Below are 57,671 nucleotides of genomic sequence, written 5' to 3' on the forward strand. Positions count from 1 at the left end.
TTTCAGATTTCAGATTTCAGATTTCAGATTTCAGATTTCAGATTTCAGATTTCAGATTTCAGATTTCAGATTTCAGAGTCAAAACGGTTCTTTAAGCTTGTCAACATAGCAGCTAACTCTTTTGACTCTGCAATCCAGCTTAAAGCAACTTCACGCCCTATATAGCCAACCTCTAAACCAATGTAAATTTGAGTTCTAGCTTCAGCTAAAGAGGCTCTAGCAATATCAATAAAGCGACTCTTTTCTTTAAAGCTATCTCTACAGACTCCCTCTGTAATATTGCTTGGCACTGAAAGTGCCTGAACGAGTTAGTTGACTCCTGAAAGCATAATCATTTAATTGAGAAGTGGTTTTATAAATTTCTGCACTTAATTTAACGGCTCTTTTCCAAACATCTAGCTTTTCAAAATTCATCACAGCTCCTTCTGTCTTCTTTTCTCTGATATCTTACCTCTTTAATGCTCGTTTTTAAAACGGAAAAAACACGGGTATCAAGACCAATACGACCACGCTATAAGTGATAGAAATCGGCAAGCCAAACTTTATGAAATCGCTTAACTTGTAGTTGCCGGCATTATAAACCATTAGGTTAGTTTGGTAGCCATAAGGGCTAATAAAGCTACCACTAGCAGCAAATGTAACCGCGAGTATAAATGGTAAATAACTAACACCTAGACCTTGAGCTATGGTAAATGCAATTGGAAAGGTCAGCGCTGCTGCAGCGTTATTGGTTATTAGCTCAGTAAATAATAGAGTAAGTAAAAATACACCGACAAAGGCGATATAAACACTTTGTCCAGCAAGCAAGTCTTTGATTTGCTCGGCTATTAACCTTGAGACCCCAGAGTTATCTAGGGCTGTAGCTAGAGTTAAAGCACTCATTACAATGAGCCAAAGCTCGAGCGGAAAACGCCGCTTAATCTCGTTTAGCGATAAACAACGACAACCCACCAGTACTGCAAGGTAAAATATAAAGCTTTTTAATAGGCTAATATCAAAAATTAGAGAGCTTGCAATGGTTGCAACAAAGCCCCAAATAACAATACGCTCTTTTAGCCCTTTAAGCATGTTATCGGCTTTAACGCCGCTAAGTATGAAAAAGTTTTTAGTTAAGTTAGTACGTTTGGCAAAATCGGGACCGACAGCAAGAATCAAAAAGTCACCACTTTGAATAGTAATATCACCCAGCTTACCGGAAAGCTTTTCGCCTTCACGGCGCACAGCAACAACGGCTGCATCAAAACGAGCACGAAAACCAGCTGTTTTTAATGTTTTGCCAACTACCGCAGCGCCAGGCTTAATAACTACTTCGGTTAAGTTATCACGCAACAAGCCATCTTGTTCAGCAAATAAGCTCAAACCTTCAAATTGTTGCAACACCAATACCTTAGTTACATCGCCAGAAAAAATTAGCTTATCACCTTCTAGGATAATTTGTGTGGGTGCTATTGGCGAAATTAAACGCTTTTCACGTACTATCTCAACTAAAAACAGAGCTTCTAAACTTCGTAGCCCATTCTGCTCTACTGTTTTACCTATTAAAGGTGAACCTGTATTCACTTTAGCCTCAACAAAGTAATCGCTAAAACTCTCAACTTTACTTACTTTACCTTTTAGGCGGTTAATAGTTAGCGCCATTACCATTACACAAGCTCCAACTGCCGCTAATCCAATTGGTAAAAAGTCAAAAAACTCAAAACCTACAACGCCTCGCTCAATAAGCATAGAGTTTACTATTAAGTTTGTTGAAGTACCGATAAGGGTAAGAGTACCGCCTAATATAGCGGCATAAGAAAGAGGTAATAAAAGTTTCGTCGGAGCAATCAGTTTATTGTTTTTTACTGGGCTAATTAAAGTAGCGACTACCGCAGTATTATTCAAAAAGCCTGACGCTATAATTGTTGCCAACAAGGTTCTAATGTAAGACTTAGCTACTGAGCCATTAAATAAAACATTAGCAAGTTTTCGCAAAAAACTGGTACGTTCAAAGGAAAATGCGCATACAACTAAAAGCAATAGTGTTACTAGGCCTGGGTTAACAGCATTTGTAAGTAATTGCTCAGTTGAGACTAAGTTAGCCGCAAAGCACGCCAAACATGATACGGCAAAAACACGCTCAGGAAACTTTTGAAACTTAACTAAAAAAATAATAGTTGCTATGAAAATAGCAACTATTAAGTACTGCTCAATATTCATAAGTTCCCTTTACTTATTTTTACTAGCTAATTTCTTTTGCATCCCACTCAGGATAATGCGTTCGAACATATTTATTTAATTGGATTTCTGCTTCTGTATATTGCTTTTTCACAAGGTGTTTTGTATTCAAACTATTTGTTGCATTTACAATCATGCCAGCACCAACAGTTCCGTTAGTTAAACGGTCAATAATAATAAATGAACCTGTTTGACGATTTAAGCTATATGGGTCTAGAGTAACTTGGTTATTTAATTTTAGTTCACACAGTGCTATTTCATTAAGCTCTAAAGATTCCGCACTTTCCTTCTCAAGAGTATTAACATCAATTTTATTGCTGATAGATGAAACGAACCCCGTTACCTCTTTTGTTGCAAACTTCATTAAGTATTCTTTGTTAGGCGCTAATACTTTTTCGTCCATCCATACAATATGTGCAGATACTTGGTCAGCAAGTGTAGCAGAGCTTTTTAAGTGAACGAGCATATCACCACGACTGATGTCTATTTCATCTTCTGTCGTAATTGTTACCGCAAATGGAGCGCAAGCTTCTGGAATTGAACCTTCAAATGTATCAATACTTTTTACTTTACTTTGCTTGCCCGATGGTAAAACTTTAATTTCATCACCCACAGAAACACTACCCGAAGCAATTGTTCCAGCAAAACCACGATAATTAAGATTTGGACGATTCACATACTGCACAGGAAAACGAAATTCATCTAAAGTTTCAGCTGATTCAATAGAAATACCTTCTAATAAAGACATCAATGTTCCACCTTGATACCAAGGTGTATTTGAGCTTTGATTAACGACGTTGTCACCATTAAGAGCAGAAATTGGTGCAAAATGGATATCTGGGATATTTAACGATTCAGCTAATTTTTTATAATCTTCACAAATAGCGTTGTATGTTTGTTCAGAGAAATCAACAAGGTCCATTTTATTGATTGCTACAATAACGTGCTTTATCCCTAACAGCGATACAATAAAACTATGTCGCTTAGTCTGTGTTTGAACACCATATCGAGCATCAATTAAAATAATTGCTAAATCAGCGGTCGAAGCGCCTGTAGCCATATTTCTTGTATATTGCTCATGCCCAGGAGTATCCGCAATTATAAATTTACGTTTATCTGTCGAAAAATAACGATAGGCAACATCAATAGTAATGCCTTGCTCGCGTTCAGATTGTAATCCATCAACCAGTAATGCCAGATCTACTTTCTCACCTGTAGTACCACTTTTTTTACTGTCTTTCTCTATAGCTGCAAGCTGATCCTCAAAAATCATTTTTGAATCATGTAACAAACGACCAATTAGTGTACTTTTACCATCATCAACCGAACCACAAGTAATAAAACGTAACAACTCTTTATTTTCGTGTTGATCAAGATAATCTAAAATATTCGATTCAATTAGCGTTGATGCGTGACTCATTAAAAATATCCTTCCATTTTTTTCTTTTCCATGCTGCCTGACGAGTCATGGTCTATTAAGCGCCCTTGCCTTTCTGATGTTTTAGTTAAGAGCATCTCTTGTATTATTTCAGGGAGCGTTGTTGCTTCAGACTCCACAGCGCCTGTAAGCGGGTAACAACCTAGTGTTCTAAAGCGAACCATTTTATGTTGTATTTCGCTTTTATCTTTAATTGGCATGCGTTCATCATCAACCATAATTAGCATACCATCACGCTCAACTACAGGACGCTCTTTAGCTAAGTAAAGAGGTACAATTTCAATATTTTCTAAGTAGATATATTGCCAAATATCAAGCTCAGTCCAATTACTCAAAGGAAAAACACGTATACTCTCGCCTTGCTCAACTTTTGAGTTATAAATATTCCATAACTCTGGTCGTTGATTTTTTGGATCCCAGCGGTGATTTTTATCACGGAATGAATACACTCGCTCTTTAGCCCGTGATTTTTCTTCATCACGGCGCGCTCCACCAAAGGCTGCATCATATTTACCTTTGTTTAGAGCTTGTTTTAAGCTTTGAGTTTTCATTATATCTGTATGCTTCGAGCTGCCATGTGTGAACGGGCCTACCCCAGCTTCTACACCTTCCATATTTTTGTGAACCATGAGATCAAAACCATACTCTTTGGCGAGGCGATCTCTAAACTCAATCATCTCTTTAAATTTCCAATGAGAATCTACATGAAGTAAAGGAAATGGTATTTTTCCTGGAGCAAATGCTTTACGAGCTAAATGCAATAGAACAGATGAATCTTTACCTATTGAGTAAAGCATAACTGGGTTGTCGAACTCAGCAGCCACTTCCCTGATAATATGTATAGCCTCAGCTTCTAAAGCTTTAAGGTGAGTAAATTTTGATGTCATACTTCCTCAATTAAAATAGTGTTTAAAATAAAGTAATGCCCAGGAATATTGAAAATATAAAGGTATAAATATATTTAAAGTGTAACTCTACCTAACATACTTATATAACCCTTTTTTTAAAAATGAAGGAGATAAGGCAAGTAATGCTCTAAAAAAAACAAGAAAAATCAACTTGAAAGAAAAACGATTACTTTTAATCATAAATCTATACCTAAGAGAAAACTCATCTAAAGCTTTTTTCATACCTGTTCTTCGTTCCAACGTCGACTCATTTAGCCTGTATCTCAGAAGGCTATCAGGTAAGTTAGCGAATTTAAAACCACTTAAAATCAACTCATACCATAATGCCAAATCTTCAGTGTAAGATGTGTTCACAGGATATCTGATACCACTTTCAAAAACAGATGCCCTAAACATAACTGTTGGATGTATAAATGGACATCTATATACACTAAACCGAACTAAATCGTCATGACTTAGCGGCAGCTTTTTTATAGACAAACAGAAACTTGCTCCAAATTCATGACAAGCACTACCTAGCACATCAATTGCTTTATTTATTTCTAAAAAATCAAGTTGTAATTTAATTCTATTCAAACTGGATATATCATCACTATCCATTCTAGCAATATAGCTATAATTAGAAGCAGAAACCATATCTATTAACTTATTTAAAGAGTGAGCTAAACCCATATTTATAGGGTTACGAACTATTCTGACGGAGTTGTAAGATTCAAACACCTCAACGGCAGAGTCAAGCTCGAAGGGGATTGGACCATCACAACATATATATATATCAACAGGTTCACTTTGATTAAGAATACTATAAACAGACTCTTTGAAAAAGCTTACATTATCGAGCTTGTAAACACTCATAATTACTGCGACTTTATTCATAGCGCCTTCCCTTGTTAACAAATAAATATAAAAAAATAAGTGCTAAATGTGGACCAGGGATAAAAAACTCTGCCTTGATATTCATTATAAAAAACGAAATTATAACGAGGACACTTATTATAGATTTATCATAGAAAACTGCCAGCAATTTATACATAAGGTATAAATAAAAAAACTGAAAAAGAATACCACCATATAATAACGGCCTCATAATACCAGAATCAGTGCCGCCCCAAAACTTTCCATTTGAGTCAAAATATCGTCCATCTCCAAAAATAAGCTGCATTTCATTTGGAAAGTACAGGTGCTTCTGTTGTAACTTATCACTAGATTTAGAGGAAAGTTCACCTGACTCAAGAAAATTAACGATCGGCTCTAGGGCATACTTAGCACTATTAGAAGAGGAAATGATATCATCAAAAAAGTAGAAAAATAAAAGCAGAGAAACCACAAAAATAACTAAAAGATTTTTATCTCTACTAACCCCATAAAGCATTAACAGCATACCTCCGATCAATAACGTTGTTCTTGAAGATATTGACGCGCATAAAAGAGTTAATACCATCCAAATCGGCTTTTCTTTATTTAACATTTGTATCACAAGCGCAGTAAAGAAAAATAACCCTAAATGAAATGTATGTGCTGAGGAAGGAAACCAGAGCCTATATACTTCGAGTTTCTCTTCTAAACCATAGGTTTCACCTTTAACTGCGTAAGCAACCCCCCTTACCGGTTCAAATAAAACTGCTAAAAAATAAAAAACCAACGAAAAAACCACAATAAAATTAATGATTTTTAGTAAAAAGGAACGTTCAATAGAAAATGCTCTAACAATTAATGAAGCTCCCAAAAAAACAATCAATATTTTTAAAGCAACATTAAAAAAAGAAATATCAAAAGTAAAATGAAAAAATGGGATACTAAGCACAAAGGCCAATAATAAAAAAGTTAAAACAACCTCATTAAAGTTGAAAGTTAACTTACTTTTAGAAAAGAGAATAAAAATTGAAATTAAAATACCAAGCAACTCAAGCCGTAAAAGTCCTCCAAAAAGCCATGGCTGAATAATAAAAACAAATAAAACAAAGAATTTTAACATAATTAAAATCTAGTCCTGATAGACTGTAAAAGCTTATAAAAGACACGAAACCGGAAAAAGTTAAAAATCTTCAATTTATTACTCACCACTTTCTCATCAAAATGTAAATTCTGATTATAAAATTTATTATGTAAAAACACTCTCTCATTATAAGCTTGATAGATAGACTTATATAAAATTTCAAAGCTTTCAAATTCATTTAACATTAAATGGTATGCTGAATTTCTAATAGGGTGAAATTTTCCATCATAGTTATATATAGCAATTGAACTATCAAAAAACCTAACTTCTTTATTTAAGATAGCTTTAAAAATAAAAAACAAATCTTCTCCATAAGCAACCCCTTCTTCAAAATAAACACCTTCCAGGTCAGAACGATGAAAAACCACATTACTCAAATGAATAGTTCTTTGCTTAAATAAATTTACGAGAACATATTCATCAACTTTTTGAACATCCAATAAATGATGTTTAAAAAGCTTCTTATTTATTTTTAAATTAAAAAAACACGTAAATTTTGAAATTAATATATCATTAAGCAACTTTTTGGAATCACATTGAAAGAAGTCATCTGCATCAAGAAAATATATATAATCTCCTAATGCAGCTTCAATCCCGGTATTTCTCGCTATCGATACGCCGCGATTTTCATCAAGTTCAATTAATTTAATAGAATTATCATCAATAGAAGCGATTAAATTTCTTAAGTAAGAGCTTTCACTATTCTCAGAACCATCATTTACAACTATTATTTCACTTTTAAGTTCATCACCAGCAAAGTTATTAATGATTGATTTTAATGTTTTCTCAATAAAAAGGGATTTATTATAATAAGGAACAACAATCGAGATCATACCCCTCTCTCCGCTTCAATTGAACTACCACTTAAATCAACCGGGTGGGTTACAACATCGCAAAAAATAAAGTCTCTTACACTAGATTTTTTCACGATATATCTCCAGTTATCTGCTGGAATATTATTTTTCTTAAAAATTGATAACATTTCTAATGCAATTTCCTTAGAAACAATATATCCGCAAGTACGATATAACCAACGTAATGTAATTGGTAGAACTTTATAGTAATTCAATTTATCAAAGCTCCCTTTAAACGATTTAACAACCCTATTTTTAGAGTTCAATCCCTCTTGACCACCAAGGTGTATAATACTTTTACTAAAAATTTCACTAAGGTTATTGAAAACAATATTTAAATCGCATTTTAGAGAAATATCGTCTTCTAGAACACATAACCAGTTATAGTCACTTTGGTTGTTAACGAAGTCTTCGAGAATTTTCAAATGAGATAATTTGCAACCAACTTCACCAGGAGTGAGTATGGATTTTCGGTTAAAAAAATAATCATTATTATTACAATGATAGAAATATTCTATTGCAGATAACTCCTTTCCATTTACAGCGTCATAAAAAGAGTAATTTAAATTATAACTATCAAGAACAGCTGAGACGGAATCCCTCTTCTTACAATCGGAAGATAAAGAAATTACTTGTATTGATACGTCACTTCTCATAGCCGAAGACCTCATAATCTTTATAATAAAAATTTTTCAGGATTGAAACAGAGTCACTATTTAAATCTTTAGAGGTATACCCCTTACCTTTTGTAGCATTAGCTCTTTTAGAAAAATCCAGCTCATTTATCATTGGAAAAACATCACTTATATTATTATCTTGAATTAAGTTTTCCAGCTTAAAAACAAAGTCAACCAAAAGCGTTGAGTTATAATACAAATACTCAAACTGAGGTTCAAAATGAGGCACATCAATTAATCGGAAAGATGATTTATTTACTTCATTTTTTATAAAATCATTTATATCATTATATTTAGAAAGAACTTCTTCATTAAATATACTATCAATTTTACTCATACCACCATTTTTTAAAAAATTATATGCCGAAATAAACCTGTCAATCGGATTACGCACTATAGAAAATGTAGGGATAGATTTAAAATTAGAATAATCATTGAGATAGTAACTTACAGCCTTATGATGACCTATTTGTGCACCGTATAAATCAAAAGACACTTTACTTCCAGCTGCTTTTGGAATATGTATAAACAATGCACCTTGATATAATGCACATTTAGGAACTTTATTTAAAAAAAAGATTTGAGACTTCACTCGCTTCAGTATAATTTTGATCACTATTTCGTACCTATAAACTTAAATGTTTTTATTTTATAGTATTTATAAATAAATATTGAGGAAAGAAGCCCACTCGCCAAAAATGAAAATACTACACTCACAGCAGCACCTACCAAGCCAAAATTAGGTATTAAAGTTACATTCAATAAGACACAAATAGCGAAAGAAATGAAGCTAATATTTCTAGCGACTAGATCCTTATCAATCATTTGGAGTAAAACAGTCGAAGGGCCGAAAAACACTTTCGTAAGTTGGGCAATAATTAAAATAACCATGATATATCCATAACCAGAAAAACCCTCACCTAAAAAATCAATGATATATGGATAAACGAAGTAAAATCCTACACACTTTAAAAAAGTTATTACATATATTATAGAGTTAGAATTATCTAGCATTTTCTGAACCATAGCTTTGTCTTTGAAAATATTAAACTTTGCAATTTTTGGGTAGACTAACCTATTCAAAGTTACATATGCATGTGAAAAAAGTAACGAAAATTTATATAACATCGCAAAAACAGCCACCTCTTTAAAGGCAAGATAAAAACCTACAAACAAAACTCCTGACTGCACAATGAATTGATTTAAAGATTGTGTAATAAATATAGGGAATGCTTCCTTATATACTTCAATAATCTTAGGCTTTCTCCTATCGTTTAAGTTATAACCTCTTATTAAAAAAAATAGTACCCCCATACCAATGATAGAAAAAATGAGCATTATAGCTATCTGAGTTACAGCAACTTCAGTTACGTTCCCAATGCCAATAATAAAGATATAAATAAGTAGTAAAAGTTGAACCCCACCATCGAATATAAAAAAAGATAATAGAGGCCTTTCCGCCCCTTGAAGAGCGGAAGAAACTAATGATACAAGTGAAAAACAAACGACCATTATCAGTAAATATTTTTCATAAAAATCATTATCGACTTTCAGAGCAATAAAAACCACCGACAAAATAGAAACATTAACAGTGATAATAATTAGAGATATAAGTATGTACTTATTAAAATTATCCCCTTTTCTTGAGAATCGTTTTAAAAACAATGTATTCATTCCAAATACACAAACGACACCTAAAACATTTACTAAGGAGATAAAATGAAAAAACAACCCTGAACTTTCTTCACCTAAAAGCTTTACTAATTGTATATTCAAAATAAAGCTTGAGATAACAAATAAAAACTTAAAAAATAGTAACCAAAATTTATCACTCCTCATATGCAGAATTAACCATCCTATTAATTAGGGCTGCATCATCATAAGTTACTAAACTACCAAAATAGTTGTAAAAGTTACTTATTCGAAATGATTCTATTTCCTTTATAGAAAAATCGAATGCTTCTTCAATATTCTTAAAAGAATACTCTTTATCTTGAAATTCATTTTTTGCGAGAAAAACAGTCTTAACATTTGAAGTAACTGCAAGAATTCCAAAGCCAGAATTATGAGTAATAACTATTGAACCTGATTTTTCCAAATTTTTTAATGAACTGAAATCTGTTGGTAAGGTAGTATTCCTACTTTTATCCAAAGGATGTGGTCTAAAGACAAGTTTCGCTTTGTATTTTTCAGCAAGTAACCTGCCTACCTCATACATTTCATGATCATCAATACTTCGTAGTTTGCTAACATTATCATTAGACAATTGGCCCACAATAACTATTTTCTTTTCTACACTACTATCGTCATTTTCTGGCGTAAAATACTTTGGTTTAATGGACTTAAGTTTATTAATAAAGTTTGCTGCTCGATATTCAACCTCAGGTTTAGTTAACCCAAGTAGTCGAATACGTTCCTCAGTAGAGTCACCAAACCCAGCATAACCTTTTTTATCAAATGTGAAATAATCACTAAACGGTGATATTTTCCAGTTCACTCTATTATCTTCTGGAGCTGAGATAGTATGATATGTAAATGCTAATCTTCCCTTTGGCACACCAACATTCAATGAATTTTGATAAATAGGAATTATTATTTTCTTACTTTTTAATACTGAGAGTGATATTAAAAAACTCATTTTAATAATACTATTTCTTACTTTTCCACCCCACCTTAATGGGAACGATACACAAACCTTTTCAAAATTCATAAATAAAACCTGTCTAACTAAATGCATAAAAGTGCTAAAGCGACATTAACTTCACATAAGTGATTACCTAGCAGCATATAGTGGTTTGAAATACTAAATTTATAGACTAATAAACAAACTCACAAAGAATAAACATAATTTATTAAAACAACTAAATTTTTTATAATTTCTCTGAGCTGTATTCATAATTGTAATAGCCGTAGTACCCATAAGAATTACTTGCCTTACGCATTATGCCGTTAAACACTACTCCTTTTACATCAGTGCCGTTTTGTTCGAAACGATTGCGCGTTATTTCCAGTTCTTTAGCATGGTTCTGGCCAAATCGAGTAACCAGTAGTGTTGTACCTGCATGTGCACTCACAATGGCAGGGTCTGTAACCGCTAAAATTGGTGGAGTATCGATAATCACCAAGTCGTATATTTTACTAACCTCATCAACTAACTTGCTAAAGTTTTCATGCATTAACAACTCCGAAGGGTTTGGAGGTATTTGGCCACGAGTCATGACATCTAACCCTTCGACTTGAGTATGCTTTATTGTTTGATTTAAAACTAAGCGACCAGATAAGTAGTCACTTAGTCCATTATCCCAATTCATACCGAACTGCGTTTGTAAATAACCTTTACGCATATCCCCATCAACTACTAGCACCTTTTTACCGCTTTGTGCAAGGACTGTTGCTAAGTTGACTGTGATAAATGACTTACCTACACCAGGGCTCGGCCCAGAAATTGCGATGACATTGTTCTTTGCTTCGAGCATAGCGAAATGTAGGCTTGTGCGTAGGCTTCTTAGCGCCTCTACCGATAGGTCTGCAGGGTTATCAATAGCCAATATTGATTTTGCTTTTGCGGTTTTACCTTTCCGCGCTCTAGCAAAGCCAGTAAGCTTCACTTGATATTCAGAGAATGGAACGCTTGCATAAACAGGTAGACCTAACGCTTCAATTTCACCAGGATCTTCTATGCCTTTATGTAGTGCTTTTTGAATCATTACAATCGCAATGGCTAACATACCACCTAACATGGTGGCCATCACAACGATTAGTGCTTTTTTTGGCTTCACCGGCTCTGTTGTATTTACCTCTGCATAGTCAACAATACGGACATTGCCAACGGTACCTGCGCGCACAATGTCTAGCTCCTGGGTTTTGCCTAGTAGCAGAGTGTAGATTTCATTATTTACTTCAACATCACGCTTTAAGCGTAGCAGCTCACGCTGGGTTTCTGGCAAGCCTTGAACTTCACCTGTCAACTCGTTACGTTGGCGTTTTACGGTATCAATTTGCTCCACCACACCACGGTAAGAGGGATGTTCACGTTTAAATTTACGACCAAGCTCTAAGCGTTTTAATTCTAATTCTTGCAGTTTAGTTTCTAATGCAACAATTTGTTCTAAAACGCCCTGTGTTTCTAAACTAATATCAATGGATTCTTGACGGATTTGATAATCGTTAAAAGCCTTCTCAGCACGCTCTAAGTTACGCTTAACTTCTGGAAGCTGCACCTCTAAAAACTCAAGAGACTGCTGCGCCTCAGCGCTGTTACGTTCAACGTTACGACGAACATAAATACTGGCAACTTTATCGAGTACTTTTTCTGCATAAGCAGGGCTTTTATCTTCCAATGCAAGGTTGATAATGCCTGAATCTTTGCCTTTTTCAGATGCAGATATAGTGCCTTGTAAGTCTAATATAGTTTGTAATCTGTTACGTTTTACAATTGAGAATTCAGTACTAGGTCGTGCAATAAGTGTTTTGATAGTTAATTCAAACTGGCCTGATTTAACTTCCTGCCCTACTTTACCCGAAAGCACTTCTTCATCATCTGCATTTAGTAGAACAAAACTATCATCCGTTTGTGCTAATAACGTGAACTCTGCTCCCTCAACGCTTTTCGGCACTCTAAAACGGTGTATCTCTACCTTTTCACCGCCCCATGCATAAGAATTTGCACCAAAGCTTGGCTCTGCAACTTCACCGTCAATTTGTGGTACAAACTTACGAAAGCTTCGCCCCCCAAATAGAGGGAAGAGCTTTGGTTCAACAACTGTATCTAGGTTAAGCGTATCTACTGCCTCACCTATAATACTTCTTGATTTGAGTAACTCGATTTCGGTTACCGCAGCGGAAGTACTTTCAAACATGCCAGACATGTCGTCAAAGCCAGGCACTGAACCACCTTTTTCTTCTACCTGTACCATTGCGGTTGCTTGGTAGATTGGCGTGCTAAATATGGCGTAAGCTACACCTAGCAGCATAAATAAAGATGTAATACCTGCAATAAACCATTTAGCGTCTAATAAGGCACCAAATAGTGCCATTAAGTCGATCTCTTGCGTATCTTCTTGTTTAGATTTTTGCGGAGAAATTAGATTTGGCTGAGCATTCATATACTCGCAATTCCTTATAAATACTGTTGCCAAGCGCCGCAGGCGCTATCGATAAGCTCATACACGTGTTCAAACGCTTCTTTAGACTGGCGGTATGGATCCGGGATTTCTTTATCGCCAATCCATTTACCAAGTAAAAAGGTTTTACCGCGAGCTTGGGGGTAACGGCTGCATAAGTCGTCAAGGTGCCTATGCTCCATTACTAAAATGAGACTGTTTTGCGAAACAAGCGTACCACTGAGCTGACGCCCTTGATGCTCACTCATGTCGATACCTTGGGCCTTAGTAAGTTCTTGAGCCATTGAATCAGCAGATTTACCTTCTAACGCGGTTAAGCCCGCCGACGACACTTGAATATTCTTACCCGCCAATTTGCTTTTTAATACATATTCTGCGGTTGGACTACGGCAAATATTGCCAGCGCAAACCATTAATACACTATCAAACATGAGCAATCACACTATTGATTTTCAATATCTTGAATTGCATCCACAGTTGATAGTGAAGGCAATAGTAAGCTGATAACTTTGTTCCAGCGAGCAAGTGGTGCGCTGGTAACGTACACAATATCTTGAGGCTGCAGTTCAAATTGCTCTGCAAGAACCAATGAGGCAACATTTTTTGCGTGCAGTTGATATACATCTGCAAGCACGCCGTCTTTTTGTAGGTCGCGTTTACGCAGTACAAAAACACCATTAGCATCAGCGGTGCGCTCATTAAAGCCACCTACTTCCGTAAGTGCTTCGGCTAAACTCAAGCCATAACGATTTACGTCTACTTTGCCCGCTTTAATTACGTCGCCTAGAACATAAACATTACGCTTGTCATTACGGCTGATATGAATGATATCACCATGCTGCAACAAACGGTTCTGTGAAATATCACCCTCAGCATAGAAGTCATCGAGTTGAATAACCTCTGTTTTCTCTCCGCGAGTAAATGTTACGGTTTCCCAATCAGCACTTTCAGTCAGGCCGCCAGCTTGGTTTATCGCATCTATTAGCGTGACTGGCGTTTCTGTGATTGGGTATACACCCGGCTTGGTTACTTCACCGGTTACGTATGTTTTTTGGCTTCTAAAGCCAACCACTTTGACATCGATTTGGGGCTCTTCGATAACACGACTTAAGCGTTTAGTAAGATCTTCACGTAACTCATTTACTGTTCTACCTGCTGCCGGAACTTTCGGCGCATAAGCGAAGTTAACAGTTCCATCAGATTGAACACGAAAGCCATCGAACTCGGCTGTTCTTTGTACCGCAGCCGGGATTGTAAGTTCAGGGTGATCCCAAACGCCAATTGTAATGACATCCCCAACGCCTAAACGATATTCATAGTTTGAGACATCGATACCTGCAAGTGACGAACGGTCAATTTTTTTGGCTTGTTTGATTTTGTGTTCTTGAACTAACTGAGAGTCGATGATGTGAATATTTACTTTTTCTAAGTCGCGTTCTAGATTTGCGGTTTGTTCGCCAGAGCCGATTCCTTCAAAATGGCCACCAGGAACAAGTGTACAGCCGCTCATTGTCATCAGAACGGCTGAAGCAATGATAGTTTTACAGCGTAGCGCCATTGTTTCTTCCCAAAAGTGTTGTAATCTTTTCTTTTAATTACTTTTATTGCCCTTTATTAAATAGTAGAAGAACAATAAAAATTTCGTGGGCTAATTAAAGCATGCACGATTGTTAATCGCAAGTGAGTACTAGGTTTTGCGCAAGATCTCACTCTATATTCTATGTTTTTACCTAGAGATGTGGTTAAAAGCCTTTATCAAGTTTGAGTTCATTTTTTAGATTGTTGTTTTTGTTGTTTCTTAATTTGCAATTTAGTCTTTGGTCCTTGGCCACGGCGTAGAGTTGCTATGTCTGAGTTTGAACCACTCTGTCGCGACATAAAGTCGCTGCTACGGCATTCAGGCACGCCTCCGCCCTTAGGTTGTAGCTCCTAAATGCTGGTTTTAGTTTTAGTGAAAGATCGCGAGGTGAACTCGCTCCTACCACATTGGCCCAAGGTGTTTATGTCTTCGCGGCGTAAAGCCGCGCCTGAAATTCTGTCGCGACATAAAGTCGCTGCTACGGCATTCAGGCACGCTTCCGCCCTTAGGTTGTAGCTCCCAAATGCTCGTAAAAGATCGCGAGGTGAACTTGCTCCTATACCATATTGAGCCAGATGTTTATGTCTTCGCGGCGTAAAGCCGTGCCTGAACCATTCTGTCGCGACATAAAGTCGCTGCTACGGCTATGTCTGCCCCCTGAAAGTCGCTGCTACGAAATGGTTTGAGCTTTTAAATTACGGCTACAAAATTGCAAACGTTCCGCTATGAGAATGTAATTTTTCTAACAATGTGAAGAAGTTTACAGTCAAACCAGAGTACACCCTTTTTATAACAATTAAATAAGAATAAAGGATGAAGTTTTTATTGTACCTTTTTTATTGTACAGTTATCAACAACGATTTGTGCGTAATGGTTAAGCAGTTTAATTAATAAAATGCTACGAAGTTCTCCATCAGGTTGTTGATATATGGCGTGAATGTCTTTGTAACAGCCGTCTGTTAACTGAACCAAGTCGCCTTCCTGAAGGTCGAGCTCGTCCGCTATTTCATTTTTATTCATTAATTGAGCGACGAGTTCATCTGGTACCATTTGCAGATCGATACCATAACGAATAAAGTCAGAAACACCGCGAGTGTTTTTTACAGCAGAAAAGTGTGAAGAATGTGGATCTAGCTTAACAAATAAATATCGTGGAAACAGCGGTTGCTTCACCGCTTTTGAGCCAGAGGTTTTTCTTTTTACGAAAGTTGGGAAGCAAGACTCTATTCCTTGATTTTGAAGATTTGACTGTGCCCTGTGTTCTTGTTTTGGTTTACAGTAGAGCAAATACCAGCATTCCATGCGTTGCGTTCCCTAAAAAAATAAGCCTAACGAATTAGGCCTACTATTATACGTATATTCTCAATTAGGTCTAGCCTAGTCACTGCCAAAAAGGTCTCTTGTGTAGACTTTTTCAGTAACGTCTTGTAACTCCTCAACCATACGATTAGAGATGATTACATCGCAGCTACGTTTGAATACATCGAGGTTGTTTTCTACTCTAGAATTAAAGAAAGTTGCCTCTTTCAGTACTGGCTCATAAACCACTACCTCGACTCCCTTCGCTTTTATTCTTTTCATCACACCTTGAATAGAAGAAGCTCTAAAGTTGTCTGATCCCGCTTTCATTATTAATCGGTAGATCCCCACCACCTTAGGTTTTTTTTGCAAAATTGACTCGGCAATAAAGTCCTTTCTTGTTGTGTTTGCATCAACAATTGCTTGAATTATATTATTGGGTACGTCTTTATAGTTGGCTAAAAGCTGCTTCGTGTCTTTTGGTAAACAATAGCCACCGTAGCCAAATGAGGGATTGTTGTAGTGACTACCGATTCGAGGGTCTAAACACACCCCCTCAATTATCTGCTTAGCATTTAAACCATGAGATTCAGCATAGCTGTCTAACTCATTAAAGTAGGCTACACGCATCGCCAAATAAGTATTCGAGAACAACTTGATCGCTTCAGCTTCCGTTGACCCACTAAAAAGCACATCAATATCCGCTTTTAATGCCCCCTGTTGAAAAAGGTTAGCTATAACTTGTGCATGTTCTGATTTAGCACCAATTATGATCCTTGATGGATATAAATTATCGTGGAGCGCTTTACCTTCTCTTAAGAATTCAGGAGAAAATATAATACTCTCATAGTTAAACTGCTCCCTAGCTTTACGGGTGAAACCCACAGGAACTGTAGACTTTATTACGATCTTCGCCTGAGAATTGATAGTTAGCAATTTACCTATTACATTTTCTACACTACTTGTATTAAAAAAGTTCGTCTTTGGATCATAATCAGTTGGTGTAGCGATTATAACAAGCTCAGCGTTACCAAAAGCACTCTTTGCACATGTTGTGGCTACTAATTCGAGCTCTTTCGAAAGCAGATACTCTGAAATCTCAGGGTCATAGAAAGGCGAAATCTTATCATTCACCAAGCGCACCTTGGACTCGTTTATATCTAGCAATGTAACTTGATTATGCTGCGCGAGAAGAATTGCGTTGGAAAGCCCAACATAACCTGCACCAACAACTGTTATCTTCATAGTTTTAGCCTCTTTTCAACCCTCAGCTTACTATAAGTAATGAAGATGACAGTTAAGTGGACGCATTTAGCTCTCTAGCTGACTTTGCACTTGAAGAACCATAATATTTCAACCGCTCAGGATACAACGCGGTCATAACAATAATCAGTCCAACAATAGCATATACACTATTCATCGAGCTGACTGATGCTCCATTTAAAAATAAAATACTAATGCAGGCAAGTCTTGCTCGCGGTGAAACATCGCTCAATTTGAGTAGCTGATTCACTGCCAAAAAGATAAATAACAATCCTAAAAAGCCATGGTCAAATATCGCTCTAGTGAGATAAGTATGTAATATAACTGAGTAACACACGCCTGGCTTGCCTGCACTAAATAGTGATTGGTAATACTGCAACCTTGTACACACACTCTCGGGCATTGCTGTAAGTGTTTGCGAACCAATCAAATATTCCTGCCATCCCCAGCCTGAGATCGCTTTCAAAAAGCCTTGGAAAAAAACCACCCTATCGATTGCTTCAATATCACCGCCCGACAAACGACTAATAAAGGTTGCAGCGACACCAGCAGCGATTATAGCAACAACAAGCAACTTAATTATGGTCTTCCAACCAAAGTCTTTAATATAGAAAATGGTGAACATTGCAAGAAAGCAGATCACACCAGAACGAGAACCTGAAAGAAAAGTAACCACACCTAATGCCATCCAGTCAAATAATGACAAAGAGCGATTAAAGCCCCATATTGCACACCCTAATAGCAGTACAAACATGATTTCATAGTTATTTTCGGTAAAAATACCTGGCCGACCTTCCTGCCCAAGGCCAATCCATATAACGTATTTGATGAAAAATAGTAGCAGAAGAATGTACCAAAAACGTCGCAGTAGCTTTTCTTCGAATAACACTTTAGAGGAAAAAAATGGCAATAAAGCGAGATAAAAAAAAGTTTTATAGGCAATAAAGTAATCAACAGGATGGATACCGCGAATCTTAGCTAAGGCTAACGTAATAATCAAATACAGCAGGCTACAGCTGAACACGAGCCATGCGCTTGGGCACATGCGCTTAGCAACAAACAAAAAAGTGCATAAAACCAGCAATTCGAAAATAGCATTAGTTGGCAGCACATGGTATTGACCAATAATACCAATACTCATGATTGCTAATGTTAGAAAGAAAAACAAAAACTGCTTTCTAACCATGCTTATCTCCGATGCTTTAAAGCCATATAGCTACGAGCGATCCAGCTCTTTGGCATTATTAGTAAGAAAAAAGCAGCTACGCGATACCTGTCCCATTGTAATAAAGGGTGGGTTAGCAGAAGCTTTAATGCTTTCATGCGATTACCAATGAGTAAATTACTTTTCACACTGCTCATCACGGTAAGGTGTTGTAGGTATTTTACACTGCCAATAAGCTCAATAGGCACAATACCATCATCCAGCAAACGCTGAAATTCAAAAATATGTGGAGATGGCTGCTCAAAGTCCGACGGCGACTGCCCAACACTAGAAGCCGTTAAATCATACATCACAGACACTGACTTATCGTAAGCAATTGGCCACTGACAAGCAACGCTACCCCATACGGCCTGATCTTCACCAAGGCTTAATCCTTCTTTAAACCCACCGACTTTTAGCAAGCTCTCTTTTGCAATGCAAACAGATGACGAGGTTATTGGTAAATCAGCATTACAACACGCTAAAAAATAATCTTGCAGCAACCCTCTATTTTCTAGCAAATGTTGGTTTTTGGCCGCTCGCTTCCCTTCCACTGTATTGAACTCATAGCCAGTACAAAAAATACGTGCATCAGGAAAGGTTTGATAAAGAGATTGAATATTAGACAAAAAGTCATCATGCCAAACATCATCAGCATCCAAGAATGCGACAAACTCAGCGTTAGCAGCACGAACACCAACATTTCTTGCAGCAGAAACGCCTTTGTTAGCCTGCTGTAATAATCTCACCTTACTACTGTTTATTTTTTCAACTACACTCGCTCCAGCATCAGTGGAGCCATCGTCTACGACAATGATCTCACTCGCTGGATGTTTTTGAGATAGTACAGAATGAACAGCTCGTTCAATATATTCGGCTTTATTAAAAAGCGGAATAACTACAGAAATATTCATTCTTTTAAGCACTCACAAGCAAAATTATTCGGCACTGTCGGCGCATAAATATCCATGCATAGGCAGACTCAGTACTGACTTAGCCAGTTTTTCAGCAATCGGAAAATCACCTTCCTTATGACCTAAATGCTCAAAAGCACTTTGCTGATGCATACAGGTGCCATAGTAAATCATGGTCGGAATACCTTGTTCTTTATATGATTGCATTACCTGTTCACGATTATCTACTTGGATAGTGTATTGCGCCCATGAACTTAGATATCCCTCAGGCACAAAAGGCGTAACAAACTGCGACTGTAGCTCATTGGTATAGTTCTTGGCGGCGCGGTTACGATTCTCCAATTCGGTAGGAAAAGCCGCAAGCTTCTCCAATAAAATAGCGGCTTGAATTGTATCTAATCGGCTATTCATGCCGATGCGAACATTATCGTATTTGTCTTTACCTTTACCATGAACTCGTAGTGATTGTAATAGTGCAGCATATTCATCGTTATCGGTAAATAGCGCCCCACCATCACCATAGCATCCTAATGGCTTAGCAGGGAAAAAGCTGGTTGTAGCTATGTCGGCAAAAGAGCCTGCACGTTTGCCATCAATCTCACCACCAAACCCTTGCGCTGCGTCTTCAATAATCTTTAGTTGATATTTATCCGCAATTTTTTTAATCGCTGGATAATCAGCAGGTAAGCCGAATAAATCCACAGCCATAATCACTTTAGGTTTCAATTCACCAGCGTCTATTACCTGCTTAATTCGGTTTTCAAGATCGACTGGACAAATATTGAATGTTTTTTCATCAGAATCGACAAATACGGGAGTCGCTCCTGCAAAAGCGATAGTCTCAGCGGAAGCGAAAAATGTAAAAGTTGGACAAAAGACGGCGTCTCCAGCTTTCACATCTAATGCCATCAGAGCTAAAGACAGCGCGTCAGTACCGTTAGCACAAGTGATAGTATGCTTTACACCTACATAATCAGACAATGCGGCTTCAAGCTCTTGTACTTCAGGCCCCATAATATACTGACCATGTTCTAATACCGCTGCGATCCGTGTATCTATTTTTGTTTTTAAATGCTGATACTGTGCAGCTAAGTCGATAAATTGCATTACATCATTCCATTAAAATTGATGACTAAGTTGGTTTCCGTTTAGTACATACTGCTCGCCAGTATGCGGACAAACACAACAACCTTCACCTTCAAGGGGCAAGTCTAATTGCTCGCCATATTTACTGATCCAACCGATTTGCTTTGCTGGTACTCCGACCATGAGCGCAAAAGGGGGAACGTCTTTATTAACCACAGCGCCGGCACCAATCAACGCATACGAGCCGATTGTAACACCACACACGATTGTGCAATTTGCACCAAGCGTTGCGCCTTGCTGGACGCGAGTATCTCGGTATTCAGTTTTGCGCTCTATAAACGATCTCGGATTATAGACGTTAGTGAATACCATGCTCGGACCACAAAATACATCGTCTTCCAGATAAACGTTGTCATACACTGATACATTGTTCTGGATTTTAACGTTATTACCAATCTCTACTTTATTACCGACAAAAACATTTTGCCCGAGCGAACAACCGGCACCAATTTTGGCTCCGCCACAAACATGTGCAAAATGCCAAACTCGAGAGCCTTCACCTATCTGAGCACCGTCATCCACAATCGCGCTATCATGTTTTTGGTAGGCCATTAGAGCTTACCTTGTAAAAACGGATGAACATCCGCTTGTGATTCGATATGCACTTTACCTTGACGGATTGCATTTACGGTTTCGATACAGTGACGTGCGTCTTCTAAGCCATAGCCTCTGCCAGCTAAAATTTCTTGATAAGAAACAGTATGGAGATCGGTAAAGCCGCCCGAAAACTCTAACTCTTCGCCATCACAAGTGATTGAGCGATAAGTCGGTTGCTTACCTTTAACGACCTCTGGTAAATCTTCAGCATCAATAGACAAAAACCATTTTACTCTGGCATTTTCATACTCTAAATAACCAGCCGCTTTGTCATTGTTCATAAAATGCAATTCGTTGCGCTGTAAGTCACCAAAAATAAAGTGCAGCATGTCAAAAAAGTGAACACCGATATTCGTCGCCACGCCAAAAGATTTTCTAGGGTCGCCTTTCCAGCTTTGCATGTACCACTTACCACGAGAAGTAATGTATGTTAACTCCACTTCATGCTTGTCGGTATTTGACGAACTTGCGACTTTATCTTTCAGATCTAAGATAGCTTGGTGATGTCTTAGCTGTAATATGTTGAATACTCTCTTGCCGGTTTCTTGCTCAACCTGAATTAAGTCATCAAGTTCAGCGAGCGTCGGTACTAAAGGCTTTTCGCATATCACGTCACAGCCCAAACGCAGACCAGCGGTAATGTGCGAGTGGTGTAGATAATTAGGTGAGCAAACAGAAACATAGTCAAGCTTAGTCGCTTCATTGCGCTTCAATTGATGCGCATGGTCATAGAAGCACTCAAACTCTGTGAAAAACTCACTTTGCGGTGAAATACTATCGATGATACCCACAGAATCATTGATGTCATAGGCAACCGACAGCAGATTACCAGTTTCTTTAATGGCTTTCATATGACGAGGTGCGATATAGCCCGCCGCACCAATTAATGCGAAATTCTTCATCTTTTCCATTGCTCTGTTATAGCCTTATGTCTGCATCTTGTGGGTTTAATACATGTTTAACATCGTATAAAACATGATCTTCTTTACCGAATGCTCTGATCTTTTCCACGCCCCACTCTTTAAACTCAGAGTGATCGACCGCGAGGATAATACCATCGTATTGACCGTGCTGTATCTGATTGACAAGTTGTATACCGTATTCTTTGTCTACTTCTTCTGCACTCGCCCATCCATCGTAGACATCGACTGACATATTGAAATCTTGAAGTTCGCGCACTACGTCAATGATTTTAGTGTTTCTCACGTCAGGACAGTCACCTTTAAAGGTAAACCCAAGTACGAGTACTTTTGCTTCATCTATATGAATTTTACGGCTTGAAAGCTTCTTAACTAGCTGTGTCGCAACGTATTCGCCCATACCATCATTGATGCGACGTCCGGCAAGTATGACCTCTGGACGATAACCAACTTCTTCAGCTTTAAAAGTCAGATAATAAGGGTCAACACTGATACAGTGACCGCCGACCAGTCCAGGCTTAAATTTCAAAAAGTTCCATTTTGTGCCTGCTGCATTTAGTACTTCTTCCGTATCAATATTCAAGCGATTGAATATTTTTGCGAACTCGTTAATCACAGCAATGTTTAAGTCACGCTGGGTGTTCTCTATCACTTTCGCGGCTTCTGCAACCTTAATTGAAGATGCTTTATGCGTACCAACGGTAATAATTGAGCGGTACATCTCGTCGATAAAGTCGGCGACCTCAGGGGTCGAGCCAGAAGTGATCTTAGTAATCTTTGTTAAAGTATTAACTTTGTCACCTGGATTAATCCGCTCTGGTGAATATCCAGCAAAGAAGTCTTGATTAAACTTAAGACCCGAATTCTTCTCAATAATAGGAATACAGACTTCTTCTGTTGCGCCTGGATATACTGTGCTTTCGAAAATGACGATGTCGTTACTGCTGATATGACGAGCCACCAATTCCGACGCTTTACGAAGAGGATTAAGATCCGGTGCATGTGTATCGTCAATTGGTGTAGGCACAGTAACGATAAAAATGTTACATGAGGTTAAGTCATTTTCGTCACAGGAGTAAGAAAGCTTAGCCGCTTCAGTTAGCTGTGTCTTATTCACTTCTAACGTTGCATCAAACCCGTCACGCAATTGCTCAATTCGACGTTTATTGATGTCAAACCCAACAACGTCAAAATATTTACCAAATTCAGCTGCTAACGGCAGACCTACATAACCAAGGCCAATAATGCCTATTTTTTTTGTTGGTGAAGGAGAAAACATACTTTTCCTATTTCTCGCGAGGGTTGGCTTCTTCGATTGACTGAGTGCGTTTATTTTTCATTTGTGCGCGCAGATAGCTAACAACAAACTTTGGGTATTCTCTTACAAGCCTTTGACGAACATGCTTGTGTAATACCGCTCTTTGCAACCAACGTAATCCAAGTTTTTTTACTAATGGGTGATAATAGTCAGCTTTAATTGCTGACTGCTCAATAAATCCGCCACAAGTGAACAGTAACGCAGGAGTATCTAAAGCATTTTTTAATTCAACAATAAATTCATCTTGCTTTGGAGTCCCCATGCCACAAACAATAATTTCTGGCTGCTGCTGATTAAGATCAGCGATGACTTGTGACTTAAGTGCCGCATCATTTACATAACCATGATGCTTATAAACGACATTGAGGTCTGGAAACATGCTGACGTAATTTTTGACGGCGACATCAACTAAGGTCGGTTTTGCGCCAATAAAGGCGATGCGTTTTCCTGTTTGATTGGCAAAGCGTAAAACATCGACTGCTATCGAAGAAAAATCGAAGCTTAATCGCTGAATTTTATTTTGGTTAAAAGTGTTATGTAATTTTGTATGCAACGAACCATCTGAAAAAATAACGTCCAGTCCCGATAATAGACGAGCATTTTTACTCAACAGTGAGTATGAAAATGGATTTACAAAAGTCACAGCGATACTACGCGGCAGCCCTTTTGTACTCTCATCTAGTAATTTATCAAAGACTGTTTTAGAGGACAGTTTGTTATCTAACACTTTTGAATGAATCAAATTACGCCTACACTATCTGTTAATTTAACTTATCTAAAATACGCTTGAGCTTACTCTCCATGCTCAGGTTTTCTTCCGCATACTTTCTTAACTCACTAGGTGACATTAATGTTTTAGTCGGTAACTCACAAATCAACGTCGTGATGTCATTCGTGCTATCACTATTACTCACCATCAAGCGAATATCAGAATCCGCGGGGAAGTCAGGATCATTGGCGGCACCAATGACACTTAATCCTCTTGCTACATACTCTCTGGCTTTCAATACTGAAGCTTCATCAAGCCCTATGCGATACAAGCCAAGGCTCGCTATGCCTATATGTGCATTGTTAAACTGTGCATCTAATCTAGCGCCCGATAAAAATCCCGTAAACTCAACTTGCGAGTCAATTTTTAATGATTTTGCCAATTTCTGCAAAGGTTCAAACGCTTCCCCTTCGCCTACGATAGTCAAACTGACTTTCGGCGCATCAGGTTTATTTGCTAACTCTGCGATTGCTTTCAACAATCTATCATACCCATGCCAATCTGCGAGTTGCGCTACCGCAATTAAATTCAAGGTATCATCGGCTTGCCAGGATGACAGCGCGACAGGCAAATCTTCAGGTATATTAATACCGTTACCTATTTTAAGTGTTTTATGCTTAACGCCGAATAAATACCATGCAGATTCTTGCGCATATTGCACTATTAGATTTGCAGGCATTAGCACCCAACTGGCAGAAAGTAATGAGATACTCTGTTTAAACATTCTTACAAGCGTTCTTGGCTCTGATGTTTTAAGCTCTACCAGCACGGACTTTCGTGGCGTTGGCACATCCACTACTATTTTTGTTCCTCTTAGTCGCGCGAGCAAAAAAGGAAAAAACAAAAATGGAAACAATAAACTAGAAAAACGAACAAACAATACTTCTGTATTGGTGCTCAACAGGGCCTTAATAAATCCCCACGCTCCCGACATCGTTGGCGCAAGCAACGTAGACTTGGCATTCAAGCCCAACTTTTGCGCAGAAGCAACTGTACTATCTATTTTCTTTGCAACACCGGGCGTCTTCTCAGCATCTACAAAAGCGATATATTCAAACTGATGTTTCATTAGGCGCTTTCAAACTCCAGAAGAGCTGCCAATATCGCCTTCGCGGCTTCACCGTTACCATATAAGCTCTCAGCTTGAGCAAAGTTCGTTGCTTTTGCAGCGTCAACCGCATTTAAAATTGCTTGTTTATCAGCACCAACTAGTTGATTCACACCGGTGTTGACCAGTTCAACCCACTCAGTTTGATCTCGCATTGTAATACATGGCTTTGAGAAAAAATACGCTTCTTTTTGAAGGCCACCACTATCCGTTAGTACTATCTCGCAATGCTCTAACAGCCATACCATTTCGAAATAACTCACCGGCGGTATTACGTCAAACTTAATCTCAAGACCCAAGCATTCAGCTAATTTTTGTGTTCTAGGGTGAATTGGGCAAATAACAGGTTGAGTTTCCGATAACTCATTTAGTGCTGTAATGATGCTTTTGAGACGATTTTCATCATCGGTGTTTTCTGCTCGGTGGATTGTACACAGATAGAAACTGTCATATTCTGGGATAGCTGGTCGCTTTGCGCTTTGTGTATAGAAACTAGCAGCATCAAGCATCACATCACCGACATTGCGTACCTGACAGCTTTTGTCTTTAAAACCTTCTCGTACTAAGTTTTGCACAGCGGTATCTGTAGGACAGAATAGAATTTTGCTGATTTGGTCAGTTAGGATGCGATTAATCTCTTCAGGCATTCTCATATTAAAACTACGTAGCCCAGCTTCAACGTGAGCAACCGGAATATGAAGCTTAGCTGCAGCTAATGCACCAGCGAGTGTCGAATTGGTATCACCATAAACCAAAACCCAGTCAGGCTTTTCTTCTAATAGTACCTTCTCAATCTCTTCCAACTGACGGCCGGTCATTTGTCCATGGGTGCCACCACCAATTCCGAGACTGTAATCTGGCTTGGGAATTTGCATCTCTTCAAAAAAGATATCGCTCATATTGGCGTCGTAATGTTGCCCCGTATGAACTATCACTTCTTGCACTGCTTTTTGGCTGGTTTGATTGTGCTCTCTGACTGCGCGACTAAATGTAGCGGCTTTGACAAATTGCGGCCTTGCCCCAATTACTGTTACAACTTTCATAAATATGTAGCCAAATTAGTTGAGAATATTCCTCGTAGGAGACCTATTTCATAAGACCTTCCACTTTTCCTACAAAACCGCGTTTTACACAGCCCGTGAACCGACGGATTTTACCTTATTACCAAGCAATGATACAACCGATAGGCTGTTAATTGCCTACAAAAGTCACAATTTGCTTAGAAAGCTGAGCGAATATAGCATGTATCAGAAATAAAACTGTTAAAGAATGCAATCAACAATACTTTCTGCTAGCTCTCTTTATTTCCCCCAGCGAGATTGTAAGAACAGTAAGGAATAAACTCCAATCATGGTGTAACCAAACTTGGCATATTCATCTTTTTGCTCATCAGAAAGCAACGCCCCAAATGCCAAAAAGTGATTATCAAAGTCATTTCTGAGTTTTTTACCATAGATAAACTGTTTGAGCGGTGTCGGCATCACTTGATAAAGTCTGTGCGCTAACTTACGAGCAAAGCTGAAATCCGCCGCATTTTTATCCGCGATTTCACTTTGGGCGCCAACTACTGATTTGAATCTGTCAGCAACATAGGCGTTATACCAAAGGCGTTTTTTCCTATATTGCAGTGGCATTTCACACCAAAACTCAACAAATTCCTTATCCCATAAGGGCAACCACCATTGCATGCCAAAAAACTCATAAACACGAACCGAATTGATAATGTATTTTGCCTGTCTTTCTCGCCAATCCCAGAGTTCATATTGATTTGCAAACGCTTCTGCATTAAGAACATCGCCATCTGATAATTGCTGCTGCAGGCTTACCTTTATTCGATTGAATGTCTGCGTTTCAATAAGTCGCCTTGGCACATTCTTATAGTGATCCGTAAGCAAGTGTGAGGTTAGGTCAGATTTTGAGAACTGTTGTTGTTCAAAAACAATGTCTGGGATATGAGAGCCTGCGACAAAATCGCCACTGTGGCCTGGCACAAAAACGGCATCGCTTGAAATTAACTGTTTGTCTTTTAATTCTCTGACCGCCAACCAATCCTGTATATGTGGTAAAGACACACCATTAGAGGCCATCTCTCGAAACTCATCGGCTTCGTCACTAAACCAAGTATTGCGCCATTTATCTTCGTTATACTCAACAAAATACCATTGAAAGCCCAGCCCAGTAGCAATTTGCTTGCTCAGCGCCGCTTCTTTATTTCCTGTTAAGCCATAGGAAAAACAGACGACATTTTGATAGCCAAGCTGTTTTATCGTTGAAGCGATGAGTCGAGAGTCAAACCCACCAGAAAGCGGCAGTACAATTTGGCGTCCAGCGGCAAATTCTATAAGCCGTTTGAATACAGCCCTCACAGCAATGTCTAACTGTTCAACATATAGAGACTCAGCCTGAACCTCAGGCTCATGATGTTGGAATAGGAAATAGTTTGATTTGCTAACTTTCCCTGTGCGCTTACAAATGATGACTTCTTGGCCCGCCTCAACTTGCTTTATTTGCTTTGATAACGTTCTATCTGTACACACATAGCCAGTTAATGCGAATTCAGCTATACCCAGCTCACACTCTTCATTTTGCTGTAATTCCGAATGCAGCCAAGCATAATCAGAGGAGAACAATATTTTGTCATTCTTTACTGCATAAAATAATGGAATCGAGCGAACTCTATCAACTACAAGCCTTACAAACTCGTCTTCATGGCTGAGCAATGCAAAAAAGCCAGATAATGAAGAGAGGGAGTGTCGTTCGAAAAACCCACGACCAAACTCACTACCGTCGAGCCCTTTTTGCTCTAAGTAGGGGTTTCCGAGGGCATCAAATGCTTTTACATGGTTTGTTATTACGTTATACATCATTTGACTTCCGATACTCTCTGTAAGTGCTTACTAAGTTGACTGGCAATGTGAAAAGTGGAGAAACGCTGCTTAGTTTGCTTTGCAATAGTTTGGCTACAGTATCTTGCTCTGTTATCCCTCATATACTGCATCGTATTTGCAAGTAACTCGATATTATTTGGTTCAACCAAAATGCCATTTTCTTTATTTACAAAGTCCACAGCCCCACCAGTATTCGTAGCGATAACAGGTAAGCCAGCACTCATTGCTTCGATATATACAACCCCAAAGGCCTCGTATTGACTTGGAAGAACAAAAACATCTGCCTGCTGAAGCGCACTCACGACCTCACTCGCCGTCAAGTTACCCGTAAAGTTGACTCGGTTTTCGAGGTTCAATTCTACAGCTAACTCCTTGACCTGGTTTAAATACCAACCATCACCGACTATCGTTAATGAGACATCTTTATCTTTGGATGCTACGCTCGCGAAGGCTTGGAGCAAAGTCTCATGACCTTTTAGGGGCGTAACATGCGCAACACAGATAAACTGACAAGCTTGGTGTACTGTTGAACGTTTCATTATAAAACGATCTACATCTACCATGTTGGCAAGGACTTCAAGCTTGGCCTCAGGGCACACTTTCTGCAGGTAAGGAATAAGCTTAGATGAGACACATAGGACTTTACTTGCCCCTTGCAGCGCTTTTTTAACCTGTACCAGTGACATTTCCTTTTTTTCACTCTCATTTACGTACTGATTATTAATAAATCGCCCTCGATGCTCTGTGACCACATAATTAACCGGAAACATTTTTGCGATTTTGCTCGCTGCATACCCGGCCCATATTAAACTATGTGCGTGGATCACATCTGGCTGGTACTGCATCACCTTTCTGTAACGTTTAAATACTTGCTTAGACTTAAATGCAAATAGCTCAGCATATAATGCATAAAACTTTGGAATACCGGGTAATGGCGCCCGTGCGACAGTCAACGGACCTTCTTGCGATAACGTGTAACGACCGGAAAACAACAAACACCAAGCACTCAACCATCGCAGTAGCTCTCTTGGTGAAATACGCTCTACGCTTTGCACAATGACATCATGTCCCTGTTCAGCCAGCGCTTCCGCCTGTTGCTGAATAAACTCCCCTTTGTACGGTGGATACCAAGAAGGTAAAACGAGCACTTTCAAATCTTTTTCCTTATCATCAGTAATGTTAATGGCAACACGACAAACATTGCACTGAGAAAACCAATGAAATCACTTTGCTCGGCAAGTAAACGAATAATCACAAAACTTGGCAAACATAAAACAGCAAATGCTTTTAAATGCGGCATAATCAAGTCTACTATCGAAATATTGAGCTGAGAAAAAACCAATAAGATGAAGGCACTTACTACAAGTGCATTGATAATTGAAAAGTACATAATTGCATCTTTAAAAGCCATGGAAGATAACAGCACTACGCTACCCAGACGAACGATACAAGAACCAAAATCAAAATAAGCCGCAAGTTTTTGCTTTTCCATTGCAACCAAAACAGTACTAATAGGAGACGCAGTAAATACAAAGTAGATCCATATAGCAATAAACTGAGCAATCTCCCCCGCTTCAGTCCACTTTTCCCCGAAAACCACTGCAAATATCTCAGGTAAAAAAGGCAAAGTTAGAGCCATGATAGGCATAGCAATCAGTATCAGGCGATTATGAATATTCAGGGTATTTTTTGCCAACGTTCCAGCAACTAAATAATGTTTGGCGTTTGACATAAAGACATTTCCAACCGCATTTCCGATGAGCGTTACAGGTGCAAATAACATTCTATGTGCCAAAATGTAGAGCCCAACAAGTGCCGCGGAGTAGTAACCAGAGAAGAGTACGACAGGCAACATCGTACTTGAGGTGTTAGCCAATGAAGCCCAAAGCGTATACTTAGGAAAGTTTTTAAAGCGTTTAGCAACCGCTAGCAACCGTTTTGGGTTGTAGCCGTTAAAGTGTAACGTATCTCGCTTTTGTAATAAAAACACCAAAGTCGATGCAATAAATCCGAAAGTATGCCCAAGCACTAAACCAAAAACCGTCCACAACGAAAGTCCAACTTGCGCTATTGCTATAATCACAGATTGCGTCACTTTTGACACACTTAACACCCGAAAAGATTCTGTTTTAATCGCGTAAAAATGCAAAAGTTGATAACAGCCACAAGCAAATAGCGCAACAGGGATAAGATAAAGCTCACTTTTATCTAGCGATAGATTGAGATGCGCTATCAACCATGAATCAAATGCATAGACAACAACTGCAACCACTGTGCAGCTCAATACTATCAAGATAAAGCAGAGATGTAGTAGCACCTTAGCAATCGAATGTTGTTTTACAAGGGGAAGCGCGAGTTCATACTTCAAGCTGACGAGTACTAAAAGTATAGTGATAATACTGACGAACACTCCGAAGTTACCAAACTGCTGCGCACTATAGAGTCGTGTCAAAACAGGCGAGATCAGTAACAAAATGAGTTGCGCCGAAGCAGTGCCCGAAACAAGAGTTAGGATATTTTTTAAAAAGTTATTTGTGGCCAAGCGCGTATCTTTTAATTTGCAATATTAACACATCAACAGTCAAACCAGTCACTACGCGAAAAGTATTAACCTTGACTTCATCATCAAACTTCCATTCTAACACGAGCAATGCAACTCATCTACGCCACAAAATACCTTATCGTAAGCCATAATATTAGCGTTCAAGGTATTGAAAAGATATTGCTTGAATTTCGTCCAACAGATACTCACACTAGAGGTGAGCACAACATTCAAGGAGAAGGTATTTATGAAAAGGTCAATAATCTCTACTATCATTGCTAGTGCTTTGTTAAGCGCCTGTGGAGGGAGTTCAGATAACAATGACAATGATGTAATCGGCGGCCAAGGAAACTTTACTGTAGAAACATCAACAGCATTTACCACCCAAGAAGATACAACCTACACGCTTGCGGTTAGCCCAAAGTCCGCACCAAGTGGAAACGACACATTAACGGTTGAAGTCATAAAATCCCCCACTCTTGGCACACTCACCAAAAGTGGCTTGAACCTAAGTTATCAACCAGCACCAAACAAAAATGGCACTGACAGCTTCACTTACAAATTTAAAAAAGGTGGGGTATTAAGTAATGAAGTGACCGTCGATATCACAGTCGAAGCGATTAACGACGCTCCCACTATTTCAGGAACCCCCTCGCCCGAAGCTATCAAACTTAACGACAACTATCATTTCACGCCAACTGTTGAAGATGTTGACGGTGAAACCAGTGCACATCAATTCGAAATTACCAACAAACCTAGCTGGGCGGAATTTGATACAACAACCGGTGAGCTAAGTGGAAAGCCTGCTAATATCGAACAGCTTGGTAACTATCGGCAAATTGTTATATCCGTACTAGATGGCGTACATAGCGTGTCGCTGCCCCCTTTTGACATAGAGGTTGTATCTCAACCATGGCAAGCTTTTTCAGAGTTCCCAAACAATCTAGGTAGTCATTTGCAGTCTGCGACACTTGGAAAGGAAATCATCATTGCAAGTCATGCTGCATCACTTTCTTCCTCAATGAGCTGCGCAAATGCGCCTTTAAGCGCACCTGAGATCCACTCGCTTGCAACCACAAATACGGATTGGCAAGCATTACCTTCTGCAAACGAATCTCGCTATTACTATCAGGCTCAAATATCAAACAGTAAGCTATTTATCTTCGGTGGAACAGAGGCCTGCCCAAGCACATCGACACCCAAGGAAACAATGGAGATCTTTGATTTTAGTACACAACAATGGACATCAATTGCAGCGCCCAAATTTGCCCCTTTTGAAAATAATGTTCTAGCGAGTTGTGCAAACAATGACACGATTGTTGCGTTCACCCAACAAGGTAACACCACGTATGCTTATCAGCTGGCCACCGCTGATACAACTTGGTCTCACAAACCGGCATCACTACCAAATCTATCGATTACTGACTGCCAGTTTATCGGAAACGAATTATTTATAACGGCTAACAATACTCAAGAGCAACAAGCTCACTTAATTCAGTATCAACTCTCAAGCACTCAGATACTCTTAAATGAGCAGGTACCGGCTGAACTCTTCGGGAGCTACTATACACTGACGCATAATGAGCAAAACATTCAGCTTCATAGCGCAGCACACGTTTTGAATTACGATACTCAAACTATGCAGTGGAGTAACCTATCAAGCAATCCAAGTGCTACGGAGCAACAAGGCTCTGAAACTTACTACTTGCGTGACTTTAAAATGGAGTCAGTTGATCAGAAGCAGTACCAAATTGGAGGTGCGTTTACGACCCAAATGACAAGTCGAATATACCAATACAACCCCACAACAGAGTAATCTTACGAGTCATATTGCTATTTTTGATAAAATCCTAAATAGCAATATTTGCTTACTTTATTAGTGATTTAGCCAATGCATTCCAGCTGTATTTTTGCCTAACAAAAGCCACGCCGTTACGCGAAATTTGCGCTCGCTTTTCAACGTCTGCTAATGCACATGAAATAGTTTTTGCCAAATCACTAGCATCTAATGTATTCACATAAAAACATGCATCGTCACCAAGCATCTCGCAAGTTGCCGTTTTCACAGTCTCTCCTGCGCGAAACGCAATAACTGGCACTTCACAACTTAATGCTTCAAGAATAGTTTGTCCAAACGGTTCATAAGTTGATGTCATAAGAAATAGTGACGCTACCTGATAAAATGGAGAAGTATCCGCTACAGCACCAACGAAAGTAACACACTCCTCAATACCAAGTTTCACAACTAAGGATTTATAATAATCCTCCTGCTCCCCACCACCTACAAGTACTAAATGTGTATGTAAAAGCTCTTTCTGTGCCCGAATTGCATACTCAATTCCCTTTGCCGCGGTAAACCGTCCAACAACGAGTAATAAGTTTTTATCCAAGGGTAATCCCAGTTTGCCTTTCAAGGCGGTTTGAGCGTTTACATCAAGAGAAATAAATTTATTTGTATCTACTCCAGGGCTCACCATTGTCACCTTGCTACAATCAAAACCAATTTGAGCTAACTGGTTTAACATATTACTGCTAAACACAAAATTTTTCTCAGTTACCTGTAAAGCAAGTTTTTGAATCGCATGATGATAAAAAAGCGCTAACCTTTGTTTGATTTGCCTTAGCCCTTCCACCTTATGAGTATTGCTTGGCTGGTTTTGGAATTTAACAACACCGGGTAATAAATAGCTCACTCGACTAAAGCCAGCTAATCGAGCATGGATAGTAGTAATATGATAACGGCTAATGACCAAAGCGTTACCAAACTCAACCCTAGCGGCCCTAAAGCAACGTCGCATATTTTGCCAACCCAAAAGGGATGCTTTCAACTTAGAGTGCTGTTGCCCATGAAAACAAACGTCATACCTCCAAATGGTTGCGTATTCGGTAGTTTCGCAAAGCGGTAAGGTTTGTTTATTAACAGTATTAACGTTACTAACAATGATCACAACTCGAAAACCCAACTCATGATACGCTTTACTCAATTGCATTAAAGAATTTTCGACCCCTCCAATATTAGGAAGGTAAGCATTGCTTGTGAGTATAATCGTATTCCTACTCATTGAAGCGATAACCTAGTAATTCATAATCAACTTTATATAAACATTGAATTTTTTCGAGCTGTTGCGGGGAGAGAGTCTCCGGTAATGTTGAAGCCCCTTTATTTAACCAAGGTAACTCCATTTTCCATCCTTTCAAAATACAAAGCTTACGCCAATCGTGATTCAAAGATTCATAGCGTAAAATGGTATCAACTTTACATTGATATTGAGAATCAAATATATAGTAGCTCTGTGGTTGAAATAAAGGTTGAAACAACACAAATTCAGGAGTCAATATCTTATCTACAAATTCAGTGAACGTTCTGGCATTACTTAGCACCTGCTGTTGCAACGCCCTATCCCCTTCACTCTGGTTACCACCCTTTATCACATAGTTATATGCAGAATATAACCTTGCTAAGGGCGCTCTAACGATAGCAAACTTATGATAACGTTCAAAAAGATATGGGTTAGATTCATTATAATCAAACCACTTAGCATGAAGCCGATAACCTCTATAGCCAAATGCCTTTAAGACACTGGTACCTGCATTTTTTGGAATGTGAATAAAAATACACTGCTTTCTTACCATATAAGATTTATACGGGTAGACAGGAAGTGGCAACCAGCGTTTAAGAAGCCTTGTTAGCTTTTCAATCATCGAAAATATCAAAGTATTCTGTAAAATTAGGTGATACTATACCAGAACAATCGCTTGGCTGTTTAGCAATTACAACATGCATGTATTATTTTTACCCTCTTGGTATCACACCAGTCAAAAACCAACCTTAGGCTCTTTTTTCAAAGAGCAGGCACTTTCGTTAAAAGAACATGGATGTAACGTGGGCGTTATCTATCCCGAGCCGGTTTCAATAAAACATGCCTTGACTTGTACACCACCTTCTCATTTAAATGATGTACAAATCAATACCAAAAGAAATCAATATTTTACTTTACCAGCCCTGTACCGAATAAACTTAAAACAACGAATAGTGCAGTATCAAAAACTGTTTGAGCAATATACTCGAGACTTCGGGTTACCTGATGTATTACATGCCCATAGCTGCTTTTATGGACCTGGAGGAGCAGCAGGTCTTGCAGCGCAACAAATAGCCCAACAGTATCAGATACCCTTTATAATTACAGAACATGCATCAGCAGCAAAATTATCGACAACTCCTAAATTCGAGACACAATTAATAGGTCAAGCCTACCGTGCGGCAAATCAATTAGTTTGCGTCTCGGAGAGCCTAGCTAGCATCTTACGGGACAGATTTGAGTTAGATAGGACTATTGAGATCATTGGCAATGTGGTTGACTCAGAGTTATTCACTCCTAAAGAAAAAATACAAGATGATTTTACTTTTATTACTGTGGCACACCTAAGGCCAGTTAAACGAGTTGCTAGCATTATTAGCGCATTTTCATACATCACTGAAGAACACCCAAAAGCCAAACTATTAATAGTTGGAGACGGAGAAGATAAACAAAAACTTAAAACACTGTGTGAGTCGTTAAAATTAAAACAAGTTAAATTTATTGGCGATAGCTCTAGAGAAACCGTCGCCAAACTGATGCAATCCAGCGACTGCTATGTTAATTGGTCCGAATATGAAACCTTTTCTGTTGCTGTACATGAAGCACTATCTTGTGGATTAGAAGTCATTAGCTCTCCGTGTGAAGGGCCTGAATACGTCGTTAAGAAGCTAAATGGGAAAGTTGCCGAAGACGCCACGATTGATACCCTCACCAAACTCATGTTTGAAGTACTGAAAAAGACGTCGTGTGGCTTAAATGAGCACAATCAAAGACACGCTTACATCGATAGCAACTTCAGTAGAGACGCAATCGCACAACAATTAATACGAGAGTATAACGCAATTGTTAAGTAATAATTTCCTAAGCCAAATAAGGCTTCCACTATTGCTAAAACTGCTTACAACGGCACTAGGCTTTCTAGTTAATTGGTACTTTGCTCAAAAATTATCAACAGATGATTTTGGCCTATTTGCCTTATTTCAACTACTCATTCTGTTTATTGTAGCAATAAGTAAATGTGGACTGGACCAAGCTGCGGTTCGCTTCATTGCTTCACAGCAACAGGCTGATATTGCAAGGTTTTTACCGCGTGTATATGCTGTTTTCTTTACCTGCATTTCTATCACGGTAGTGACAACTGGATTATTCTGTCACTTTTATAGTTTATTATCCATTTCAGGTATCTCTACCTTTCAATTTTGGACATTACTGCATATAGCCTCATTTGCCACTGCAATAATCAATCTAAACGCATGCATTTTCAAAGGCTTATCAAAACCCAGCTTATTTACCACATTCAGTGGATTTGCTAGCCTATGTATACTGCTCTTTGGTGCTACAATCATGCATTTGAGCACTCTTACTTTGGTATTGTATCTTGTGACTAGCGCACTGTGCATTACAGCTATTACTAGCCTATTTATTGTAATTAAACTTCGTCCCCCTAGCACCACGACACCCCAACCACGCTATTCATTCTGGATAAGTGCAAAAGCGTTTTGGATTAGTGGTTTAGTTTATTTAGTGGTACAACAAGGGAGCCAACTATACCTAAGTACACAAGTGTCTCTTTCGCAACTTGGCGTTTATGCCATCGTAACCAAGCTAGCGATGCTCCCAAGTATTTTTTTGTTTGCCTTAAATAGTGTAACGGCCGCAAAGTTCGCAAAAAGCTACTCACAACACCGTCTAGATGTAGTAAAGCAACTGTTTTCACTTAGTCAATCAACATCTATTTTCGTCGCCGCAATCACAGTTTTACTGTTCTATTTTTATTCAGAATATTTATTAGGTATTTTTGGCGAGGATTATAAACAGGGTGAATTATGGTTACTGGTACTTATAGCTGGTCAAGTTATTAACCTTATTACGGGACCTGCAATCACACTGTTAACGATGAGTGGCCAAGAAAAAACCTACCAAAATATTAGCATATTCACTGCTGCTATTACTGTTATATTGGCCATGCACCTCATTACTAATCATGGTCCACTGGGCGCTGCTATTACAACAGCCATTGCAATGAGCACGCAAAACCTCCTCGGATATTACTTCGCAAGATACAAAATACTTAGGAATCATTAATATGATATCTCACCAGCATCGCTGCATCTTTGTTCACATACCAAAAGTTGCAGGTCAAAGTATTGAAAGTGCATTTCTTAATGAACTTTCCTTAACCTGGGAAGAAAGAGCGCCACTTTTACTCAAAAAAAACAGTAACCCCAAGAAAGGTCCTCCTAGACTCGCTCATTTAACCGCCAGCGAATATGTGCAACTTGGCTACATAACTCCTGAGCAATTTCACGATTACTATAAATTTAGTTTTGTGCGCAACCCTTGGAGTAGGTTGGTATCAGAATATACATACAAGCAGCACCCGTTTAGCTTTAAGCACTTTGTACTGGATTACCTGCCTAGCTGCGACTCTGATGATTATCAGAACCATATAGGGAACTTAAGGCACTTAGTTCCACAACATTGTTTTCTCTATGAAGGAAATGATTGTTTAGTAGATGCTGTTGGTAAATTCGAAAACTTAATGAATGATTTTGAAACTATCAGCCAACGCGTTTTTGGACATGTTGTCGATTTGCCATACAGAAATAAAACAACAAAAAGACACCCACTGCTAGAAAAGTTAATTGGTAAGAAAGTAAAACCTTCTTACCAATCCTACTTTGACAATGAAACAGTTGAATTTGTTGCTGACTTTTACAAAAGGGATATTGAGTTGTTTAAGTACCAGTTTGAATAAATGCATATTTTTATGCATCGCGATCACCAAATAACATTGATGCCAATCACGTCAGTTAGATTTTTACGAGGTCGACAATCGTGAGAGATTGTGAGCGCCATCGGTGTTATTGAGCGATTGGCATCATGTTATTCCGCATCATTAGCTTATTTAACTATCTAGAATAAAGTTATTGAATGTTTACTCGCATATCTCTGAATCATGGATTTAGACTCCTTACAAAGCAGGTTGACACTATCAATAACGCTATTCTCTAGTGCACTTTCAGCAGCCAGTGCTTCAACTTCTCGCCAATAGCTAATATTTTGCGTCAGCAACTGCTTTTCGAAACTCTTCACTAAGTCTGCAAGTATTACGTCATTGATTTTATCTTTATCCATTACACTTAAGAGCACGGTCTGTATAGCTTCTCTTAGTAATTCTGGATGCTTCGGTGTGATAAGTAGTTTATCGATACCGACGCTTTGCTCCTTTACTGCAATATTAGGCAAAAATGCCGCTAAATGAGATGTTCTATTTGATTGATTCTCTGCGTCAAGTACTGCTGTATTTCCAAATACTTCAAACTCAAGTTCTGCTAATGGGATATGACAAGGAATAGAAAACAAATAGTCACTGTCACGATCAACAAACCCATAAACTAAATACGTTAAAAGCGGGTCAAATTGATTGTAATTAACGAAAACCTCGGCTTCAGCGTTACTAGGTACTGCCGATACTGATATACCTTTGTCACTCAACTTATATGGTGATGCACCACATCTATGGTTAAAAAAATCAATGATAGATAATAGACCTGAGATATGTCCCTCTTCTTTTCTCTTATATAACCTACTCTCATAAGCAAATTTTCTAGAGCCAAAAAAGCTCGAAATAAAGAGCTCATCCCACTTTCCTTCTAAGGCTAACTGTTTATGTATATTTACCTTGGCATTAAAACTTTTGCCATTACAGAGCTTTATAAGCAAACCGGTATCTTGAGATAAAGAGAAAAAAGGACACTCCTCTTTCCACTGTGTTACTTTATCTGCTTTATTGTAAAGCTCTACCATCAGTGACATCGTTTTGACCGCTGTTGGATTTAATAGCTCTTTTTTTGGTGTCGAGATTAGTGTATTTCCATTTACTTCAAACTCAAAATCGTCTAGTAAAGGCATACATTCCAGTGGAATATCAATAAGTACCTTAGGTTGCTGATTAAAGGCTTTAATACTTAAATTACCTTGGCAGGCAACTAATCTTAAATCCTCTGAAACACTTCCACCGTAACGCTTGATTTCTTCAACTAACTGTCTAATGATTTCTGCAACTTCATTGCTATCGGATACAATCAACTCCTCAGGCTTTTCTGCTGTGAGTTGTTGCTGAATTTGCAAGCCTTGCAAATATTGAAACCAATCTTGATGCGAAAATCTATTGGAAAATAACCCCAACATATTCATAAACCAACTTTGTTTATCAGCCTCTTTTAGCATTACTAATAGGTTTTTCGCCTCTTGTTCAGGAAAAGCGCTGCTTTCTCCTTCGATAATCAGCATTTGCTTTTCAAAGCTAGTTTGATCGCCTTTAGCCAAATGTGCTCTTAACGTAATAACTAAGCCTAATGCAGCGTAATCCGAATAGGCCATAAGCTTGGCAGCTAATGAGAGCGCTAAATCGTATTGATTTAGGCTAAAAGCTAACTCCGCAGCTGCGACCCGCATTTGTATATTATCGAAGCCAGGGGCAAACTGAAGTGATAGCTCGAAAGCTTGCAGGGCCTGAAGTTGATACTTATCACCTAAGTTTTGATAACAAATACCTGCATTTCGATACAGAACAGCTTTTTGGCTCGATGTAGCAGCTAACTCTGCGGCTTTTTTGAGATTTATGGCGGCTAAACCATATTGCCCCACACCATGTTGAGCCATGCCAAGCAGCTCTGTAACTCTAAAACCACTGTCATGATTAACTAATTTTTTTGCTAGCGGAAGTGCTTTTTTATACTTCTGTTTTTCTATTAACAACTCTAGCTGGGCTAAATCTTTCATTTTTTTTCCTGTTATTCAAAGCGATAAGAGAGCAGCTCTATATCACGAGCAGAGAACCTTGCAATAAACTGAGCCCCTTTATCGCTGTATGCACTCTGATAGTCTACCTTATTCTTATTACATAAGTTTAACACTTTCTTAGATGAAGACTTATTTACATGAGGTAAAAGTTCATCATGACCAAAAAGTTGTAGAGATAATGCCTTAAAGTCTTCATTTATCATTTCAAATCGACCGATGAAATCAACTTTAAATACATCTCTGTGATCAAATATACACTCAGTTTGAGGAATAATATGTCGATATAAATCATCTCCATTAGCATAATTGTCGTGTGTTTCTACTGGAAACCTTTTTAGCAAAAAGTCATCAAAACTACAATCATGCTGGCGATAACAATATTCAGACCAAACTCTTTGCCAAGGATTCCTAACAAAGGCAAATTTGAAGAGTTCTCATCATAGTCCACCTCCCCCTGTCTACCAATACGGGTTTTCACACCACATGGCCACCGTGTTTTCATCAGACAATTTGTGAATTTGTTTAAGATATTCGAGGTAGGCGGGGATAGGCTTGGCACCAGCGCCTTTATCGCCATAGTGCTGTTTGAATCGGCCTTTAGGTGCTGTCAATCAATGAATTTTGCTAGCTTCGCGAGTTCATAACGCGATGAAACGATATCAATAAGCTCGACTTGAAATTGGTGTTTTTGTGGTGTTTGCGTGGTTGGTTTTGATTTCATTTTTACACTCAAATTGCAATGTTTTAGCTGTGTGATTCAAAAAAGCGGTAATTTGAGGGTAGTAAGATCGTTTAGATCTTCAACTAATTCAATAAATTAAATTGGTTTCAGGCGCGAGTAATTATTCCGTGCTAGGTATCTTGTAGCAAAAAGCAACTGTTTAAATTTATGACGTAGTTTTATTTTTCTCTAACAACAAAAAGGCGAGCTAAGCTCGCCTTTTATAAACTAGAACTAATATCAAATATTAGTTGTTAGTTTTGAAAGTACCTAAGTGGATACGGTCTTGGCCGTCAACATCAACCTTAGCACCGCCGTATACGTGAACGTCTCTTGAAGGAACGTTAGTAACGATTTCTAGTGCTACTTTGAAGCCAGACTTCTCTGAATCATAGCCTTCAGCTTTAAGTGCATCAGTAACGATGTTAAGCATGTTTCTTACACCTGGTTTAGCGTCTTTAACACCTGCAGCCGCTAGTGGTTGCCATGCGTTGTGCTCGTCTTCAACCATGTAACGTACAGTGATGTCACCAGTACGAGTACCAGCGTTAGTGTGACGTAGAATTGGTTGAGTGTTCGGACCAAACGGCATGTAAGGAACGATAACTACAGAACCATTAAGCGTCCACGCACCTGCGTTTGTAGCAGATAGCGCTGGCATGTTTACAGCAGCTGTAGAGAATGCTTTGTTGTCTTTAACATCAACAGCAACAGTGAAGTCTTGAACTGGAATCATTAGATTCTCAAGTTTGCCTTCATCGTAACCAGGAACGGTAAATGTGATTGTTGCAGAAGTATCAACTGCACCAGTTACTGTGCTAACTACTGTTAGTTTAGTAAGTTCTGTATTTACAGCGTAAGACTTAGCAGCGTCGTCTGTTAAGCCAGCAACTTTCACAGCTTTACCAAGTTCAGCAGAGCTTAGTTTACCATCTTTGTTGGTGTCGATGTCATCATCTAGCATCCAAGAGAAGTCACCAGTAATAGTGTAATGTACTTCAGCTGGAGTAAGCTCTAGGTTGTCAGTGTTTTTCTTCATTGCAACTACTAGTGCATCGCTAGTACCAGTAGCAAACTCTTGACGATCTTTACCTACATCGATAGCTGCATCTAGAAGAGATGAAACTGACGCTGTGTATTGGTTTACAAGTGTAGTAATAACACGAGCAGAAGCCACATCGAAGTCAGTACCAGAAGTGTTAGTTGCGAAAGAATCAACACTTACCGCTGTGTCTGAAGAAAGACCTTTAGAGTCAAGGAAAATACCACCTAATTGTAGTACTGCACCACCTTTAACAAAGTCGTTTTTCGCGTTTACTGTTTGAACAGTAAAACGTACACGGTCTGCTGTGATATCTAGGATATCAAAAGAGAAGTTAACTGGAGCAGTGCTCAGACCATCGTTACCAACAGTGATTGTTGGAGCAGTTGTCTTAGTAAGGTCAACTTTAGCACCAGAAAGGTTTACAGTGATAGTATCTTCATCTTTGTAACCACCGATACCAGCAACGATAACAGGCGTGATTTCAATCGCTTTAACTGAAGAGTACTCTAGACCATCTTTAACGCTTGATGTAGATAGAGTTGGTTTAACAGATGCTGTACATAGACCATTAGCAGTCATCTTAACTTCATTTTTGTCAAGACCGCTTACTACTGTAAATGCTGCTTTATCGCCAGCTTTACCAGAAGCTGCAACAGTATATTTGCCGCCCGCACCGTCGTCATTAGTAAGTGAAACACCTAAAGCTGACGCTAATGCTGTACAGTTATCATCAGCTGCACCATTAAAAACACCATCAGCACCTAGTGCTTCACCAGCTACACCTTTAGCATTTGCTGTGATTGCTTTTTCAACGTCAGCTTGAACAGCTGATGATGCTTTGGTGTAAATTGTTGCAGCGTTTGCAGATACTGCTACGCCAGATACTGCTAGCGCTAGTAGAGTTCTTTTGAACATATTTCCATTCTCCAAGTTTCATGAAACTGAAATAATAGTTTAGAGTGTTCTATCATTTCAAATAATTTACTTGTTATTGTACTTAGGCCGTCGCCTAAGCAACAACCAAACAAATTAAGCAATCGAGAGTGTAACCATTGTTTTATAAATTAGTCAACATCGGCACCACTTTTCGACTACAAAATAAACAACTTACTAAATTATCCATTTTTCAGTTGCTTTCAATTTGCTTTGTTAGTTATAAGTTAGTTAACAAAACAAGAATCGTACTGAGTGTACTCAAGTTTCTCCCAGCTATCAAGCGAAAATAGCGTAATAAATATATAATTTTCCTAATTTTGAAGCTATTCGAACCTATGTGTACAGCGTTCTGTATTTCCACACATAAAAATACTACGACAAGTCTAGATCATTATTATGACAAGTAATGAACACCTAAAACGAAAGTTGCTCAAACTTAGTCCTAAACGCTTCTTTTATGTCTTTCCATTCGTCGTTAGATTGAATAACGCGTGGCGTAACGAGAATAACCAACTCCGTCTTATCGCCATCTTTAGTATCTGCGGAGAATAATTCGCCCAAAATTGGCAGATCTTTAAGTATGGGTACACCAGAGTCATTTAATGAGCGGTTTTCACTGATAATTCCCCCAAGCACAATAGTTTGGCCACTTTCAGCAACCACTTCTGTCTTTATGGTTCTGTCAAAAAGTGATGGATTTCCACTTGTCGAGGTAGTCTGCTGTAATTCATTTGAGACTTTCTGAGATATCTCCATGAGTACAACACCTTGCGCGTTCACCGTTGGCTTTACATCAAGCTGCAGACCTGTCTTTCGGTATTCAATTGATGTGGTTTGCCGCTCTCCATTAATTGGGTCTGAAGTTGTCTGGCCTATAATTGGAATATCTTTACCTACATTGATCGATGCTTGCACACCATCTCTTACAACGATAGATGGGCGGGATAAAATATTCACAAGCGAGTTCTTCTCAAACAAATTAACGGCGACTTTCCCCCTATCTCCGGTCAGGGCATAGGATAATCCGCCAAAGCCACCTTCCCCCATAAAGGCACCTTCCGTGCTTAAGCTATAATTACTGCTTCCTTTAAGTAGAAACTCCACCCCTTGTTTAAATTCATCTGTCATAGACACTTCAGCAATTACCATCTCAAGCATCACCTGTTTTGGTAATATATCTAATCGCTTAACTAGTGGTAGAATTTGTTGGTAGCTTTCCCCCGTTGTATAAAAAATAACGGAATTAGAGCGTTCGTCAATAACCATTTTCAGGTCTTTATTTGATGCGCTTGTAACACTTGGGCGTGACGCGCTTGAAGAGGCCTCATTGGCGACAGAAGTTGAGTTGGAGAAACTCCCTCCATTACCAATTAACGCTTCAAGGCTTTCTCCCATATCCACTGCACGTGAATATTTAGGTTGGTAAATAAAATACTGTTTTTCAGCCGTATTAATCGGTTTATCCAGTTCTTCAGCCCAAAACACGACCCTGTCTAATAATGAGCGCTCATTCGCAAACATGATCAAGCGATTCTGCTGCTCTATATTAACCACGGTTACGGTGCCAGCCGTTGAACTCCCGGTCTGTAGGGTGATCCCTTCTTGTTTAAGCAGCTCTGTCAAACTGTCTAACATTTTCTTTGTTGGCATATATACAGATTGGTATACACCTATTTCACGGTTAGCAAGACTAGGCCTGTCGAACATATTTATGAGCTCAAGCGCTCTAATGATCTCGTTTCTTTTTCCGTATACATTTATGGCATTTCTCTCTACATCAGAAGAGGCTTTTATACCGAGCATTTGCCTTAATGTGTTCGCCATCCCCATTTGCATACCATAAGTGAATGGCACCATTTGAATAATTTCATTACTGGTTTGAGGTACATCATCTACAGACTTTCCATATCCAAACACTACATCTTTAAGCGTGCTATTACTGTCTTCTTTTTGATGCACGTAAAAAATATTATCTCGAAACCTTAACACGTAGCCTTTTTCTTCCAACAGCTCGCGTGAAAGTAGAAATAACTTTCTTTCACTCACTTGATCTTGAATATTAAGCGTTATGGTTTGATTATCATCTTTAAGCTCATCAGATAACACATAATTTAGTTTCAGCTGATCGCCTAAAACATAATGTAAAAAGTGAATTATCCTAAGCGATTCTGCACTAACAGAGAGCATTTCTGTATTTGAAAACCTATCGATAACATCATCTGTTACTTTTGATTCGTTGATGTATGTACGATATTTTGGCAAAAATTGTAGCGAACCATCCGCTATCCTTTCTTTATTGTTAACGCTTGTTTCGCCAAGAAGTTCAGCCCCCTCAACTTCAGTATTACGAATATTTTGCTCGATATAGGATTTGTCAACATTATACACTCCGACATCTTTGGGATTTGTGGACTTGCATGCCGAAAGAGTGAGTACCGTGATCATACTAAAGCAGAATGACTTATTAATTTGTTTCATGAGCTTTACTGCACCTCTTGTGAAGCTGTTGGAAGTTGGAACATCGTTAACTGTATTTTTTGTTCACGGCTTTCAATTGTTCGAGTTAGTTCTATACTCAATGTGTTGATCACTCTGACTTTAAAACTAAACAAATCACTATTATTTGTCACCTGTGAAATAGATAACTCACCAGTTTGCTTATTTTCCACTTCAATAATAACCTGAAAACTTTCGCCTTTACTGATAACTGCCTTCAACTTTAGAACATTGTTATCAACAAAAACTTCTGTCAACGAACCACTTTGGGTGTATTCGTCTTCTTTTGTAAACTGTTTTTCTACCGGCTCAGACGATTCGACTTCTTCATATCTATATCCATCAAAACTTTCTTTATACTTAGATATAGTTTGGTTTGAAATCCCCCACTGAACTCGTGCCAATGCGCTAATATCGACTTCATTAGGCGATATTTCGCTTGATGCCCAAAAGGCTTTATCACTGAAGTCTATAGCACAAAAGATTATGGTTAGACTCATGGTTAGCATAACAATTTTTGGATAAATCCCGCCCACTTTGGCATTCATATTAGCTAGAACCATGATTACTCCTGAAAACCGGCACTATTGGGATCAAAATAAAACTTACGATTAAGGTATACACTAAAAATGCCAAGCTGTTGTTCTCTTTGACCCCGAAAAGATAATCTAAACTCAGAGTCAATTGCTAACTTATCTTTAGCTTTTATATCGAGCAAATAGTCAACAATTTTATCGCCATCCCCTTCTATTTGAAGCTCTAAATCTAATCGGCCAAGTCCAGAAATTGGTTCGATAAAAGGCGTTTTCCAACCAAAACGTTTAATTCGCAACTCTTGACTTTCAGCTAAAGACTGCCATCTAGTTTGCTCTTCTAACTTAAAGTCTTCTATATTTTCTACTTTATACAGTAACCGCTCAACATCATCAGCAACTACTTGGAGTTGCTCTGAGGTTGCATTAATATGTTCTTTATTTTCTATAACTGATTTTGCCTTGTTCAACTTCTTTTGAGCCAAAAGGAGCGCTTCCCCTTTTGATTCTTGCCAACTTAATACTGGCACCACAACGAAGTTTAATATAACCAAACACGCGATTATAGTTAATGAAACACGGTATTTATATAACTCTTTCATTTATTTACCTTTTCAATAACATATGTGTTGCTTAACGTAAAACTAATAGTAAACCTTTCATTTGCCCGACTTTGGACTACAGGTAAATCAAACTTGGCATCACGAACGCTAGGGTGCTCTTTGACAATAGCCAATATATCTGTTGCCTTTTCGGCTTCAGCTCTAAACACAAACCGCCCTGACTCAAACAATAGGTTCGACATTTTTACCTTGTTAAATACATTTGTCATGACATAAAGTGCAGCTGGATAGTTTGCATCTTGAGATACAAGACGGTTAATTGCATCTAACTTCGTTTTGGTTTCATCAAACTTATTTTGATTTTCAATTAATGAAAAAGCAGAAGACTCGATCGATTGGTATTTAGAAGTGACATAAAGCTCTTTCCCGATTAGATATAAACTAGATGCAGACAAATATATAAACAAAACCAAAGAAAGCGGTAGTATAACGCTATTTGTAAGCTTTATCTTGTCAATCCCAGCCGCTTGACTGTTAAAAAATGACAAGCAAAGTCTAAGTGAGTTAAAGCTCGCCAAATTAGTAAGACTATTTATTAAAAGTGAGTTGTCAGCTGATTTAAACTGTTGAGAAAAGTGCTGGGGTTCACCGATTGAAAGCAAAAATTTTTCGGCTGAATTAATCAGGCCAAATTTCCTCGTAACCTGAAAACTTCCTTCTGAAAAGCTCATATAGTAACTGCTGCGATGCCCTTCTACCTCCAGAAATCTAAGCTTATTTGCACACAAATAAAATAGCGCTTCAGGTACAGTGAATACACCTTTTGGCACTGCATCACTGAACCGCCAATAGTTTACCTCAGTTTTTTGAGAGAGCTTTTTACCAACAGTCCAAAATTGCCCTGTGTTGCGCTTAAGCTTTAATGCTCTTCTTACGTCAGCATCCGTGGTAAAAGGAACCGTTCTCAACTCTGTTTTGTAATGGTCACTAGACACGATCACCACTAAAGGAGTTATCTCTTTTTGCTCAACCACACATAGCTGCTTTTTATTAAAGTCAATTGCCTTTAGTTCACCATCAAAATAGTAAACTCCTTTACTTAGCAATTTATTGCACAGATTTTTTATTTTGCTTAACAACTTAATCACTACCTTATGCTGGACTCTTCTAATAACACGACCGGTTTTTTGCTCTTACTGTATGGACTCACATTCAATACATACTTTCTTCTGATAGTGATGTCCTGTTCAGAATATTCTAATAAAACGCTAAACCAGTTTGAAGGAGAAAAACGAATACCATCCCCCCTGACGACCCCAGTCAAATTTTGAAATTGATTAACCGTCAGCTGACCATTATCCCTTAAAGCTACTATATTATCACCATAATCTTCGCCCACCTCTGCTCTCAAAAGGTTGTCAGGCGCTGTTAACGGATTGAACTCACCATTAAAGTGGGTAGTAAATAACGAAGTTACCTGCTTGAGCATTTTCTCATCTAAAGAACTAAACCAGCTTAGTTCACTAATCTGACTCACCAACCCATTTCTTATTTTATAGTCTACTACTCCATCGATACCGACATCAGCGGTAGAAGAGTCTTCATCTTGCCAATCTCGCAGAGCGCTTATTAACTTTAGCGCTTGAGTTTCGTTCATCCCTAGCGCCTTTAATGCACGTGTCATTCTCAATGAACTATAGTGATGTATACTAATTAACCCTGCATGGTCTTGAATAGAGGCATACACGTTTCCCTCTAGCGGAAATTTCTTTCCATGTAGATTCCAATTTCGTCGGTTGTCTTCTTGGTCAAAATTGTTGTGAGCATCGACCAACTGCTTCGAATTCGTCAACAATTGGAACTCAACTTCTGCTTTAGCTGATTGCAATGCAGCTTCTGCATTTGCTCTGAGCTTTACTCTTTCAGTCTGCTTGATTTTAGCGCTATTAACTTGCTGAATGTACAAAAGGAAGAGCGAAATCATGGCTACCATGATAAGGACCTGTACTAATGCGATGCCACAACACATTCTAGACTTCATCCAGTAGTCTCCCGATATAAGGAGAGATATGTCGATGCGCCCCTTTTTCCGTATCCACCTTTATTACGGCACTTCCCTCCTCGGTTGCTATGCTCACAAGAATGTATAAAGGCAGCAATTGCGTGGCACTTGAAGAGTACTTTTCCATTAAATTAGGGGTTGTGCCAGTACTTCCCGATTCTACTTTTTCGGTAATGCTATTCCAACCATAATATTGAAAGGTGACGTGCTTTATGTTATTCAGCAATACAACACTTTTCTCAAATTCAATTGTATCTGTAGTCTCTAAAAGCCTCATTTTATTAAAGTTATTGTACTGATAAACTAATTGAAAGCCCTCACCTTCTGGCTCTATAAGTATGCGAAAAATTTCCTCTTCATACATCAGACCTCTTTTTGTATATCCTAACAAAGCGTCGTTGTTACCTTCAAATAAGATAGTAGGGGTCCGAGGTGAGGTTGAAGTATTATAGATAACAAAGGGAGATATGCCTTTAAAAATAGATTGTAAAGCAATAAGACCAGAAGACAGTGATTCAACTTTTGAGAAGGAGCCTAACTCTTTATTCCAACGGTTTGCAAAAAACTGATAGCTAAAGCTACCTACTAGCATCAAACTTGACATAACCGCCATAGCTATTAGCAGCTCCACAAGTGTGTAGCCTTTAAGACTTTTCATGCCAATACAGCTCTTTGAATTTCATTGTGTCAACTAACCTTCCAAACTGAAAAGTGGCAGAAATTTCTAGCACTTCAAATTTGTCTTCAAAATATTGCATTTGGTTTTCGTCAAAATTAAATACCGCCGGAGGTGCGCCTTTCTTAATCACATTAGCTTCCCAGCTCACCATAACGCCCATATTCGAAAAGCTTCCTTTTCTTTCTCCTTTCCTAACTTCACTTGAAATGAAATCCAACGATAGCATCTTAATCGCTGAGATTTTTATATGGTCCGCAGCTTTCTCCGATGAGATAATTGCCCCTTGAAAAACTTGTGTGCTTAACGCGATAGTCGAAAAAAGAATTATGGACGCAATTAATACTTCGATCAGTGTAAAACCCTTAATTGAATGCATTTACAGGCAGTCCTTTATATTCAGGCCACATTGAGACAAGTTCGATTGTACGCATTTGGTCATTCACGTAATAATTCAAACTTCTTGCACTGCTATCCCCTGTAGCCCCAATCTCAATTTCTCCAGTTTTAAATCGAAGCACTCTAAACTCTTTTTTAACAATCTGTTTCCCACTTATCTCTCTAACAACCAGAATGTTATTTGCTTCGGTGCGAAATAATACTCTCTCATTAAGCCAAAATGCTGTTTGACTGGCATTCTCAAATAGCTTAAGGATTTGAGCAGCTTCTATTTTAGCTTCTGTTTTTTCTACCTGAGAAATTACCATTGGACCTACAAAACTACTAAGTAACCCAATCAATACCAAGACGACCAGCAATTCAACCATAGTAAAGCCACGGCTCGTAGACATTATCTAAATCCCAATGTCATTCATTGATACCATACTCAGTAACATCACAACTACAACTCCCCCAACGAGTAGGCCCATAATCAATATCATAATAGGCTCGAGTAAAGACGTCAGTTTTTGAGTCCAGGATTCAAACTCACTTTTTGAACGGTCAGCAATTTCATTAAAGATCAGCTCTAAATTATTGGATTCTTCACCTACTTCCAATAACGAAACAAAAAATGCAGGATAGAGATCTGTTTGATTTAAGGAAGAAGATAGTTTTTCACCTTCATTAACCTTTTTTCTAGCCACTTCTATTTGATTGGCTAACTCGATATTACGTAAGTTTTTTTGTGCAAACCCTATCGCCTTGTCGACGACGACCCCTGACTTTATCATCATCGTTAAAGCACTATTAAAGCGAATACGTTCGACCAATAAGATAAAATGGGAGAGCACCGGGATTCTTAAAGACTTTAAGTTCAGCCACGATTTGAAGGCATTGTTTTTTTTTGTGAAATTAACTATCCCATAAGCTGATAACAAAACTCCACCAATTAAATAAAACTGATAATTTTGCATCCATTGACTGGCATCTAACATGAGAGAGGTATACCAAGGCAGCTCTTTCATTCCTTCAAACATCACTGCCATTTTAGGAATAATAAAGTTAAATATAAAAAATACACTGAGTATACAAACAGCAAAAATAACTGCAGGATACGTAAGTGAAGATATGATCTTATCTTTCAGCTGCTTTTTAAACTTTAAATCGTCCGCTAGGTCCTTAAAGACTGCACTCAACATCCCCGACTCTTCACCTAATTGAATAAGGTTACAATAGAGGTCATCAAATATCGGTGAACTTTTTTTAAATGCTTCAGATAGCTTTTCACCCGACTTAATTGCGCTTAATATTTTTTCAATTAATCTGACCAATTGAGGCTCAGATTTAGAGTTTTTAATAATCTCTAAACTCTTATCTATTTTGACTCCAGAGGCCAAAAGTAAGCTGAGTTCAGATGTCATAAATTCAAGTTCTGACAAGCCAACTTTACTGCCTCCAAAAAGCGTTATCCCTTTTCGCTCTTCCTTTAATTCAATTACGGTTATATCTTGCGCTTCCAACAATTCAATGGCTTGAGTTTTGTCTTCTGCCTCTACATTCCCTTTAAGCTTTGCACCACTGCCATCATAGCCTCGATATATATAGTTCATTAACCCGCAACCCTGAGTACTTCCGCAATCGTTGTTTGTCCCTTAATAACTTTTAATAATCCGTCTTCAACAAGTGTTCTTCTACCTGAAGCTAAATTGTGTTGTCTTGCAACTGTAACGAAGTTACTGTCTTTTGGAGTACTTCTTATAAAATCGTCACAAGGTAAATATTCGATAATGGCAAGCCGGCCTTTAAAGCCTGTAAAACCACAATTTTCACAACCTACACCGGCCTTCGGCTGTAGAGTTTCATTGCATTTGTCTGCAAGATCATGAAGCAGGTACTTCTCTATAATTTCTTGCTCCAAATTCACGGGCTCAGAGCAATGAGAACAATTTTTTCTTACTAAACGCTGGGCGACAATAGAGACTAAAGCTGCATTTAAAAGAAATTCTTCCACACCTAAGTCTAATAGCCTAGTATAAGCACTCGCAGCATCGTTAGTGTGAACAGTTGAGAATACCAAGTGCCCAGTCAACGCTGACTGCAACGCTATTTGTGCAGTTTCTTTATCTCGAATCTCACCTAACATTATTACATCAGGGTCTTGACGCACTATAGAGCGTAAACCAGACGCAAATGTAAAACCAATATCGCTATTAACTTGTACTTGGTTGATTCCAGGCAGTTGATATTCTACAGGGTCTTCCAAAGTAATGATCTTTACATCATCATTGTTTAGTTCATTAAGAAATGTATACAGTGTGGTTGTTTTACCGGACCCTGTAGGGCCTGTCATCAGTATAACTCCCGCAGTCTTCTTAATATCTGCACGTAAAGCGGTTTCTATATCTGATGATAGCCCTAAAACATTTATATCGTAAGTGACATTCTCTTTACGAAGAAATCGCATTACGACCGACTCACCTTCGTTTACAGGTAACGCAGAAACACGAATATCAATTTCTTGACCAGCAAGTTTAAGCTCAATTTTACCATCCTGCGGGCGGCGCTTTTCAGCAATATCCATCCCAGATAAGATTTTTAATCTGGTAACTACAGGCAGCTGCATCGATGACGGGAGTTTTTCTATATCCAGTAGTACACCATCGACCCGATAGCGAACACGACAACGCCCTCTAAAAGGTTCAATATGCATATCCGATGCACCTTCCCTCAAGGCGCGAGTCATTAGGGAGTTCAGCAAATTAACAATCGGAGCTTCTGATGCTAAATCCCTTAGCCTTTGTTCTTCTGAACCCGAACTAACCTCATCTACGTTGCTTTTATTTGTAGAGTATTCAGAAAGAATTGATTTAACTACAGATTCCGACGCTATTTTGATAGTACAGTTGATTTCATGCTCTGCAAGCCAGTTATTTAAAACTGGATTCAACGGATCAGAAGTAACAAACTCAAGCGTTTCATTTTCACCTCTCAGAACAAGCCAGTTGTGGCTAGCAAAATAGGTGAAATATTGATATTCAACAAAAACTGAAAACTCCGAATTGATATCAAACAGAGATAGCTCTAGATATGACGCTAAAATATCAGGAATTAGGCTGTCATCTAAAATGCCCATATTCACCAAAATCTCTTCTAGCTTTCCACCAAACTTTTCTTGATATGTCAGAGCTCTGCGAACATCTGAGTCCTGTAGTTCATAGTTATGGACTAGAAAATCACTAAATAAACTCATTTGTGAATAATATCTCGGTTATCACCTTCACCACCCTCTTTACCATCAGCACCAAAGCTAAACAGTGAATATGGTTCACCATTATTTCCTGGTTGAGAATAATTATAACTATTACCCCATGGATCCAAAGGGATGTTTTTTGGTAAATAAGGTCCATCCCACCTTGGATTGTCACTCTCTCTTAGCTCGTTTAAGCTTTGTGGGTATGTACCAATATCAAGGCGGTAAGTATCAAGTGCAGTTTCAAATGCATTCATCTGTGCCGCAGCGATATCTCGAGAGGCGCTTCCAAGCTTGTTGAAAAATTTTGGTGCCACTAATGAAGCTAGCAAGCCTAAAATTACGATCACAATTAACAACTCCATCATGGTGAAGCCGTTATGTTTATTCTTTGCCTTCATATTGTTTTTCATTGAACTACTCTTTAATTTTTTTGATAAAGACGTGCTTTCTTAAAAACCGTGCTACCTTCCATGCATGTTGAATACAAGCAGAATAAGCAACAAAAATACCGATAAATAAGACTAACATAAACCAATGGGGAATACCTATCAACTCTCCAACAATCCCTATCGACGCAAGAAATACAGCCAACATTGATATCGTAATTAAGGCCTTTCTGGAGCTAAAACCTATACGCATGAAGACATGATGTAAATGATCTCTGTCTGCTTTGAATGGAGAATGGCCTTTTTTAACACGCCTAATGATAATTGCCATCATATCCATCAGTGGAATAGCAATTATCCAAAGCGCAGTAACTGGACTGAAAGCGTTATCTACTTCTGATTGAGTAGCTATCATTAACAACCAAATAACGCTCAGCCCAATGAACATAGAGCCCGCATCACCCATAAATATTTTCTTATTTCTGTGACCCAGTACGCCTAGGTTAAAGGCGAGATAAGGAACTATGGTTGCAATAATGATTAACGGTAAAACCGACAACTGCCCACCATTAACCCCCATTAATATTAAAATGGCTGCAAACGTTGTAATACTCATAGCACCAGCTAGGCCGTCTATACCATCAATCATGTTAAAGGCATTTATAGCAGCAATAACAGCAATGACTGTAAAAGGAATCCCTAACAACCCTAAGTCAATAGAGCCAAATCCAAACAAATTGCCCAAGTTATGAATATAAGCGTCAGATCCCCACATCATAATGAGTGCAACTAACGCCTGAACACCTAAACGGATCTTGACTCCTAATTGGCGATAATCATCAATTACCCCAAGAAGGACGATAGCAGCAGCACAAATTAAGTAAACTATCAGCTTTTTCTCAAGTGGCAAAAACACAATGATTGAAGCCAACACTGCCACAAAAATCGATACACCACCGATAAGCGGAATAGCACCCACATGCTTTTTTCGGCTGCAGGGTACGTCAACTAAGCCAAAACGCTCAGCGACAGGCTTAATCATAAAAATTGAACAGTACGATGCTAAAAATGCAAAGAAAATGACCATAAAGATCCACATGCTTCCATCATTATCTAATTAACGCGCCATTGTAATAGAAATTAAATTTAAACTAAATTGCCAATAACACTAAATAACAACTATCTACCCTACCCAAAAATTACTTTCTGAGCACAAAATGTCTGAATAATAACAGAACAAACGCAAGTACGCTGCCTAAGAAAGTAATAGCAAGGCAAATCAATGCACGCTTTGGTCCAGCTTTTTGGATCGGTAGAATGGCAGGATCAATTGTCTTAAACACATATTGTGACTGTGTTTGCGCTAGCATCTTTGCCTGCTCTTGTTGCTCGATCAGCTGGTAAAATATCTTCTGCATATCTGCAACCGATGTTTCCGCTAATGCTTTTTTTAAATACTCTATTTTTACATTGGACTCTGCTACTGCCTCAGCTTTCATGTAATCGTTAATTTCCACAACGATGTTTTCAACCATTTCCTTCGCTAAGTAGGGGGAATAATGAGTCATTGCAATAGTAATTAGTCCTTTTTCCTTTTCTTCAATCACAGCTAAGTTTTTTGCTCTGATATGTTCATATACTTCTTGAATGCCTGGCTCGGGCTTAAAAGGTGCTGCAACATCTCTGAGCCAAGTACCAGCTTCTTTATCATAAACTTTACCATTGTATATCAGCTGATTACTACCCAGATCCCAGCCTTCAGTAGCTAGTAGTTTTGGCTTTAACTCATATTTTTCAACAAAGTTATTTAAAAACGAGCGGCTTTGCATTACTTGAAGCGCAAGAGCAGATTTATCACCTTTTCTTCCCCCCAAATTCACCCCAGCCATTGCAGCTAAGCCGCCAAACTCCGATTTCAAATTTGAGAGCATGCCGCCTTGAGTATCTTCAACAGGTGAAAGTAATACTGTCGCTTTATAAGTATTCGGTAGAGAAAGTGCAAAAAACACACTGGATACAGCAAATACAGCAGTGATTAATATAATTAGCCACTTTCCCCTCCAAAGCACTGACAAAATTTCAGTCAAATCAACTTCATTTTTTTTAATGATATCAGCTTCAGTCATCTGTTTATTGTTATCCATTATTTGTTAAGCGTTGCAATTGAAGCCGCAGCTAAGCCAAGCTGATAAATAATCTGTGTCGCTGTACTCCACAGTGTCAAGCTATCAATATGTTGAGCGTCTAGAGGTACAACGATCGTGTCGCCCGGCGCTAGTTGGCCTCCATGGCTGCTGACTGCAAACCATGATCCTGAACTTGGTAATTCAACTGAACCATTGGCTTTTATGATATAAATACGCTCATCATCCGCTTTTTGCTTTAATCCACCGCTCGCTTTAATGTAGTCATCAACAGACTTGGATGAATCGAATAAGTGCGTTGCAGCCAGATTAACCTCACCAATGACACTAACAGAGTCTTGCATCGCTGGGATATATAACGCATCACCATCTTCTAACTGCAAAGATTGGGTCGAACGTTTATCAAGATCAATAACCAAACGTCCTAACGCCTCAACCTTCGATAAATCTTTTAATATTTGATCCATATCTTCATATGGCATAGAAGTATTTGCAGTGGCACTTTTTTGGAAAGTATTAGTAATGATATCGCGTCTTAACTCTTGAGTTAGGCGTTGAATTTGAGAAGTTTCTTTACGCTTGATAGATTCACGCGTAAAAATTGCCGCTTCTTTATGTGCAAATTGATTAAAGCCACCAACTCTTTCTAGTAGGCTATCAAGTGTCTCACCACGCTTAATGGTGTACGTCCCAGGGAACTTAACCTCGCCAACAACCTTTACTTGTAGTCTTTCTTGCCAATTAGGTCTTGGGAAAATGTTAACAGTATCTTTGCTCGTCAGTATTTGAGTTGGATTAGCCAACTCGTTCAACCCGTTGAGCTGGATATGTTCCACCTGTTTACCATCATTATAAACAACTCGAGTTAGCTCAACCTGCTCGAGATACGCAGCTTCTAGAAATCCACCGCCAGCTTGCACCGCCTTTTGGAAATCTGCATTTTCAGATAATGGATAAACACCAGGAAACTTTACTTGACCGTTTACCGCAAACAATTTTGCAGGTTCGCTAGGTGTTGCCTGCCTCTGTAGCTTAGCAACAATTGGCGCAAGTAGCTTTTGACGACTAAATACCGCATAGTCTTCTTCTTCTACTTCTTCAGGCTTTTGAAAAAGTGCATCAATACTTGTGATTAATTTAACTTCTTCCTCAAGCTCAAATAGTTCATCTTCTTTCAAACCAATATATTTTAAGAACTCATCACGCTCAAATTGCTCCCATAACTTCACGTTTTCGCGTAGTTTCAGTTGCTCTTTGTTATACGCGAGGTCTTCTAATAACTGTTCTTCTTCTTCTTTAAGCTGATAACGGCTAAATACGACGATTGTATCGTTAGACTCGAGCTCTATATCTCCCGCTTTACCGTTAAAAATATCTTGTAAAGAAAACTGATGGATAGCGATGTCGCCTTCAAAGTTAACTTCACGAATAATCAATGAGTAGCCAAAATCTGCAATGGATAGCAAGTCTTCACGTGGCGCACTGAAGATATCTTTGAGTGTCTTACCCTGATGCCATTCATAATGACCTGGGCTGGTTACCGCACCAACAACAGTAACGGTATTTTGGAAACGAGTTGAAGCAGCGTTGACCGAAATCTCATCACCGTTTTGTGGTTTGTAGCTTGTGTTTTCAGTAAAGTTGTAGTTTAGGGTGATGCGCCTTCCATCACCGTTGTAGCGTGAGACAACTACTTTCGATTTATTTGCATTGGCTTTGAAGCCTCCTGACATAGCCATCACACTCTCAAGCGAGTCAGATTCTTTAAGCTCAAAGATAGCTTGACGGTTAACTTCACCTTTTACTTTTATTTTCTTAGCTGCTGGCGGAATAAAAACAACATCACCAGGCTTTAAAACTACATCATCAGAGCTATCACCAAATAGCAATAAGTCATAGAGATCGAAGGTAGTAACTAGCTTACCAGCCCTTTTGACTTGGATTTTTCTCAGCGAACCATTATCACTCACTCCACCAGAAACAAACAGAGCGTGTGTGACAGTGGCGAGAGGAGACACTGTATAGCTACCAGGCTTATAGGCTTCACCCACTACCATAATACGCATAGGGTTAAGCTCACCCATCGAGACGAAAGCTTGAACACCGATCATTTCCTCAGAGATTTTTTTCGAGATCAGTGCTTTCAATTCCTTAAATGATAAGCCAATTACATGAATTGGGCTTAGGTTAGGAATTGCGAGACGTCCTTCACGATCGATTTGTACTTCGTGCTCTTCATTGGTTTTACCATACAGGTTGATTTTTACTGTATCTCCAATCCCAAGCAAGTAAGTATCAGGAATAGCAGCCAACTCAGAAGGAATAAAAGTCGTAGGCTCACCAGCAAAGAGTTCATAACCAAAAGGCTTAAGCTCTTCTAACTTTGGTTTGAATTTATCCTCTTCTTCTTCCTCTTCCAGTAACCCCTTTTTGTCACGTGGTAAAATCGAAGATTCCTTCTCTTCGTTCTTTTTATCACCTTTTTTGTTGTTATCTAACGCACTTACATCGAAACCATAACGTTTTGCTAAGGCTTCTTGTTGTGCTTTGGGGAGCTTTTTAAACTGCTCTATTTGCTGTTTACTGGGTGTTACCGCTATTGTTTGATGTGAGATCAAAAAAAGCATTGAGAGGAGTAGTAGTCTGAGGAACTTCACGTAAATCTCTTCCATTGTGGATTTTTGTTAAACTTCAGGCATTCTACCGAAGTTTGGAAGAATTAAAAGGGCACTGAGGTGCCCTTTGGCAAGATACTTGTTAGAAACTGTAAACCAAAGTAAGTGAGGTTTCTGTATCCGTATTTTCTTTATCGTCTGCTACGTCTGAGTTG

Annotated in this window: 50 protein-coding genes and 2 pseudogenes (1 of these 52 running past the window's edge); 4 read left to right on the top strand and 48 right to left on the bottom strand. The window is 38.6% G+C overall.

The features are described 5' to 3' along the window. Positions 1-65: 65 nt before the first annotated feature. From EXT47_RS14200 to EXT47_RS14335, 28 genes and pseudogenes are all read right to left on the bottom strand, one after another. Positions 66-414, bottom strand: a pseudogene (locus EXT47_RS14200) (four helix bundle protein). 54 nt (positions 415-468) lie between these two features. Next, entirely contained in the window at positions 469-2,196 is a 1,728-nt protein-coding gene (locus EXT47_RS14205) for an SLC13 family permease (RefSeq protein ID WP_130126888.1), read from the bottom strand. A 22-nt stretch (positions 2,197-2,218) separates the two neighbouring features. Further along, positions 2,219-3,634, bottom strand: a complete 1,416-nt coding sequence (cysN, locus tag EXT47_RS14210; RefSeq protein ID WP_130126889.1) for a sulfate adenylyltransferase subunit CysN — start codon at positions 3,632-3,634, stop codon at positions 2,219-2,221. Further along, positions 3,634-4,539: a sulfate adenylyltransferase subunit CysD gene (cysD, locus tag EXT47_RS14215; RefSeq protein ID WP_130126890.1), complete on the bottom strand. Its 906-nt coding sequence runs from the start codon at positions 4,537-4,539 to the stop codon at positions 3,634-3,636. The genes cysN and cysD overlap by 1 nt, the downstream gene beginning before the upstream one ends. Positions 4,540-4,626: 87 nt before the next feature. Next, complete coding sequence (locus EXT47_RS14220; RefSeq protein ID WP_130126891.1) at positions 4,627-5,436, bottom strand: glycosyltransferase; 810 nt, start codon at positions 5,434-5,436, stop codon at positions 4,627-4,629. After that, positions 5,429-6,535, bottom strand: a complete 1,107-nt coding sequence (locus EXT47_RS14225) for a hypothetical protein (RefSeq protein WP_130126892.1) — start codon at positions 6,533-6,535, stop codon at positions 5,429-5,431. The genes EXT47_RS14220 and EXT47_RS14225 overlap by 8 nt, the downstream gene beginning before the upstream one ends. Before the next feature lie 2 nt (positions 6,536-6,537). After that, positions 6,538-7,389 carry a glycosyltransferase family 2 protein gene (locus EXT47_RS14230; protein WP_130126893.1) on the bottom strand — a complete coding sequence of 284 codons (852 nt, stop codon included), beginning with the start codon at positions 7,387-7,389 and terminating at the stop codon, positions 6,538-6,540. Next, positions 7,386-8,066 carry a glycosyltransferase family 25 protein gene (locus EXT47_RS14235; protein WP_165383818.1) on the bottom strand — a complete coding sequence of 227 codons (681 nt, stop codon included), beginning with the start codon at positions 8,064-8,066 and terminating at the stop codon, positions 7,386-7,388. Before EXT47_RS14235 ends, EXT47_RS14230 begins: the two co-directional genes overlap by 4 nt. Further along, the gene (locus EXT47_RS14240; protein ID WP_165383819.1) at positions 8,056-8,703 is read right to left on the bottom strand and encodes a sulfotransferase family 2 domain-containing protein; all 648 of its coding nucleotides are present in this window, start codon (positions 8,701-8,703) and stop codon (positions 8,056-8,058) included. The genes EXT47_RS14235 and EXT47_RS14240 overlap by 11 nt, the downstream gene beginning before the upstream one ends. Continuing rightward, positions 8,703-9,863, bottom strand: a complete 1,161-nt coding sequence (locus EXT47_RS14245) for a lipopolysaccharide biosynthesis protein (protein ID WP_165383820.1) — start codon at positions 9,861-9,863, stop codon at positions 8,703-8,705. The genes EXT47_RS14240 and EXT47_RS14245 overlap by 1 nt, the downstream gene beginning before the upstream one ends. A 52-nt stretch (positions 9,864-9,915) precedes the next feature. Continuing rightward, positions 9,916-10,797 carry a hypothetical protein gene (locus EXT47_RS14250; protein ID WP_130126897.1) on the bottom strand — a complete coding sequence of 294 codons (882 nt, stop codon included), beginning with the start codon at positions 10,795-10,797 and terminating at the stop codon, positions 9,916-9,918. Between the two features lie 160 nt (positions 10,798-10,957). Continuing rightward, on the bottom strand, positions 10,958-13,192 hold the full coding sequence (locus EXT47_RS14255) for a polysaccharide biosynthesis tyrosine autokinase (protein WP_130126898.1): 2,235 nt from the start codon (positions 13,190-13,192) through the stop codon (positions 10,958-10,960). A 14-nt stretch (positions 13,193-13,206) separates the two neighbouring features. Next, positions 13,207-13,641 (bottom strand): low molecular weight protein-tyrosine-phosphatase, encoded by a 435-nt coding sequence (locus tag EXT47_RS14260; protein WP_130126899.1) that lies wholly within the window; start codon positions 13,639-13,641, stop codon positions 13,207-13,209. Between the two features lie 11 nt (positions 13,642-13,652). Then, positions 13,653-14,768 (bottom strand): polysaccharide export protein, encoded by a 1,116-nt coding sequence (locus EXT47_RS14265; protein WP_130126900.1) that lies wholly within the window; start codon positions 14,766-14,768, stop codon positions 13,653-13,655. Between the two features lie 843 nt (positions 14,769-15,611). Next, the gene (gene rfaH / locus EXT47_RS14270) at positions 15,612-16,091 is read right to left on the bottom strand and encodes a transcription/translation regulatory transformer protein RfaH (protein ID WP_130126901.1); all 480 of its coding nucleotides are present in this window, start codon (positions 16,089-16,091) and stop codon (positions 15,612-15,614) included. A 75-nt stretch (positions 16,092-16,166) separates the two neighbouring features. Next, positions 16,167-17,333: a nucleotide sugar dehydrogenase gene (locus EXT47_RS14275; RefSeq protein WP_130126902.1), complete on the bottom strand. Its 1,167-nt coding sequence runs from the start codon at positions 17,331-17,333 to the stop codon at positions 16,167-16,169. Positions 17,334-17,385: 52 nt separating this feature from the next. Continuing rightward, complete coding sequence (locus tag EXT47_RS14280; RefSeq protein WP_130126903.1) at positions 17,386-18,537, bottom strand: hypothetical protein; 1,152 nt, start codon at positions 18,535-18,537, stop codon at positions 17,386-17,388. A 2-nt stretch (positions 18,538-18,539) separates the two neighbouring features. After that, entirely contained in the window at positions 18,540-19,469 is a 930-nt protein-coding gene (locus tag EXT47_RS14285) for a glycosyltransferase family A protein (protein WP_052258250.1), read from the bottom strand. A gap of 24 nt (positions 19,470-19,493) precedes the next feature. Further along, positions 19,494-20,576 carry a DegT/DnrJ/EryC1/StrS aminotransferase family protein gene (locus EXT47_RS14290; protein ID WP_130126904.1) on the bottom strand — a complete coding sequence of 361 codons (1,083 nt, stop codon included), beginning with the start codon at positions 20,574-20,576 and terminating at the stop codon, positions 19,494-19,496. Between the two features lie 12 nt (positions 20,577-20,588). Beyond that, positions 20,589-21,167, bottom strand: a complete 579-nt coding sequence (locus EXT47_RS14295) for an acyltransferase (RefSeq protein ID WP_130126905.1) — start codon at positions 21,165-21,167, stop codon at positions 20,589-20,591. Next, positions 21,167-22,114 (bottom strand): Gfo/Idh/MocA family protein, encoded by a 948-nt coding sequence (locus EXT47_RS14300; protein ID WP_088531608.1) that lies wholly within the window; start codon positions 22,112-22,114, stop codon positions 21,167-21,169. Before EXT47_RS14300 ends, EXT47_RS14295 begins: the two co-directional genes overlap by 1 nt. Before the next feature lie 16 nt (positions 22,115-22,130). Next, positions 22,131-23,411 carry a Vi polysaccharide biosynthesis UDP-N-acetylglucosamine C-6 dehydrogenase TviB gene (gene tviB / locus EXT47_RS14305; protein ID WP_119231937.1) on the bottom strand — a complete coding sequence of 427 codons (1,281 nt, stop codon included), beginning with the start codon at positions 23,409-23,411 and terminating at the stop codon, positions 22,131-22,133. 7 nt (positions 23,412-23,418) lie between these two features. After that, positions 23,419-24,192 (bottom strand): WecB/TagA/CpsF family glycosyltransferase, encoded by a 774-nt coding sequence (locus EXT47_RS14310; protein WP_052258248.1) that lies wholly within the window; start codon positions 24,190-24,192, stop codon positions 23,419-23,421. A 19-nt stretch (positions 24,193-24,211) separates the two neighbouring features. Further along, on the bottom strand, positions 24,212-25,288 hold the full coding sequence (locus EXT47_RS14315) for a glycosyltransferase (protein WP_039494230.1): 1,077 nt from the start codon (positions 25,286-25,288) through the stop codon (positions 24,212-24,214). Further along, positions 25,288-26,370, bottom strand: coding sequence for a non-hydrolyzing UDP-N-acetylglucosamine 2-epimerase (gene wecB / locus EXT47_RS14320; RefSeq protein WP_017217127.1), 1,083 nt, complete (start codon positions 26,368-26,370; stop codon positions 25,288-25,290). Before wecB ends, EXT47_RS14315 begins: the two co-directional genes overlap by 1 nt. A 258-nt stretch (positions 26,371-26,628) precedes the next feature. After that, complete coding sequence (locus tag EXT47_RS14325; protein WP_130126906.1) at positions 26,629-28,194, bottom strand: asparagine synthetase B family protein; 1,566 nt, start codon at positions 28,192-28,194, stop codon at positions 26,629-26,631. Then, positions 28,191-29,363, bottom strand: a complete 1,173-nt coding sequence (locus EXT47_RS14330) for a glycosyltransferase (RefSeq protein ID WP_240701616.1) — start codon at positions 29,361-29,363, stop codon at positions 28,191-28,193. The genes EXT47_RS14325 and EXT47_RS14330 overlap by 4 nt, the downstream gene beginning before the upstream one ends. Before the next feature lie 2 nt (positions 29,364-29,365). Next, entirely contained in the window at positions 29,366-30,757 is a 1,392-nt protein-coding gene (locus EXT47_RS14335) for a lipopolysaccharide biosynthesis protein (protein ID WP_130126908.1), read from the bottom strand. A 247-nt stretch (positions 30,758-31,004) separates the two neighbouring features. On the opposite strand from EXT47_RS14335, the gene EXT47_RS14340 reads away from it, so the two are divergent. Beyond that, on the top strand, positions 31,005-32,573 hold the full coding sequence (locus tag EXT47_RS14340; RefSeq protein WP_130126909.1) for an Ig-like domain-containing protein: 1,569 nt from the start codon (positions 31,005-31,007) through the stop codon (positions 32,571-32,573). A 52-nt stretch (positions 32,574-32,625) separates the two neighbouring features. On the opposite strand, the gene EXT47_RS14345 is transcribed toward EXT47_RS14340, so the two are convergent. Beyond that, complete coding sequence (locus tag EXT47_RS14345; RefSeq protein ID WP_130126910.1) at positions 32,626-33,819, bottom strand: glycosyltransferase family 4 protein; 1,194 nt, start codon at positions 33,817-33,819, stop codon at positions 32,626-32,628. Then, on the bottom strand, positions 33,812-34,459 hold the full coding sequence (locus tag EXT47_RS14350) for a sulfotransferase family 2 domain-containing protein (protein WP_130126911.1): 648 nt from the start codon (positions 34,457-34,459) through the stop codon (positions 33,812-33,814). Before EXT47_RS14350 ends, EXT47_RS14345 begins: the two co-directional genes overlap by 8 nt. A 76-nt stretch (positions 34,460-34,535) precedes the next feature. Here EXT47_RS14350 and EXT47_RS14355 point away from each other — a divergent pair, with 76 nt between their 5' ends. Genes EXT47_RS14355 through EXT47_RS14365 form a run of 3 tightly spaced genes read left to right on the top strand, consistent with a single transcriptional unit; the run spans position 34,536 to position 37,594 of the window. Continuing rightward, complete coding sequence (locus tag EXT47_RS14355) at positions 34,536-35,690, top strand: glycosyltransferase (RefSeq protein WP_130126912.1); 1,155 nt, start codon at positions 34,536-34,538, stop codon at positions 35,688-35,690. Positions 35,691-35,721: 31 nt separating this feature from the next. Beyond that, positions 35,722-36,921, top strand: coding sequence for a lipopolysaccharide biosynthesis protein (locus EXT47_RS14360; protein ID WP_165383821.1), 1,200 nt, complete (start codon positions 35,722-35,724; stop codon positions 36,919-36,921). 1 nt (position 36,922) lies between these two features. Continuing rightward, positions 36,923-37,594, top strand: a complete 672-nt coding sequence (locus EXT47_RS14365; protein WP_017217135.1) for a sulfotransferase family 2 domain-containing protein — start codon at positions 36,923-36,925, stop codon at positions 37,592-37,594. 158 nt (positions 37,595-37,752) lie between these two features. On the opposite strand, the gene EXT47_RS14370 is transcribed toward EXT47_RS14365, so the two are convergent. From EXT47_RS14370 to EXT47_RS14455, 18 genes and pseudogenes are all read right to left on the bottom strand, one after another. Further along, a complete protein-coding gene (locus EXT47_RS14370) occupies positions 37,753-39,624 on the bottom strand; it encodes a M48 family metallopeptidase (protein WP_130126914.1) in 1,872 nt (623 codons plus the stop codon). 11 nt (positions 39,625-39,635) lie between these two features. Continuing rightward, positions 39,636-40,061 (bottom strand): annotated as a pseudogene (locus EXT47_RS23865) (sulfotransferase family 2 domain-containing protein); the annotation flags it as partial. 552 nt (positions 40,062-40,613) lie between these two features. Beyond that, positions 40,614-42,326, bottom strand: coding sequence for a hypothetical protein (locus tag EXT47_RS14380; RefSeq protein WP_130126916.1), 1,713 nt, complete (start codon positions 42,324-42,326; stop codon positions 40,614-40,616). Positions 42,327-42,761: 435 nt separating this feature from the next. After that, entirely contained in the window at positions 42,762-44,825 is a 2,064-nt protein-coding gene (locus EXT47_RS14385; protein ID WP_039494215.1) for a secretin N-terminal domain-containing protein, read from the bottom strand. A gap of 5 nt (positions 44,826-44,830) precedes the next feature. Then, positions 44,831-45,406, bottom strand: coding sequence for a hypothetical protein (locus tag EXT47_RS14390; RefSeq protein WP_130126917.1), 576 nt, complete (start codon positions 45,404-45,406; stop codon positions 44,831-44,833). A gap of 2 nt (positions 45,407-45,408) precedes the next feature. Next, positions 45,409-45,978 (bottom strand): hypothetical protein, encoded by a 570-nt coding sequence (locus EXT47_RS14395; protein ID WP_017217142.1) that lies wholly within the window; start codon positions 45,976-45,978, stop codon positions 45,409-45,411. Then, positions 45,975-47,078, bottom strand: a complete 1,104-nt coding sequence (locus EXT47_RS14400; RefSeq protein ID WP_130126918.1) for a hypothetical protein — start codon at positions 47,076-47,078, stop codon at positions 45,975-45,977. Before EXT47_RS14400 ends, EXT47_RS14395 begins: the two co-directional genes overlap by 4 nt. An 8-nt stretch (positions 47,079-47,086) precedes the next feature. Further along, positions 47,087-47,932, bottom strand: coding sequence for a type II secretion system protein GspK (locus tag EXT47_RS14405; protein WP_165383822.1), 846 nt, complete (start codon positions 47,930-47,932; stop codon positions 47,087-47,089). Between the two features lie 37 nt (positions 47,933-47,969). Then, on the bottom strand, positions 47,970-48,659 hold the full coding sequence (locus tag EXT47_RS14410) for a type II secretion system protein J (protein WP_130126920.1): 690 nt from the start codon (positions 48,657-48,659) through the stop codon (positions 47,970-47,972). Continuing rightward, the gene (locus EXT47_RS14415) at positions 48,646-49,056 is read right to left on the bottom strand and encodes a type II secretion system protein J (RefSeq protein WP_017217146.1); all 411 of its coding nucleotides are present in this window, start codon (positions 49,054-49,056) and stop codon (positions 48,646-48,648) included. The genes EXT47_RS14410 and EXT47_RS14415 overlap by 14 nt, the downstream gene beginning before the upstream one ends. Further along, on the bottom strand, positions 49,043-49,468 hold the full coding sequence (locus tag EXT47_RS14420) for a prepilin-type N-terminal cleavage/methylation domain-containing protein (RefSeq protein WP_017217147.1): 426 nt from the start codon (positions 49,466-49,468) through the stop codon (positions 49,043-49,045). The genes EXT47_RS14415 and EXT47_RS14420 overlap by 14 nt, the downstream gene beginning before the upstream one ends. Positions 49,469-49,471: 3 nt before the next feature. Continuing rightward, positions 49,472-50,668 carry a type II secretion system F family protein gene (locus tag EXT47_RS14425; RefSeq protein WP_017217148.1) on the bottom strand — a complete coding sequence of 399 codons (1,197 nt, stop codon included), beginning with the start codon at positions 50,666-50,668 and terminating at the stop codon, positions 49,472-49,474. Continuing rightward, complete coding sequence (locus EXT47_RS14430; RefSeq protein WP_130126921.1) at positions 50,668-52,308, bottom strand: GspE/PulE family protein; 1,641 nt, start codon at positions 52,306-52,308, stop codon at positions 50,668-50,670. Before EXT47_RS14430 ends, EXT47_RS14425 begins: the two co-directional genes overlap by 1 nt. Then, a complete protein-coding gene (gene gspG / locus EXT47_RS14435; RefSeq protein ID WP_052258245.1) occupies positions 52,305-52,721 on the bottom strand; it encodes a type II secretion system major pseudopilin GspG in 417 nt (138 codons plus the stop codon). Before gspG ends, EXT47_RS14430 begins: the two co-directional genes overlap by 4 nt. 4 nt (positions 52,722-52,725) lie before the next feature. Then, complete coding sequence (gene wecA / locus EXT47_RS14440; RefSeq protein ID WP_223193498.1) at positions 52,726-53,784, bottom strand: UDP-N-acetylglucosamine--undecaprenyl-phosphate N-acetylglucosaminephosphotransferase; 1,059 nt, start codon at positions 53,782-53,784, stop codon at positions 52,726-52,728. Between the two features lie 112 nt (positions 53,785-53,896). Further along, on the bottom strand, positions 53,897-54,841 hold the full coding sequence (locus EXT47_RS14445; protein WP_039494207.1) for a Wzz/FepE/Etk N-terminal domain-containing protein: 945 nt from the start codon (positions 54,839-54,841) through the stop codon (positions 53,897-53,899). Beyond that, positions 54,841-57,468 carry an SLBB domain-containing protein gene (locus tag EXT47_RS14450; protein ID WP_039494511.1) on the bottom strand — a complete coding sequence of 876 codons (2,628 nt, stop codon included), beginning with the start codon at positions 57,466-57,468 and terminating at the stop codon, positions 54,841-54,843. The genes EXT47_RS14445 and EXT47_RS14450 overlap by 1 nt, the downstream gene beginning before the upstream one ends. Before the next feature lie 130 nt (positions 57,469-57,598). Then, positions 57,599-57,671, bottom strand: partial view of a YdiY family protein gene (locus tag EXT47_RS14455; protein ID WP_130126922.1) — the final stretch only. The gene runs 719 nt beyond the window's last position; 73 of the gene's 792 nt are visible here — the last part of the coding sequence; its start codon lies off the right edge, out of view; its stop codon occupies positions 57,599-57,601.

This window comes from Pseudoalteromonas sp. CO342X (assembly GCF_004208915.1).
Lineage (GTDB): Bacteria > Pseudomonadota > Gammaproteobacteria > Enterobacterales > Alteromonadaceae > Pseudoalteromonas > Pseudoalteromonas maricaloris.

Bases quoted from the DNA above. Each gene is read 5' to 3' on its own strand.
- EXT47_RS14450 (WP_039494511.1), bottom strand. From the start codon at position 57,468: ATGCTTTTTTTGATCTCACATCAAACAATAGCGGTAACACCCAGTAAA.
- EXT47_RS14445 (WP_039494207.1), bottom strand. From the start codon at position 54,841: ATGGATAACAATAAACAGATGACTGAAGCTGATATCATTAAAAAAAAT.
- EXT47_RS14300 (WP_088531608.1), bottom strand. From the start codon at position 22,114: ATGAAGAATTTCGCATTAATTGGTGCGGCGGGCTATATCGCACCTCGT.
- EXT47_RS14420 (WP_017217147.1), bottom strand. From the start codon at position 49,468: ATGTCTACGAGCCGTGGCTTTACTATGGTTGAATTGCTGGTCGTCTTG.
- EXT47_RS14235 (WP_165383818.1), bottom strand. From the start codon at position 8,066: ATGAGAAGTGACGTATCAATACAAGTAATTTCTTTATCTTCCGATTGT.
- EXT47_RS14340 (WP_130126909.1), top strand. From the start codon at position 31,005: ATGAAAAGGTCAATAATCTCTACTATCATTGCTAGTGCTTTGTTAAGC.
- cysN (WP_130126889.1), bottom strand. From the start codon at position 3,634: ATGAGTCACGCATCAACGCTAATTGAATCGAATATTTTAGATTATCTT.
- EXT47_RS14260 (WP_130126899.1), bottom strand. From the start codon at position 13,641: ATGTTTGATAGTGTATTAATGGTTTGCGCTGGCAATATTTGCCGTAGT.
- wecA (WP_223193498.1), bottom strand. From the start codon at position 53,784: ATGGTCATTTTCTTTGCATTTTTAGCATCGTACTGTTCAATTTTTATG.
- tviB (WP_119231937.1), bottom strand. From the start codon at position 23,411: ATGTTTTCTCCTTCACCAACAAAAAAAATAGGCATTATTGGCCTTGGT.
- EXT47_RS14275 (WP_130126902.1), bottom strand. From the start codon at position 17,333: ATGAAGATAACAGTTGTTGGTGCAGGTTATGTTGGGCTTTCCAACGCA.
- EXT47_RS14255 (WP_130126898.1), bottom strand. From the start codon at position 13,192: ATGAATGCTCAGCCAAATCTAATTTCTCCGCAAAAATCTAAACAAGAA.
- EXT47_RS14355 (WP_130126912.1), top strand. From the start codon at position 34,536: ATGCATGTATTATTTTTACCCTCTTGGTATCACACCAGTCAAAAACCA.
- gspG (WP_052258245.1), bottom strand. From the start codon at position 52,721: ATGAAAAACAATATGAAGGCAAAGAATAAACATAACGGCTTCACCATG.
- EXT47_RS14250 (WP_130126897.1), bottom strand. From the start codon at position 10,797: ATGAATTTTGAAAAGGTTTGTGTATCGTTCCCATTAAGGTGGGGTGGA.
- wecB (WP_017217127.1), bottom strand. From the start codon at position 26,370: ATGAAAGTTGTAACAGTAATTGGGGCAAGGCCGCAATTTGTCAAAGCC.
- EXT47_RS14325 (WP_130126906.1), bottom strand. From the start codon at position 28,194: ATGATGTATAACGTAATAACAAACCATGTAAAAGCATTTGATGCCCTC.
- EXT47_RS14385 (WP_039494215.1), bottom strand. From the start codon at position 44,825: ATGAAACAAATTAATAAGTCATTCTGCTTTAGTATGATCACGGTACTC.
- EXT47_RS14315 (WP_039494230.1), bottom strand. From the start codon at position 25,288: ATGAAACATCAGTTTGAATATATCGCTTTTGTAGATGCTGAGAAGACG.
- EXT47_RS14430 (WP_130126921.1), bottom strand. From the start codon at position 52,308: ATGAGTTTATTTAGTGATTTTCTAGTCCATAACTATGAACTACAGGAC.
- EXT47_RS14205 (WP_130126888.1), bottom strand. From the start codon at position 2,196: ATGAATATTGAGCAGTACTTAATAGTTGCTATTTTCATAGCAACTATT.
- EXT47_RS14370 (WP_130126914.1), bottom strand. From the start codon at position 39,624: ATGAAAGATTTAGCCCAGCTAGAGTTGTTAATAGAAAAACAGAAGTAT.
- EXT47_RS14390 (WP_130126917.1), bottom strand. From the start codon at position 45,406: ATGGTTCTAGCTAATATGAATGCCAAAGTGGGCGGGATTTATCCAAAA.
- EXT47_RS14380 (WP_130126916.1), bottom strand. From the start codon at position 42,326: ATGTTCAAAAGAACTCTACTAGCGCTAGCAGTATCTGGCGTAGCAGTA.
- EXT47_RS14395 (WP_017217142.1), bottom strand. From the start codon at position 45,978: ATGAAAGAGTTATATAAATACCGTGTTTCATTAACTATAATCGCGTGT.
- EXT47_RS14225 (WP_130126892.1), bottom strand. From the start codon at position 6,535: ATGTTAAAATTCTTTGTTTTATTTGTTTTTATTATTCAGCCATGGCTT.
- EXT47_RS14350 (WP_130126911.1), bottom strand. From the start codon at position 34,459: ATGATTGAAAAGCTAACAAGGCTTCTTAAACGCTGGTTGCCACTTCCT.
- EXT47_RS14295 (WP_130126905.1), bottom strand. From the start codon at position 21,167: ATGGCCTACCAAAAACATGATAGCGCGATTGTGGATGACGGTGCTCAG.
- EXT47_RS14265 (WP_130126900.1), bottom strand. From the start codon at position 14,768: ATGGCGCTACGCTGTAAAACTATCATTGCTTCAGCCGTTCTGATGACA.
- EXT47_RS14290 (WP_130126904.1), bottom strand. From the start codon at position 20,576: ATGCAATTTATCGACTTAGCTGCACAGTATCAGCATTTAAAAACAAAA.
- EXT47_RS14365 (WP_017217135.1), top strand. From the start codon at position 36,923: ATGATATCTCACCAGCATCGCTGCATCTTTGTTCACATACCAAAAGTT.
- EXT47_RS14410 (WP_130126920.1), bottom strand. From the start codon at position 48,659: ATGAAAAGTCTTAAAGGCTACACACTTGTGGAGCTGCTAATAGCTATG.
- EXT47_RS14220 (WP_130126891.1), bottom strand. From the start codon at position 5,436: ATGAATAAAGTCGCAGTAATTATGAGTGTTTACAAGCTCGATAATGTA.
- EXT47_RS14405 (WP_165383822.1), bottom strand. From the start codon at position 47,932: ATGGTAGCCATGATTTCGCTCTTCCTTTTGTACATTCAGCAAGTTAAT.
- EXT47_RS14345 (WP_130126910.1), bottom strand. From the start codon at position 33,819: ATGAGTAGGAATACGATTATACTCACAAGCAATGCTTACCTTCCTAAT.
- EXT47_RS14280 (WP_130126903.1), bottom strand. From the start codon at position 18,537: ATGGTTAGAAAGCAGTTTTTGTTTTTCTTTCTAACATTAGCAATCATG.
- EXT47_RS14230 (WP_130126893.1), bottom strand. From the start codon at position 7,389: ATGATCTCGATTGTTGTTCCTTATTATAATAAATCCCTTTTTATTGAG.
- EXT47_RS14285 (WP_052258250.1), bottom strand. From the start codon at position 19,469: ATGAATATTTCTGTAGTTATTCCGCTTTTTAATAAAGCCGAATATATT.
- EXT47_RS14415 (WP_017217146.1), bottom strand. From the start codon at position 49,056: ATGCATTCAATTAAGGGTTTTACACTGATCGAAGTATTAATTGCGTCC.
- cysD (WP_130126890.1), bottom strand. From the start codon at position 4,539: ATGACATCAAAATTTACTCACCTTAAAGCTTTAGAAGCTGAGGCTATA.
- EXT47_RS14425 (WP_017217148.1), bottom strand. From the start codon at position 50,668: ATGAACTATATATATCGAGGCTATGATGGCAGTGGTGCAAAGCTTAAA.
- rfaH (WP_130126901.1), bottom strand. From the start codon at position 16,091: ATGGAATGCTGGTATTTGCTCTACTGTAAACCAAAACAAGAACACAGG.